We start from the raw sequence: 57671 nt of genomic DNA on the forward strand, positions 1-57671 counted from the left end.
ATAAATTGACCTGTATAACTCCTTACCAAGGTTTCCTTTTAATATTTTAAAACGGTACTTCGGAGTCCAAACAATATGATATTTGCAACGCCAATAAACATGTGATGAACTTCTATAATCGCCCATGCTTTTCGTTTCCTCTTACTTGTGGTGAATAAGAAGTCTCTTTTAGCATGGGCGTAATTCAGGCTATAGCCTCAAGGAACAATCACCACCGCCAGAGGCGGTGGTTTGGGGATGACAATAAAAGGGGCTTTAGCCCCTTTTATCTGAGATAAGACTTAACTTAAACGTAGATCCGTTTGTATATCAATACTGATATCGACTTAAACCACCACATCGTGCAAATAGGTTTGTGCCCACGCAATCGCTTGACCACGGCTAGACACTCCAATTTTACGGAATACTCGGTACAAATGGGTTTTTATCGTGCTTTCACTGACAAACAACTGATTGGCGATATCTAAATTAGTACTGCCCGTCAACAATGCTTGTAATACTTCACGCTCACGGATAGTTAACGGTTCAGTGTCTTCAAACAACCCAAAATCATCATTTACCCCATTAATGAGCTGAATTGGGATGACCCTATGACCTCGTAAAATATTCGAGAGTCCAAGGCTTATCTCAGTTAAACCTGCATCGAGATAAAACACCCCTGCAGTTGTGGCTGCTTGCATTAAGAAACGTGCATCCACTTGTTTAGGGAACTGCAAATAGACAACTCGCACACTCGGTTGCTCACGGGCAAGTAAACGTTGAAATTGATGGGCTTTTTGAAGATCAACAGTCGCTAAATCGATCACGACCATGGAGGCATTATTATCTTTGATTTTCTCACACATCTCATCAGGGCTGACTTGGGTCAACTTAACGAGAAACTCCTGCGGCCAACGTCCTGCGAGCAATTCCATCAATACTTGCGATCGTGACACTACAATCCAATGTAATATTTTGAACATCCTGCTCACTCCCTGTCTGGTTAACGATTATTCACTTTAAGGATCTAAGATCCTCCAAATACAACTTCAACATCCGTTCAATAGACTTCCAAGTCTACCGTGGTCACGATATTAGCATTAGATAAAACAGATTAAAAAGACTTACGTAAAAAATATTTACCGTACGCAAATCAAAAACTTCTAACACTTTCGTTGACTACACTATCAATCAGAAGTCTTAATTAAAACTGAAAAAAGTTACTGAAATTTTAGGATAAAAGCGTAAGATCATACCAACACAAAAAATAAGGAAATTCCATGTCCAGCAGTAACCCCACCGCTTTTGAAATAAAATCCTATCCTGTGTGGGACAAACCGACGCGATTATTTCATTGGATTAATGTCATTCTTGTGCTCGCACTCACCTTAGTCGGTGGCATCATGATGTATCGCACTGAGCTAGGCATATCTGAGTTAACAGGTAAAATTGGCTTGAAAACTTTACACGTGTGCATAGGATATGCGTTCGCAATAAACCTCATCGTCCGCCTTGTGTGGGGTTTTATCGGTAACAAATATGCGCGTTTCAGCCACATGTTTCCCAATGCTAATAGCAAAAGCGAATTAATAGCTTATAAGACTGAATTAGCCGCGGGGAAAAATCCGCAGTATTTAGGTCATAACCCTAAAGGTAAATTTGCCGTGCTGGCCATCATGTTGCTATTAGTGACCATAATGATCACTGGACTTTTCCGTGCAGGTACAGATATTTATTATCCGCCGCTAGGTAGTGCTGTACAAAGTTATCTTGCTGATACCAATGTCGAACCTACAAGCTTAAAACCCTATGATGCAACGGGTGTGAATGCAGAAAAAGCGGATGCACTTAAACCAATGAAAGGATTGGCAGGTCAAGTGCACGTCTATGCGGTTTATGTGTTGTTACTGCTGATGTTATTACATGTATTCGCGGTGATTTATACTGAAGTAAAACGTCAACCAGGGATTATTTCAGCCATGTTCTCCGGCAAGAAGATCATCCAAGGCCAACCAAAAGATGAGTAATGTTTAAAAAACTGACGCTTGTTTTCCAACAAGCGTCAGAACAAATGCTCCCAAATATTAATGGTTCTGTTGACTTAACCATTGCAATTTTGCTTTATACTTTTGTAGGTTATCAGGTAATTTTGCTAACTCTAACGCTTGATGCAAAGACTCTTGTGCTGAGCGTATATCTCCCAAGGCAAACTGGGCTTTAGCAAGATCATAGTATGCTCTATGGAAGTAAGGCGTATTATTTAAAAATTTTTTTAAATAGACTTGTGCTTTTTTATAGTCCGCAGATTTTAATGCATCGAGCCCTAAACCGTACCATTCATAAGGTGTTGAGTCATTAAGAGCAAGTAGTTGTGCCTCGACTGAACTTAGCTCTTTTTTATCATCAATCTGTCTTAAAAGTTGTCGATAATTACTAAGTAACACAACTTGGCTATCAGCGATTTCAAGCCCATATTTATAAAAATCCCGAGAAGTGTCATAATCGCCTGCACGACGGTGTAATATTGCCATCATATTTATAACAGGTGAGTACTTAGGCGCTAATAAAACCCCTCTTTCAAGCATTGCGAAACTTCGACTTAAGTCACCTTCCAGCAAAGCATCTGCTGCAAGATTACGATAAAACATCGCAAGAAACTCCTGCTCACTAACAATAGCGCCAGCTCGATCATTCACGTCTGGAAAATAATCAATAACAGTATAATTTCCACCACTTAGATAGTGACCCTTATATGCACTATCAGATAGAAAAACGCGAACATGATCCGAACTAACAACCAAATCATCTTTAATATCAGTAAGTAATGGAGAAGAGTGAATTACTTGAAAAGTGGTTTCTACATTCAATATATTAGCAACTGCATAAGTCAACAAAGCTAGACTCATACAATTTCCACTCTGGGTTCTCAATGCTTCTGATGCGATATAATTTCTACCCTCGTAGTTAAAGTGTTGCATTTTACTACTGATGAATTCAAAAACTTGTTTTCTGGGTGAAAGTTTTTCAATCTCTTTTCTTCTTATGAAATCATTTAATTCAGTGCGCTGTTCACTTGTAAGACTTGATAAGCTATCAACTGACGGAACAGGAATAGTCTGAGTATTGAATAATGCGCTATGTGATGCAGGTAGGACTAAAGGCTTACGTGTGAGCAACTCATCGACTGAGGAATATGAAACACACCCAGAGACAAGACTTAATAAAATAAAAAAAGATAATATTCTACAAGGTGTTAAATAAAATGCTACAGGAACTCTTCTTTTTTTAGAGTTAGATGAAAATAAATAAAAAACATTACTTCCATGTTTGGTCATTTCACTTCCCTATAAAATCAATTTACATACTGAATACAAAATGTATACCACGAATGCAAATACCCTGTCAAAACCATCACTGTTGTAACCGATTTTGATTTACACATTGACACAATGTGCCAGTAAAGATATGAAAAAAATATTATTTGAATTACATTTATTTTGGCACTTAGAGTTACCTAGAATAACTATTCAACTTCTACTCCCTCTATGCAAAAAAACACCAGCAATTTGCTGGCGTTATTTATTTAGACTTGAAGGCTCACGCCAACGTTTCTAACATTTTTTGATTATTTTTTCAGAATAGTCGCTGGGGTACGACCATCATCATGGCAACTTTCACAGGTAGGTTTTTGACCGACATTCATATCATGTACCGCATGACAATCTGCACAGACTAAATTACCGTCATGTGGCTTATGCACAGCGTCCATTTCAGCATAGGTACCATGACAACTTTGGCACTGTGCAAATTCAAAGGCACCATCCGCAGAAGGTGTACCATCTTTATGACAGCTTTCGCATCCACCTGACTCAGCATGGAAATCAGACAATTTTTGATCTGCAGCAAATGCGGTTGGCGACAGCGCTAACGCTGCAAGACTTGCCCCGAAAAGTGCACTTAATAGTTTTTTGCTCACAATAGTATCCTCCAATGGCGATTGTCAGTGGAAATTCTTGTCAGGGTGACTTCCATCTCTCAACCAAAATAAATAGCACGACTCGATATAACTTAGCTAAGGATGAACGAATAAGCAAACCCAAACTAAGCGACACAACTTTATCAACATACTCAAGGGTAAAATGTGCGCTGCATCATGTAACCACATGCTTATATAAGAGTTTTACATCTACCTAACCTAGAGGCTACATAATGTAAATCCCTAAACTGGCAAGCGACAGAATAAATCCCCCTTAATCTAAAACTAAAAGCTCGATTCATGGTGATACTTAAGACAAAGTGATAATAAAAAGGAATGACAATAAGTGAATGGGTACAGAGTACTAGACGAGGATGCTTTAAATAGTGAAGGCACAACATTCAACCAAAACGCCTCTGGCACTTAATTCAAATGCCAGAAGGAATTAGCGATAACGGTTAACTCGCCCACTATAACCAATGATACAAATAGCTATTAGACAGGTAGGCATCAACTCGCATCAAGTTTATTGTCAGCCTCAAGCTCTGTTTTAGGCCAAGCGTTAATCACGGCTTTGACCAACGATGCTAATGGAATGGCAAAGAATACTCCCCATACACCCCATAAACCGCCAAAGACTAAAACGGCCGCTATGATGATCACCGGATGCAAATCCACCGCATCGGAGAATAAAATAGGCACGAGTAAATTACCGTCGAGCGCCTGAATAATACCGTAACCCAACATTAAATAGCCAAATTCAGAACTAAAACCCCACTGAAAAAATGCCACTAGGGTGATAGGTAATGTAACTAAGGTTGCACCGACATAAGGGATCAATACCGATAACCCCGTTAACACACCGAGCAACACCGAATATCGCAGTCCCATCAAGGCAAACAAAATATAAGTTGCGACACCAACAACCACGATTTCGATCACTTTGCCACGAATGTAATTAAAAATCTGTTGGTGCATTTCAAACCACACTTTACGCGCTAACTGGCGATTTGCGGGAAAAAATCGCTTACTGCCGCTAATCAGTTGATCTTTATCTTTTAAAAAGAAAAACACCAGTAAGGGCACTAAAATCGCGTACACCATCAAGACGAGTAAAGAAGCTGAATAACCGATTAATTGCTTAGCAATATCCAACACATGTTGAGTATCGAGCAGTTTTTTAAGCTCACCAACCATCAGATCTAACTGCTCTGGATTGATAAATCGTGGATATTGATTGATCAGTGTTTGTATTGTCAGCAAGCCTTTATCTATCATGCTAGGCAAGTCGGCAATTAAGCTAACACCTTGACGCCACACACTCGGAATTAAGCCAAATGTCAGTAAAACCACGATTCCCAAAAACAACACAATAACCAAGGACGCACCAGCGGTGCGATTAATCCCCAATTTAAGCATTTGCGCCACAGGCCATTCCAATAGAAATGCCAACACAAGAGCGACCAACAGCGGAGCAAGTAAACCTGCCGCAAAATAAATCACTAGCGCGAGCCCGACAAGAATAGCCATTAAGGTCACAGCTTGTGGATCACTAAAGCGCTCTTGGTACCAACGAGAAAAAACAGTAAACATGGATCATTCCAATATAGTGATGGCTGGCGAGGCTTCCCAAACGCTCAGGAAAGTTTATTTATCATGATGCTATTCGAGACTTTACTCAGTTAGACTTTCGCTCCTACACGTCAGCTAAATCAAAAAATAAACTGATAGGAGTAAACAACCGAGCCTGAGCGGCACTCTGGCTCAGAATTAAGCGATTAATGTTAGTCTCAGAAGATTTAAACATAAAAATCCTCAATTTATCCCTGAGATAGATCAACTTTGGTGACCATCAAGGCTAACAGACTTGCATCATTATGCAACTCTTGCACGACATGCCCTTGTTTTTTTAAATATTGGGGAACATCTCGCCGCGAACCAGAGTCTGAGAGTAAGATATGCAACTGCTCACCCTCTCGCATTGGCTTCAATGCAAGCTTCACTTTCACTAAGGGTACTGGACAACGAAAGAGCGTTAAATCAATAAAAATCATAATGAACTTGCTATAGACGAACTTGGGCCATTATCCTAAGTTGCACCTCAAACTACAAGCTAAGTGCAGTATCTGCCTTTAGTTGAGATAATTAGAAATAAAAGGATCCGCTTGCGTAACTTGACTTTTTTGACTCGATTCAAACCTTTTGTTGCAGGCGCACTCTCCTTGATGCTGCTAACCTTCGCCGCCAAAAGCTTTGCCAACAATGACTTACCGGATTTAGGTACGGCCGCAGTTAACACCTTCAGCCTTGAAAAAGAAATGGTTTACGGTGATGCTTATATGCGCATCATTCGCTCATCGGCACCTATGCTAAATGACCCCGTGTTGAGTCAATATCTTACCGAGCTTGGCAATAAACTGGTCGCCCATGCCACAGGCGTAAAAACGCCGTTTTATTTTTTCCTATTACAAAATGATGAAATCAACGCCTTCGCCTTCTTTGGTGGCCATGTTGCCGTGCACACAGGCTTATTTCTCAATGCCGACAATGAAAGCGAACTCGCTTCAGTATTAGGCCACGAAGTGACTCACGTTACTCAACGTCACCTTGCCCGATCCCTTGAAGCACAGCAAAAAAGTAATCCTGCAACAATTGCCGGTTTACTCGGCGCCATTTTGTTAACGATTGCAGTACCACAAGCAGGTATGGCGGCGCTTGCGACAACCCAAGCCATGGCGACACAATCGAAAATCAACTACACCCGTTTGCATGAAAAGGAAGCCGATCGCATCGGAATGCAAATTCTAGTGGATGCAGGCTTTAATCCTAATGCTGCAGCGGATTTCTTTGGTAAATTAGCCAGTCGTTATCGCTTTACCACCACACCACCACAAATGTTATTAACTCACCCATTGCCTGAATCGCGGATCACTGAAGCCCGTAACCGTGCCGAGCAATACCCTAAACGTTATATCCCTGATAATCTTAATTTTCAGCTAGCAAAAGCTCGTATTCAAGTCCGTTTTTCCAGCTATAGCGACGAAGCAGTATTAAGCATGTTTGATCGGCAGCTCAACAAACAGACCTATACCTTCAAAGAGGCAGCACTTTATGGCAAAGCGCTGGCTTTATATAGATTGAAGAAGTTTAATGAATCAGAAAAAATCGTCGATGAGCTGTTAAAAATCGATGATAACAACCTGTTTTATATAGACACTAAATCTGATTTACTGATCGAACGTAAGGACTATGCAAAAGCGATTACTATGCTCGAAGCCCAGCGTAAAATGAAACCAACGTCTCAAGTGATCAATGCCAACTTAGCCAATATATATATCGAAGCCGATCAAGCCCCCAAAGCAATCCCTTTGCTGGAAGATATGATTTTCCTCGATAAACAAAATGAACTGCCTTATCAATTGTTGACTATGGTGTATAAAAAAACCGGCAATCAAGCATTGGAATATTTTTCCACCGCAGAGCTGATGGCCTTAGGTGCTAATTATAAGGGCGCAATCGATCAACTTAACTTTGCCTACCGTGCATCCGAAAATAATCCATTACAGCTTGCACGTATTGAAGCACGTATTCGCCAGTTTAAAATGGCTGATAAAGAGATGGATGCGCTTAAGTAATAAGTTGTTTTACAAATAGATTAAAGACAATTACCCATTTATGCGCCTCGAACACACTGACGGGGCGCGGTTTTTTCTGTTATTATCCGCGCCATTGTTATTTCAGCCCGTATTGAGCCTCTAGTACTATGACCCAAGCGACGATTTACCATAACCCACGTTGTTCAAAAAGCCGTGAAACCTTAGCTTTACTCGAGCAACAAGGCTGCGACATTACCTTAGTGGAATACTTAAAAAATCCCCCTACGGCTAAAGATATCGGCGACATTCTGGTTAAATTAGGCATCAGTGCTCGCGAATTAATGCGCACCAAGGAAGCAGAATATCAAGCCTTGGGACTTGCAGACTCATCACTAACAGAATTGCAGTTGATTGAGGCTATGGTCAACACACCTAAACTCATCGAACGGCCAATTGTGCTCGCCAATCAAAGCGCAGCCATCGGCCGTCCTCCTGAGAATGTACTTACTATTCTTTAACCCATAATTTTTAAACAAAAATGGCTTTTATTTTCAACCCTTAGGTAGACTTATGACGTCCAACACCTTATTTATCCTTAGCCGTTTAGGCTACTTTGCGCTAGTGCTGCTGTTAGGCGGTTGGTTTGTTGGCCAAGGGATTAGCGGTGAATACACCCTGCTATTTAGCCTCTTATGGATAGTGCCGTTATTACTACCCGCAAAGGGAGTTTTCCAAGGTAATCCATACACTTACGCTTGGGCAAGTTTTATTCTGTGCTTATATATGTTACATGGGCTCACCCTGCTTTATGTCACCAATGATGCCTTCGCTTTTGCCTTAATCGAAGTATTATTGATTGGCGTACTGCTAATCGCTTTCCCATTTTATGCCCGCATACGTGGTCGTGAACTGGGATTAGGCCTGAAGAAAAAATCTAAAGAATAGTCCGTTCAATGTATTTTCAGTGCCGTCTCACCTTGCTAGGTATGGCGGCATTTTTTATATTAGAAGGCCAAACCTTGGCTCAAATATCCCTTATGATCTCAGTCTGAATACCCATTTTAACCTTAGTTCTAACCTCCGTTCCGACGTCAATTCCCATCACGACAAAATTAACACTTATTATACTTACACTGACTTTTTGCAACTAAGTGCCCGTGTTATAGTCAGTTTCTCACAGTATAAGCGTCCCATGACGCCACAAAAGTCTAAATAGCACAGCAGAGTTAACAAGGGAGAATGGTGTAATGGGAATGTCGATACCACTGAAATTTTTCGGATTTATGGCCTGCTCGGGCCTACTTGCGGCATGCGGAGGCGATGGTGATAGTCAACCAGATGATAGTGTAGTCACGCCCCCCTCCACTTCACTAGCACGCTGCACAGATAGCATTTCGCCACTCATTACCACCACGTCATCCTCAATTCGCTTTCAAACCGAGCAAAATTATGTGGCGGGTCAATCTAGTATTATCATTGCCAATATCCTAAATCGTGACAGCCAAGACTTAACCTTCCGTTGGCAGCAAATCGATGGCCCTAACATAGCACTAGTCAGTCAAAACAGCCCAGTATTAGCCTTTGATACTCCCACCGCAGGCGGCTACCGTTTTAGCTTGCATGTGACGGGCAGTAATCTAGATGCCACCGGAGAAATTGGCATTAATGTCGATCCCGCATCGACGGGTGTGCTAAACGTTCGTCAAGATCACCAAGTGGTTGAAGGCAATAATGTGAGCTTAAGACTCGGACAACAATCGGAATTAAGCGCAGCAAATATCTCTTGGTGTGTAGCATCTGGCCCAGATTTAATGGTCGATGTGAGCGATCCGTTTAGACCCTTGTTTACCGCGCCAACGGTCACCCAGGATACAATCACTCGGCTCAAAGTGAATGCCAACGTCAATGGCAATCAGCTTAGCGATGATGTCTTTGTGCTAACAACCTCGGTGCCAGCGATAAGCTCACCATACTTCGATACCCCAGTTGCGCGCACCCATGCCTATCGTCCGACTTCACCTTACGCCAATGTGCTAGCAAACTGTGTTTACTCCAATCAGCTTAATGATAACTGCACTATCAATACCTTACCTTTGATAGGTCAAATCTCAAGCGATCTAAATCGTGAGACGATTCTAAATCGAGTACTGGTTTCCCACGATTGGATGGGTGATAACTTTGCCGCTTTCTTAGCCCAGATGGATCCCGATAGTGACTTTGCCCGCCTGTTACAATCCGTTACAGCCGTGGTGATTAGCTATGATGTACGCCCTTCTTTTTACTGGGTAGTCACAGGGGCGATTTATCTCGATCCCAATGATTTATGGCTTACGTCAAGCCAGCGCGACACTATTAATGAGGCGCCGGATTACCGCAGTAATTTTGGAAATGATCTTAACTTTGTGATGCCTTGGCGTTATGTAAAAGATAACCAATATGCCTCCCTTGGCGTGCCTATCACCGTCAGAGCAAACCGCACATTAGCGCAAATCAATCCCGATCTGGCCTCCTTGTTGTACCACGAGCTCGCCCATGCCAATGACTTTTTTCCACGCAGCGTGCATACCACACTCACAGGGCCAAGACTGTTAGATGACTACAGCCGCCGCAATGCCAGCAAGAGTCTAATTTCAGATCAAGTCAGCAAAACCTACCCATTAACGAGCACTGAAATGATGGGACTTGCCAATGTTAGTTTCCTCGGCGCAGCGGCGAGTAATGTGCAGAAGACCTATCAAGCATCGGATGTCAGTACTTTCTTTTCTACCGATATCGCCAGCGACTTCTATGCCTATTCCAGTACCCGTGAAGACACGGCCATGTTATTTGAAGAAGCCATGATGAGTTATCGCTATCAAATATTGCGTGATGTCGCCGTCACCAATAAACCTGCGATTTTAACTGCGGATTCGCTGATTATTGACTGGGGACAAAGGGGACGAATTGCAAAAGACAGTCTAGAAAATCGCGCTGCGTTGGTGATTGATGAAATGCTGCCGGAGCTTAATGGGATCAGTCTGGTCGAAAGCCTACCCGAACCAATTAATATGGTGCAAGGTCAAAGCTGGCGTCAAACATTGGCAATATCGCCTGCGAATACGCAGCTCAAAAGCGAAAGCAATGCAGCTGCAATTAATGCCGAGTCTCGTTTTGAAGCCGAACTTCGCTTAAGTGGTGACCGTCACCAACATCCACAACAATAGCGTTTTAAATTTTAGATAAACAAAAGCCCGTATGTATTCAACATGACGGGCTTTACTCTTTTTGGCTTTAATGCCAGTAGGTTTTGTATCTTCAGAACGAACACAAACCATGCTGTATCTAAAGGTGCAGCATCTCTTTGGCAAACGGAATCGTGAGCTTACGCTGATGCACTAATGAGGCTTTATCTAACTTATCTAATACATCAAACAAGGTACGCAAATCCCGCGCCATACGGTTCAGTAAAAAACGCCCGACATCTTCCGGTAATTGCAGGCCACGCATAGCGGCGCGGCGTTGCAGTGCGGCAAGTTTTTCATCATCTGCCATGGGTTGCAGTTGGTAATTCAACCCCCATTGCATACGTGAAACAAGATCTGGCAAGAGGAACCCAGCATCCGCAGGAGACGAACTGCCGCTAACCACTAAGGCACAATTCTTATGTTCTGCAACGCGATTGTAGAGATCAAAAATCGCCTCTTCCCAAACGGGGTGGCCGGCGATAGCATCGACATCATCGATACAAACCAAATCCAACTGTTCTAGGCCTTCAAGCAATGCGGTCGAAATACTCGCATGTATGCCTAAAGGAATATAAAAGCTGCGACGTTCCACTTCATTAGCGTGGGCGCAAGCAGCGTGCATTAAATGGGTTCGACCCGATTTAACTGGGCCCCACAAATAGATGGCGGCTTCACCCTGCCCTTCGGCATTCGCTCTCAATTTTTGAATAAGTTCATCATTACCCGCGGCGGGGTAATAACTATTAAAGGTTTCGTCATCTGGCAAATGCACAGGTAGCGAGAGTTGCAAAGGTGAGTTTAAGGGCACTCGGTCTTCTCAATATTAAATAAAAACAATGCCGTGCTTAACTAAGCACGGCCGATAACATCTTAATGTAAACGCCATTCATACACAGGTTTGCCAGTTTGATTAGAGACAGGGCTAAATTCACCTGCACTCACAGGTGCGACCACAGAAATACGCGGCTCTAAGCTTAATAAGCGTTGTAAATCCGTCTCTGAGCCAAATAAATCTAACGAGAAAGTCACAGTATTACCTTGAATATGCGTTAACGTGGCATTTTTAATCGCGCTGAGTTGCTTCAAATATTTTTCAACTTCAACTAATTGCGCCATTTTTTGGATATTAACGAAGGTAACACTCGCACCAAGCTGAGTACCAGTATCGGCAATCGCATACTTAGTAAAATAGTATTCACCTAACGCCGCCATCATAGCGGTAATCGCTTGGGCCGAATTTTCAGCAGTACCGTTGTAACTGAATAACGGTGGCGTCAAAGAATCAATGGTAGCCTTAGTATAAAGATTTAAACGATAACGAACCTGATTCCCGGCGGCATCAATTGCCACTAGCGCCAAAAAGTCAGCTTGATAGCGGCCAGACACACTCGCCACGATGTCGGCAAACATCCCTTTAATATCGTTAGGATTTATACCCATCAACTCATCAAGATCTAAGATAGGCAAGAGTACAGGTATACCGCGGGCATAGGAAAAATCGCTAAAAATCTTACGTTCGGCTAACGCAGATGAGTCACCCAATATCATAGTGTCGCCATCACCAGGCATAGCGACCCAAAATAAGGTCAGCGGGCGTTGAGTTCCCCAAACAGGCAATTGTGCCTGACGCAGTAACGCCACTATGCGGCGGTGCTCAAAACTCGCGGTCAACAGCAATTGGCCATTTTGCTCGATATAACCATACTGGCTCAGCAAGGTATCAGGATTACTGAGCTGAGATTGGATCAGGCTGTTATCGAGGGATCGCGCCGTCCCAGTGTTCTTGATAATGACATGCTCAAGTGCACTTTTTAAGGCTTTGTCGCGTTCAGCAACTGCGCGCGAAGACACAGGCACATTGGCCTCATCTAATTTACTCACCTCAACAGCATTGACGCTATTAATCGTGAACAGACAATATAGAAATGCAATTAAGCTCGGCTTCAATAGGAATTTCAGCATCTTTGAGTAGTTGAAGTAGCGTCAGATGAGACAAATTGTACCATAGTTAGCGCCTTAAGCGAGTCTTGCCAAAATTTAGCCCCATTTCCGTGCCAGCCATAGCACAGAAAACCCAAACAGTGATCAACGTCGGCAAAACAGGCGATTTTCTTCTGCTCAAAATCCAACAAACTGTTATCATTTGGCGGTTTACCCTAAATTAACGAGAATAATAAATGAGACGACTCGCTATCCCCCTACAGGGCGCGCAAATGCTATTTGTGGCCTTCGGTGCCCTAGTACTAATGCCGCTACTTACAGGACTCGACACCAGTGTGGCATTGTTTACCGCTGGTATCGGTACCCTACTCTTCCAATTGATTACTAAACGCCAAGTGCCTATCTTCCTCGCATCTTCCTTCGCCTTTATTGCCCCCATACTTTATGGCGTGCAGACTTGGGGAATTCCATCCACAATGGGCGGCATTATGGCCGCGGGCGTGGTCTACGTCATGCTCGGCGCCTTGGTTAAAGTGCGCGGTACTGACTTTATTCACAGACTATTGCCCCCAGTCGTAGTGGGACCTGTGATCATTATTATCGGCCTTGGCTTAGCCCCCGTGGCAGTGAATATGGCATTAGGCAAGAGTGGTGATGGTAGCTTGACTTTAGTCGCTACAAATACGGCGTTATTTATTTCGCTCGCATCGCTTGGTACCACTATCGCGGTGGCGATTTTCGCAAAGGGCCTACTCAAAGTGATGCCGATTTTAGCAGGTATTATAGTAGGTTACAGTTTAAGCCTAGCCTTTGGTATTGTTGATTTTGCAGTCGTGACCGCTGCAAGCTGGATTGCTATTCCTAAATTTGTCGCGCCAGAATTAAACTGGTATGCCATCGCATTTATGATCCCAGTGGCAATCGCCCCTGCGGTAGAACATATAGGTGATATTCTGGCGATATCCAACGTCACGGGTAAAGATTTTATGAAAAAACCCGGCCTGCATCGCACGCTAACGGGTGACGGGATTGCCACAATTGCAGCCGCAGCCTTTGGTGGTCCACCTAACACGACTTACTCAGAAGTGACAGGTGCAGTAACCTTAACCCGAAATTTTGATCCTAAGATCATGACTTGGACTGCCATTACCGCCATCACTTTAGCCTTCGTTGGCAAACTAGGTGCGCTGATGCAAACTATTCCCGTCCCAGTGATGGGCGGTATTATGTGTTTGCTATTTGGTTCCATTGCCGCAGTTGGCCTCAACACCCTTATTCGTAATCATGTGGATTTATCTGAGCCACGTAATTTAAGTATTGTCGGTGTTACCTTAGTCTTTGGTATCGGCGGCATGGCATTTGGCATAGGTTCATTCAGTCTGACTGGTATTAGCTTGTGCGGTATTGTCGCTATTACCATGAACTTATTATTACCCGCGACTAAGCCACACAATAAACACCACGAGTCTGATGTGACGCCTCATTAATTACGGCTTGAAGACACGATCAATTTCGAAGTAGGTCGTTGAAAAATGACCACTTTATAAAATTGATCGTTTCTTAAGAAACCACCATAAAAAAGGCCGCTGTGATATCAATCACGGCGGCCTTTTTTATGAAGCAATATTTTTATGAAGTAAGAATTAACTCTTACTCTTCAGTCTTGATCTTAGCGGCAGCCGCTTTGATCAAAGGTTGTAATTCGCCTTTTTGGAACATGTCCACTACGATATCACACCCACCGATCAACTCGCCTTCAATCCACAATTGTGGGAAAGTCGGCCAGTTAGCAAACTTAGGTAATTCTGCGCGAATGTCTGGATGCTGAAGAATATCCACGAATGCAAACTGCTCGCCGCAGTTAATCATGATCTGAGCTACCTGTGACGAGAAGCCACAGCTTGGTAACTTAGGAGAGCCTTTCATATAAACAATGATAGGGTTTTCCGTGATCTGCTGCTTAATTTTCTCTACTGTTTCCATTTTGATTCCTAAGTAGGATGACGTTGACTCAATGCGACTATTGTACGTCAGCTAGACGCAGAACAAAATCCCACAGTTTGTAAGGTTATGTCGACATTTGATTTTTCGATGGCGTCTATCTAGTCAATTAGCTAAACAATGATTCACATCACAAATTTTATCGGTACAATAGTCCCAAGTGAGCACGTTTAAGAAACGATAACCTAAGACCATGGAGAGATACTAATGGCTTTCGAATTACCCGCATTACCATATGCAAAGAACGCACTAGAACCACACATTTCTCAAGAAACCATAGAATACCACTACGGCAAGCACCACAACACTTATGTTGTGAAGCTAAACGGCTTAATCGAAGGAACTGATTTTGCTGGCAAATCTTTAGAAGATATCATCAAAACTTCTACTGGCGGCGTATTCAACAACGCAGCTCAAGTGTGGAACCACACTTTCTACTGGAACTGCCTAGCACCAAACGCTGGCGGCGAGCCAACAGGCCCAGTTGCTGATGCAATCAATGCTGCTTTCGGTTCATTCGACGCATTCAAAGCACAATTTACTGATTCAGCAGTAAACAACTTCGGTAGCGCTTGGACATGGTTAGTGAAAAAAGCCGATGGCACACTTGCTATCGTCAACACTAGCAATGCTGCAACGCCACTGACTGACAGCTCAGTAACGCCAATCATGACAGTTGACGTGTGGGAACACGCTTACTACATCGATTACCGTAACGTGCGTCCTGACTACCTTGCCCACTTCTGGCAATTAGTTAACTGGGACTTCGTTAACCAAAACTTCGCAGGTTAATTCATTTAACCTATCGTTGTTGACTGCTGCATGAGCAGTGAGTTAATCCCAGTAAAAAGAGCCCTAGTGGCTCTTTTTTTATGCCCCTCGTTTGCAGTCCATCCCTTATCCATCTGATTGCCCCTCCGTAAACTACAAGTGCAATAATTGCGTTTGCAACTATTTGTTATTGTTTTATTTGATATTTTTTTGACACAGATAGTGAGTTTATGTCTAAGATTAGAGTAGGAAGCTGGCTAGCCAGTTATCCGTTCCATGACATCACTGGCGTTTCAGGGGGTTTATATGGGCATTTTCGAGCATTACCAAAAGCGCTACGAACAAAAACTCGATGAAGAATATTCTTTGCAAGAGTTTCTGGATATCTGCAAAGGAGATCGCAGCGCTTACATGTCAGCATCAGAGCGACTATTGCTTGCAATCGGTGAAGCAGAAGTCATTGATACCGCAAAAAATCCAACACTTAGCCGTATTTTTTCGAATCGACTTATTTCACGCTATCCCGCATTTAAAGATTTCTTCGGCATGGAAGATGCCATAGAGCAAATCGTGGCTTATCTAAAGCACTCGGCTCAAGGATTAGAAGAATCCAAACAAATTTTATACCTACTGGGCCCTGTGGGCGGCGGTAAGTCATCGCTCGCCGAAAAACTCAAAGCCCTGATGCAAAAAGTGCCCATTTATATTCTGAGCGCAAATGGGGTACGTAGCCCTGTCAACGATCATCCCTTCTGTCTATTCGATTTAGAAGAAGATGGTCAGCTGTTAAAAGATGAATTCAACATTCCCAACCGCTATCTCAAAACCATCATGTCGCCTTGGGCGGTAAAACGTCTGCATGAGTTTGGTGGTGATATCTCCAAATTTCGCGTGGTGAAAGTTTTTCCATCGATTCTGGACCAAGTGGCGATAGCGAAAACAGAACCCGGAGATGAAAACAACCAAGACATTTCCTCCCTCGTCGGTAAAGTGGATATTCGTCAGCTCGAGCATTTCTCCCAAGATGATGCCGATGCTTACGCTTATTCGGGTGCATTGTGCCGCGCCAACCAAGGGGTGATGGAATTCGTCGAGATGTTTAAGGCACCGATTAAAGTGCTGCATCCACTACTAACTGCGACGCAAGAAGGCAACTATAACGGCACTGAAGGCCTATCGGCCCTGCCCTATAGCGGAATTATTCTGGCTCACTCAAACGAGTCCGAATGGTCAACCTTCAAAAATAACAAAAACAACGAAGCCTTCCTCGACCGTGTTTACATCGTCAAAGTGCCCTACTGTTTACGGGTTTCGGAAGAACTGCAAATCTATCAAAAACTGCTGATCAACTCTGAGTTATCAAAAGCGCCCTGCGCGCCAGGGACCTTAGAAACCCTAGCGCAATTTAGTGTGTTGTCGCGCATCAAGCCACCTGAAAACTCCTCCATCTACTCTAAGATGCGGGTGTATGACGGTGAAAGCCTGAAAGATACCGATCCTAAGGCTAAGTCTTACCAAGAATACCGTGATTACGCGGGTGTCGATGAAGGCATGAATGGGCTATCTACCCGTTTCGCCTTTAAGATTTTGTCGCGGGTATTTAACTTCGACCATTCAGAAATCGCCGCCAACCCAGTGCATTTATTCTATGTGCTCGAACGGCAAATTGAACAAGAACAGTTCCCCGGTGATACCGCCGAACGTTATCTTGAATTCCTAAAAGGTTATTTGATCCCTAAATATGTGGAGTTTATCGGCAAAGAAATTCAAACCGCTTACTTAGAGTCTTACTCTGAATACGGCCAAAATATCTTCGACCGCTATGTCACCTACGCCGATTTTTGGATCCAAGATCAAGAATACCGCGATCCAGAAACAGGTCAGCTATTCGACCGCGCCGCCCTCAATGCAGAACTTGAGAAGATTGAGAAACCCGCGGGGATCAGCAATCCTAAAGATTTCCGTAATGAAATCGTCAACTTTGTGCTGCGCGCCCGCGCGAATCATGAGGGTAACAATCCGCTATGGACCAGCTACGAGAAACTTCGCACTGTGATCGAGAAGAAAATGTTCTCCAACACAGAAGATTTACTGCCTGTTATTTCCTTTAACGCCAAAACGTCAAACGACGATCAACGCAAACACGATGATTTCGTCAATCGCATGATGGAGAAAGGCTATACCAAAAAACAAGTCCGACTCTTGTCTGAGTGGTATTTACGAGTTCGTAAATCTTCTTAAACTTGCGCTAACTAAGTACAGGGCTTTGGTGTTGCCAAAGCCTTCGCTGGGTTTTGGGAGGTGCGTATGGCGAACTTTATCGATAGACGGTTGAATGCGAAAGGAAAAAGCACAGTCAACCGCCAACGCTTTATCAATAGATATAAGCAACAAATTAAAAAAGCCGTCAGCGATGCAGTGACTCGTCGCAGCGTAACGGATGTAGATAAAGGCGAAAAAATCAGTATCCCAACACGGGATATCAGTGAACCTATGTTTCACCAAGGCAAAGGCGGTGTCAGGGATAGAGTGCATCCCGGTAATGACCAATTTACCCGTGGCGATAAAATTGACCGGCCACCTGGTGGTTCAGGCGGCGGTTCGGGCAAAGGCGAGGCCTCAAACTCGGGTGAAGGCGACGATGACTTTGTGTTCGAAATCTCTAAAGACGAGTATCTAGAGTTATTGTTTGAGGACTTAGAACTCCCCAATCTACAAAAAAATCGCCTCAATAAACTGGTGGAATACCAAATTTACCGTGCTGGGTTCACCAATGATGGCGTCCCCGCTAACATCAATATTGTCCGTTCATTACGTTCATCCCTTGCACGTCGCATTGCGATGTCGGCCAGTAAAAAGAAACTATTAAAAGAGTTAGAACAAGAACTTGCTGAACTGGAAAATATTCCAGGTACTAAGGCTGAGTTGATTTTGGATTTAAAAGCTCAAATTGAGGAGTTAAAACAAAAGATTGCTAGAGTGCCGTTTATCGATACCTTCGATCTGCGCTTTAATAATTATGCGAAACGAGAAATCCCCTCTAGCCAAGCTGTGATGTTCTGTTTAATGGATGTGTCTGGTTCTATGGATCAGGCAACTAAAGATATGGCAAAACGCTTCTATATCTTGCTGTATTTGTTCCTCACTCGTACCTATAAAAATTTAGAAGTGGTTTACATTCGTCACCATACCCAAGCCAAAGAAGTCGATGAACACGAGTTCTTTTACTCCCAAGAAACGGGCGGCACCATAGTGTCCAGTGCATTGAAATTAATGCATGAAATTCAACAAGCCCGCTACCCCGCCGATGAGTGGAATATTTACGCAGCCCAAGCATCCGACGGTGATAACTGGGCTGACGATTCACCTACCTGTAGGCAATTGTTAGAACAAAAAATATTGCCACTCGTGCGCTACTACAGCTATATCGAAATCACCAATCGCGCCCATCAAACCCTGTGGCGCGAATATGAATCCCTGCAACAGCATTACGACAACATCGCCGTGCAGCATATACGTCAAGCCGAAGATATTTACCCTGTCTTTAGGGAGCTATTCAAGAAACAAGCGGTTTAAGGGGGCACTATGGGGATAACTAAATCAACATCTTGGACACCACTGAGCGATGGTCCCGACTGGAGCTTCGAGCTACTGCAAGACTACCTCAAGGAAATTGAGCGGGTGGCAGCGCTCTATAAACTCAGCACTTACCCAAATCAAATTGAAGTCATCACTGCTGAACAGATGATGGATGCTTATGCTGGCATAGGCATGCCCATAGGTTACACCCATTGGTCTTTCGGCAAACGTTTTATCGAAACCGAGCAAGGTTACAAACGTGGCCAAATGGGGCTCGCCTATGAAATTGTAATTAACTCTAACCCCTGTATCGCTTACTTAATGGAAGAAAACACCATCACAATGCAGGCGCTGGTGATAGCTCACGCCTGTTTCGGACATAACAGCTTTTTTAAAAACAATTACTTATTTAAGACATGGACAGATGCGAGCTCGATTATTGACTACCTTGTCTTTGCTAAAAACTACATCAGTGACTGCGAGCAAAAATACGGTGTAGAACAAGTCGAAAGCGTCATAGACTCCTGTCATGCGCTAATGAACTATGGTGTCGATCGTTATAAACGTCCCTCTGAAATCTCATTCAGGGAAGAACAAGCAAGACAAAAGGATCGCGAGGCTTACCTTCAAAGCCAAGTAAATGATTTATGGCGCACCATTCCGACCCATCAACATGAGCAGTCTCAATCTAAAAAACGTCGTTTCCCCGCCGAACCGCAGGAAAATATTTTATATTTTATCGAAAAAAACGCTCCTTTGCTTGAACCATGGCAAAGGGAAATAATCCGTATTGTGCGTAAAATGGCGCAATATTTTTATCCGCAAAAACAAACTCAAGTCATGAATGAAGGCTGGGCAACCTTCTGGCATTACACTATCTTGAATCACTTGTACGACGATGGCGTGGTCACTGATCGCTTCATGATCGAGTTTTTGCAAAGCCATACAGGCGTTGTGGCCCAACCCGATTACAACAGTCGTTATTACAGTGGCATCAACCCATACGCCTTAGGTTTTGCTATGTTCACCGATATTCGGCGTATTTGTGAAAATCCAACCGATGAAGATAAAGCTTGGTTTCCCGACATTGCTGGCAGTAATTGGATTGAAACCTTACACTTTGCGATGCAAAACTTTAAAGATGAAAGTTTTATTAGCCAATATCTTTCACCTAAAGTTATCCGCCAATTTAAATTGTTCGGTATCCATGATGATGAGAAACGCAATTATCTTTCGGTATCCGCGATCCACGATGAACGGGGCTATCAAGATATTCGCCAGTTACTATCACAACAATATAACCTGTCTAATATTGAGCCAAATATCCAAGTACATAATGTGGAAATCAACGGTGATCGATCCTTAACCTTACATTATGTGCCAAATAACGATATTCCCTTAGCCAATAGCCATAAAGAAGTATTAAAGCATTTACATCGATTATGGGGTTTCACTGTCACCTTAGAGCAAAAAAATGCAGATGCGAGTATTAGCGTCTTAGCATCCTGCCCTGAAGCCAATAAACCAGAATAATAAGCACAATAAAAAGGCCGTTTCCAATTGAAACGGCCTTTTTGTTTATTTAGCGCTATCTTAACACGATATCACTCACAGAGATTAATGATCTTGAGCAATAGAAGCTGGCATATCTTCGCGTAATTGTAACCACATCTTACCGCTATTCATGCCATAGGTACGCATTAGCGCAGAGACATCGAGGTAATTTTTCGCCTGAGCCAACAGTTCTAATTCTTTGTAAAAGTTCAATGCTAATAAACGCGCATCTGAGCTGGTAAAGTAATAACGCCCAACTCGACTATACAAACCTTTAAATCCGTTTAATATCAAAACGTAAAGTGGATTTCCAGACGAAAACGCTAAGGTGTGATGCAGTAAGTAGTCAAATTCAGCATAGGATTCAGCCGTATCTTCAAGCTGGTGTATCTTTGCAAGTACCTCCACAGCGGTATCCGGGTTATAACGCAAAGCACCGCGAAAATAGATAGCACTAACGTTCGTTCTAGCTGACAAGAGTTGGTCAACCAATACCGGAAAACCCTCGGGATTCAAATCAGCAATAGTCTCAAGGATGTTTAAACCTGAGGTTTCCCAAAAGTTGTTAACCCGTGTTGGTTTGCCATGCTGAATTTTCAACCAACCGTCACGCGCCAAGCGCTGTAGCACCTCACGCAAAGTGGTGCGAGTCACACCAATCAATTCTGAAAGCTCACGTTCAGCCGGTAAAATGGACCCTGGAGGAAATTTGTTTTCCCAAATTGATCTCACAATATACTTCTCTGCAAAACTTGCAGGTCCTTTGGCATTGATAATCATCAGCCCACTTATCCAGTTGTTGTGCGTCGTAATGGTCACTGATCATACCAGAGCGGTAAAAAATGGAAACCATTCACTTAAAATCACTGTGTTATCGCCATGTAAATGTCACAGAATCGTTCAAAAAAACGACCAAGGTCAATACAGGATGGGCCAATTTTGCCGCTTAGCTCCGCTTTTTGAAATGTCGGTATCAGTAACTCATTACATTAGCTTTCTCTTTAGGCTAGACTCATTTAACTAACGCAGGTATTGATAATAATCACGTGCAATTTTTAACATAATTAGAAGAGAGGCTGCCATGCCGGCGACAATGAGTCAGGCGTTTATTGGGAACTTCTTAGGAAATTCTCCTAAGTGGTACAAAACCGCAATACTGTCATTTTTAATTATCAATCCAATACTCTTTTTCTATGTCGACCCCTTTGTGGCTGGTTGGGTATTGGTTCTAGAATTTATTTTTACCTTAGCAATGGCATTAAAATGCTATCCATTACAGCCTGGCGGATTATTGGCAATTGAAGCCGTCGCGATCGGAATGACATCGGCAAGCCAAGTCTTACATGAAATAGAAGCCAACCTCGAAGTATTATTACTCTTGGTGTTTATGGTCGCTGGTATATATTTCATGAAGCAATTGCTGCTATTTGGCTTCACGAAAATCATTACTAAAGTGCGCTCTAAAATTTTAGTGTCATTAATGTTTTGTTTGGCTTCAGCCTTTTTATCAGCCTTCTTAGATGCGTTAACGGTTATTGCCGTCATTATCGCGGTCGCTGTGGGTTTCTATTCTATTTACCACAAGGTCGCTTCTGGAAAAGATTTCGGCGCTGATCACGATCATACCTCTGAAGGTAAAAATGATGATGGTGAAGATCAGTTAAACGAAGAAGAACTCAGTGCATTCCGTGGTTTCCTACGTAATCTGTTAATGCATGCGGGTGTGGGTACTGCGCTGGGCGGCGTGTGTACTATGGTCGGTGAACCACAAAACCTTATTATCGCCGCGCAAGCAAATTGGCAATTTGGTGAATTCGCCGTGCGTATGTCACCCGTTACTGTTCCTGTATTAATCTCGGGTATCTTAACTTGTTACTTAGTTGAAAAGTTTGGCATTTTTGGTTATGGCGCTAAGTTGCCAACGGCAGTTCATCGGATCTTATGTGAATATGCCGCCCATGAAGATGCGCGCCGTACCAATAAAGACAACATGAAGTTAATTGTCCAAGCCTTAGTGGGTGTCTGGTTGATCGCAGGACTTGCATTGCACTTGGCCTCAGTGGGCCTAATTGGTCTTTCTGTAATTATTTTAACCACAGCCTTTAACGGCGTTACCGATGAGCATGCCCTCGGTAAAGCTTTCGAAGAAGCACTGCCTTTTACCGCGTTATTAGCAGTCTTCTTTGCGGTTGTTGGCGTGATTATCGACCAGCACTTATTCGCACCAGTGATCCAATGGGCACTGAGTTATCAAGGCAATACTCAGTTGGTGATTTTCTATATCGCCAACGGATTACTGTCTATGGTGAGTGATAACGTGTTCGTCGGCACTGTGTATATTAACGAAGTGAAAGCGGCATTGATTAACGGTCAAATCAGCCGTGATCAATTCGACTTGCTGGCCGTTGCGATTAATACTGGAACTAATTTACCTTCGGTTGCCACACCCAATGGTCAAGCGGCGTTCTTGTTCCTACTAACCTCAGCCCTAGCACCACTTATCCGCTTATCCTATGGCAGAATGGTATGGATGGCATTGCCTTACACTATCGTGCTGTCTATCGTAGGTGTCATGGCGATTCAAACGGGTTTCTTAGAACAAGCTACCCAATATTTCTATGATTCCCAGATAATCATCCATCACAGCGCTAGTGAAGTTTTAGAGCCGATGACTGGACATTAATCTTCTTTATTGACTGAACTTTATTTAATAAGTAGAGTCCAAAAAACGCCCCATGTCTGAGGGCGTTTTTTGTTGATATGGAGCTCACTTTGACTGTAATGACTCGCTTTGCCCATTCCCGTTCATCTTGGTTTATTCTCGCAGGCACAGCCCTTGGGTTAGAAGCAGCCGCCCTGTATTTTCAATATGTTATGAAACTGGAACCCTGTGTCATGTGTATTTACCAAAGACTCGCTATTTTTGGTTTATTGGCAGCAGGCCTCATTGGCATGACAGCCCCAAAATATCGAATAGTCAGGATCTTAGCTGCCGTGCTCTGGGCCATCAGTGCAACTTGGGGATTAAAACTAGCTTTATCGCTCGTAGATATGCAAGCCAACCCATCCCCTTTTTCAACCTGTTCATTCTTACCTGAATTTCCAGCTTGGATGCCATTACACGAATGGTTCCCTGCCGTTATGATGCCTACTGGCATGTGTACTGATGTACCTTGGGTCTTTATGGGTGTAACGATGCCCGAATGGATGGTAGTGGCTTTCAGTGGCTTCTTGGTCGCTTGGTTACTCTTTATTGTGCCTGTCCTAAGTGGTTCAAATAAACCGTCTCTTTATAAATAACGAGTTTGAGATAAGGCAGGCATAAAACCTGCCTTTTTATTGACGATTATATTCCACTTATCCTATTCAATCCTCGCAACTTAAACATATGCCAATAGCAAAACAGTGAGAAAGCGCTACACTGGCTCAATGAAAAGTGGTGATTTGGAAACTGGGGATTATGGGAAAAAGTTCGACATCTGAGCCACACACGCCATTAACCCAATGGCAAAACAGTTTGCCATTCAAATTTAGCCTTATTCAGCTCGTCATTGCCGCTATTTTGATTTGTAGTACAGCTTGGGTGATGCTGAGCATTCAACGCCAACAAGTTCTTGATCAGCAAGCCGTGTTAAACCAAAACTATGGCCAGTTGATTATCGCTAAACTGCAAGAAATGACTTCACAGGTTGAAACCGTAGTCGACTCAATTTCCAGTATCGCCAAACTTTACCGCTATGATCATGAGCAACTGGTGAAAACCATTCCCACGTTGCTGAAACTCGATAGTCAACAACGCATCATCTCTGGCGGCGGCGTCTGGCCGGAACCCGGCGCGTTTAATCAGCAAAAATTTCGAGATAGCCTGTTTTGGGCACACAATGTAAACGATGAATTAGTCGCCATTGATTCCTATAACAAAGACACGTTCCCAAGCTACCACACCGAAGAATGGTATCGCCCGACGCGCTATTTTCCTGCAGGTAAAATTTTCTGGTCAAAATCTTATTTCGATCCGACAACCCATGAGTCAATGATCACAGCCTCAGGCGCTATGTGGATGGACCATCAGTTTATTGGTGCCGCCACTGTGGATATCAGTTTAGAAAAGCTCAATGTGCTATTACGCAATACTATGATTAATGTCAGAGGCTATGTCATAGCTTTAGATCATCAAAACCAAGTACTCGCCTATCCAGATGCCAATAACGATCTTAAGCATCAAACCAATACCAATCATTCTTTCGTCACCTTCAATCATCTCGCCAGCCAACAGCCAGATTTCAGCCCCGTCGAAGTCGCATTACAGAGTGCAGATAAAGCCTTTATAGAAGCGGCGATTGCCGAGCGCGTTTTTACCCAAGAACAGATGCAGCATCTAACGAGACTAAGTCATCAAAATGAGCGTGACATGTTAGCGGCCATCGTAAATAACAATGCCTTAAATCATTTTACTGCCCCGAAATTACTGACGTCGGTAACTTTGACCCATGATCCAATCCTTAAAACGGCATCTCTCGTTTCGGTATTTCTCATGCCAAATACCTATTGGAAGGTACTTGTCGTCACCCCAATTTCACCGCTGCAGGATACCGCTAAACATTTAATCGAAAAGGTCGGCGTTTATTTAGTCTGTATTCAACTATTAGGCTTAATTCTATTATTCTTACTCCAGCACCGACTATTTATTACCCCCATTATTGAAATCGTCCAAGCCTTAAAACGTAATGATTCCGCCTCTATCGAACTCAAAGCCAATAACAGCCATGACGAAATTGGCTTATTGGCAAAAACATTCCTGTCGCGTACTCGACAGCTTGAAGTGGCAATGGCGAGCTTAGATGCGAGTAACCTGGCACTAGAACAGCAATTGCAGAGCCAAAACCTGTTTCAACTGGAGTTAAAGCGCCATAAAGAACAATTGAGGGCTTTGCTTAAATTTTCTCAAAATCTCATCTATATCAAAGATCTTCACGGTAAATATATTCTCGTCAATGACAAATATTGTGAAATCTTAGGTATAGAACGCAGACGCATTATTGGCACCTCTGATTTTGAGATATTTCCCAGCCAATTTGCCCACGAGTATCAACAAAATGATCGACGCGTTCTGCATAATCATGAAGCCATAAACTTCGAAGAAGCTATTCCATCGCCCCTAGGCAATCTTATTTATATCGTGACTAAATTTAAGATCAAAGATGATGACGATACCGTTATTGCAGTCGGTGCTATTGCCTTTGATATCACCTTACAAAAAATTAAAGAGCAAGAACAAGAAAAGTTACTTTTAGGGCAAGTCGAGGCGCTTAATCACCTACAAGAACAAGTTCGTCTCAGTAATCAACATAACCATGAACTCTATCTGCTCCAAGACAAATCAACCCAATTGCTTGAGAAGCATCATCAACTCAATCTCAGTCGTGAACAAAGCCAACAGCTAATGCAAAATTTTCTAGCTGAAATGATGACGCAAATTATGCATGAACAAGATCAGCTACTCGCCAAAGTGTGCCAACTTCAGCCAATAGATAATGCTAACGACCAAAATCAGATCACCGAAATCATGGTGACTCAGGCAGATAAATTGCGACATATTGCCCAGTTATTAACGAATCATCAAAATGACATTCGGCCACTGCATCTCGCACAATTTATGCGCCATCTCTTAGGGTTGCTAAAGGTACAACTAGCTAAAACAAATGTGGAAATAGCGTTAAATTGTGAAGAAAATATCATCCTTGATGGCCCTTCATGGCAATATTTGCAGCTGTTTTATCGTCTAATCACCAACACGTTGAATCATGCATTTAAAGCTCACAATGAACAGCGTGAAATAACCATTAATATCGACAAGTCGAGCGAAGAGTTACACATCAGTATTATCGATAATGGGATAGGTATGACAGAGCCGCAACTCGCACAGTTACGACAAGAACTAGCGCAAGAACTCTGCCTTGGAACACTGACCTGTATAAATCTGTGGCTTAAAAATGATCTCAATGGCAGCCTTAGCATCAGTAGCCACTTGAACCAAGGCACACACATTCAATGTTGTTGGCCACTGAGTACAGATTTAGAACCGTGATAAATAAAGGTGCGTTATTGATCTAACCATGCCTTAGCTTGGCTATGTTCATCGGCGGTAAATACCTTTACCGGACATGGCAGCATGCAGGCTAGCGCATTAACCATAGCATTTGTTTGAGTGGCATTGGCAATCATCACGACCCTTGAAAAATCACTTAAATGAAATAAACCTAATACCGCATCATCCCACAGGGCCCCAACGGATATACCTTCAAATTCAGGGGAAAACTCGTACCAAAGGCGAATGCTGGCGTGGTCTTGCAGCTTGGCTTCTATGGCGGGAACCAAATAGCCTTCAACATCCCCATGGTTAACACGGCCAGATGCGACCACTGCCAATATATCATCAGCATGACCCGAAGAAATCGTTAGCATTGAACACTCCTTATCAATACATGAAGGGAAAAATAGTTAAAGCTCATACACTAAAGATACACAGACAATGACATAAATGCGGGAAAGATGGGCTTTTTATTTTAAGCTAACACCATTTTATACATACACATCAGCAATGCAAATGACGCCAAAAGGAGCGAATCCACAGCGATGACTCGCATAACCCAGCAACAAAACTTAGTCGCAGAACTCGATGAAAAATGGTGACCATACGAAATAACATGAGGTGAAGCAAAGAGAAGATATTTACCTCACACTCAAGGCTGCTACTGCTCGAGGTTAACAATAAGTGTGAGGAAACACATGGTACTCAAACGATGGTGATTTACGCTGCTAAAAAATAGTATTAGTCATGACTTACCTAAAATCATGCATTAATAAATAATCTAATTGCTATTCTGACTAAGCACTCACTTGAAGTTTAGCGATTTCTTGATCGAACAAATTCTTAATCAAACTAGAAAACTCGGTAATAAATAAAGTCTGTGCGGGAGTCGCTTTATGGTTGGCAACTGAAGCTAAAATTTCTTCTAAATCATACACAATTGCATCCACTTCACGGATAATCACATTACGTTGCGTAAAAGACAACGATGGATTTTGGCCACACACCATAATGATCTGTGCCGACAATTGCTCTTCAAATAATTCCATCACAGTATCGTCTGAAACTACCTCTGAACCTGGTGTTTCAAATAAGCCAAGATGTTCAGTTAAATACTGGACCAAATGCATGTAACCATCTTTATCTGTGACCATTTTTTACCCTTTAAACTCATTAACTTAATATCTATTGTGATGCTATTAATAGCACATCAGAAAATATCAAAGAAGCCAAAAGCTCGGCTTCTTATCAAGATCTAGCATACGCCACTTATTTAACTCTAGCCTATCTTCGATAACAGACGTATTGATCTATACCAATCTTATTGAAGTTACTGAGTTAAGGTTAGTACAAATGACACAGGAACAGCTTGACTAATACTCGATAAACCCGCAATTTCACGTAATTTATCAATCCCAGCCACAAGATCAAACTCATTGGCATTAACAATTACCGGTTGAAAACTGTTCACTAAAAGTTTGTTATCAGAAACTTTAGTGATAATCACCGAAAAAGCCTTAGTTTGCGATTTGCCGTGTAACGCAATTTTTCCATCAATATCAAAAACTTTACTCTCACCGACGCCAAGATTTTTTAGTATCTTAGGGTCTACTTGTGATGACAGTTTCAGCTCTGGATACAAAGACACTTCAAATAACAAATTTTGCATCCGCTCATCGCGGACATCAATACCCGTTGCCACACCGATTAGTGGAATTGTTAATTCAAATTGACCGTTATCTTTTAGCGTACCTTTGAGTTGTTTAAAGTGATGGACTTCACCTATATCACCTTTCTTTACCGAAATAAAACTGACTCGCGAATCTTGTTCCATCACTTGCCATTGCGCGGCACAGCTAAAACTGGCCATAGCAGATAAGGCGACAATTCCCATCCATTTTTTCATCATATCCGTCCTTAAAGAGTGAGTTTAAAAGCCATGCCGTAAAGAAATTCGACATCCGCAACAGGCTAAAATCCTGCCCAGTTAAACGTGATCAACATCACCTAACTTAAGCTAAAGATACTCTGTTTATCCATTAGCGACCAGTAAACTATGATTCATACGCGCACTAACCATTTATCTAAGCTATTGGCAAAAGCCTGTTTATCTGCTTGAGAAAACGAATCAGGCCCGCCGGTGTGCACGCCAGAACCGCGCAAATCCTCCATAAAATCGCGCATCGTCAGCTTTTGTTTTATGTTATCGACGGTATAAAGCTCGCCACGGGGATTGAGCGCCAAGGCGCCCTTTTCAATGATTAAAGCCGCTAAGGGAATATCCGCGGTGATCACTAAATGCGTCGGTTCAACATGATCGACAATATATTGATCTGCCACATCAAATCCCGCACCGACGCGAATTTGGCTGATATAGGGAGATGGCGGTACGCGGATCATCTGATTAGCCACCAGCACCAGCGGCAGGGCTTTGCGCTCCGCCGCTCGAAACAGGATTTCTTTGATAGGATTAGGGCATGCATCCGCATCAACCCAAATTTTATAATCACTCAATGTCTTTTAACTCTGTTGTTAGGTTCACGAGCTCAGTTCTATGTTGAGCTATCGAACTATGCGCCGTACTATGGCGCTAAACGATCGATTTCCCACTCTGCATCATGGCGGGTATACATAAAACGATCATGCAGCCTATGTTCTCCACCCTGCCAAAATTCGATACTCGAAGGTCTCACTAAGTAACCGCCCCAAAAACTAGGTAAAGGCACATCGCCCTTGGCGAACTTAGCTTTCATTTCGAAGAATTTGCCTTCAAGTACTTGTCTAGCGCTGAGTTTACTCGACTGCTGCGATACCCAAGCCGCAATTTGGCTGTCCTTAGGACGGGTCATAAAGTATTTAAGCACTTCAGCGGTGGACAGTGCCTGCGCTTCACCGAGCACCGATACTTGACGCTCTAGAGGATGCCAAGGGAAATGCAAACTGACTTTATTATTAGCAGCAATTTGCTGTGCTTTGCGGCTGCCAAGGTTAGTAAAAAATACGAAACCTGTGTCATCAAAACGCTTAAGTAATACTATTCGTTGAAAAGGTTGGCCGTGCTCATCCACAGTCGCCACACACATGGCGGTGGGATCGCTAAGCTCTGCATCCCTCGCCTGCGTCATCCACAGTTCAAACAAATCCATCGGGTTTTGCGGTAAGTCGGCACGTCTTAAGCCGCCTTTGGCATACTCGCGGCGGATATCACTGAGATCTGTCATAGGGTTTCCTTAAGCAAACGCCAAAAATTCACATGAGTTCAGGGATCAGCACTTCAGCCTGAAGCTGCTGATAGTGGCTAAAACCAATGTCATAACCTTGCTCGGTCGTTAATGAACACCGCCCTAAGCATAAATGGGCAGGAAATCCCTGCGTTGAGTCGTCGGTATTAAAGCGGATTGTGTCCCAACTGACAGGAGCAAACAAGGCTAATAGACGCGCTAATAGATCTTGCGGATACTGCGCTAAATCCAGATTCGTTTCAAAGCTCACATAGGAGCTAGCGCACGCATTCTCGCTTTGAGGCGTAATATGCAAAGTAACATAATATTTGCCCCAAATACCGTTCATCGAAAAGCCTGACGGATCAAATAAATGGGCGTCAATCTCAAATTCAGGGAGTAAATCGTTAAGTTCGAGTGCAGTGCAAATCTCATCTTTACTCTGCGAGCCGCCATTAAGATAGTCAGCAAATTCGCCACGAATGTGGTACATCAACAGCTCACTAGTTTGATCATCCTTTGGTGCTCGATAATCACTGTCAGAGCAAAAAAAATAGTGATGATGGCTGTCGAGATGGCCCACTCGAAAGGCTTTACCGGCGATACGTTGGCGCAATTTGCCAATATCCTCGGAAAAACTCGTGGTTTGCAGATGAGCTTGGTATTCGTTTTTACGCTGATAACTCACCAATGCCATGGCAGGCACGCCAAGCGCGCCGATAAAGTAACAAGCGGCGTCCACTAGGGTACTGTTACCACAGGTGAGCATGACAAATCTGTCGTGCCATACAAACAAGCTGGATTCACTCAACAGATAAGCATCACAGTCTGCATTACTTAACTGCGACAAAATCTCGGCGTGGGCACAGTTGACTAAGGCAGACCAAAAACTCACATCGAGTTCTCGTAAATTCGGCGCAGACGCCGTCACGATAATCTCGAGTTTTTTTTCTGAACCTTCAAAAAACATCAACCCTTTGACCTCATGCTCGTCACTCATCCTTTACTTGATCCTAGAACAACGCGATTTTACACGACTAAAACGGCAATAAAAGCGAAAAATCTGTCCTTATAAAAACAAAAATCAGCCGAGGTTACCCAAGGCTGATTTATTTTAACACGCTAGAAATTAAGAAAAATCTTCTAAATAGGTATAGCCTTTCAGCCCTAGTTGCAATTCTTCTAAAATTTGTGCGCGTTCACCTTCGGCGATATGCAGATTCACTAACTCTTCATAAGTGCGCATAAAGGCCACCGCATCTAAGTTAACGTAACGCAATACGTCAGCAACCGTGTCACCCGCCAATACAGATTCGATGTTAGTCACACCATTATCTTCGATGCGAACCACTGCTGAGTTTGTATCACCAAACAGGTTATGCATATCACCCAAGATTTCTTGGTATGCACCCACAAGGAAGAAACCAATCAGGTATGGGCTATCCGCACTCCATGCTGGCACTGGCAGCGTGGTTTCAATCCCTTGACCATCAACGTATTGATCGACAATACCGTCAGAGTCACAGGTGATATCGAGCATGACAGCACGGCGCTCAGGGGCTTTATCTAGGCCCGATAATGGCAATACTGGGAACACTTGGTCAATACCCCAAGCATCGGGTAATGACTGGAATAATGAGAAGTTAACAAAGAACTTATCGGCTAACTTTTCATTGAGTTCATCAATGATAGGTCTGTGATAACGGTTTTTCGCACTCAATAGCCCTTGCACTTCATGACACACGCGCAGGTTAGCTTGCTCAGCCCACGCACGCTCCGCTAAGGTCAATTGACCTAAAGCGAATAGCGAATGCGCTTCTTGTAAGTCACTTTGGCTATCGTGGTAAATTTCAATCAAAGCACGTTGATCGGCGCGGCCGCTGATCTCAGACCATGAATGCCACATGTTATGCAATAACTGTGGTGAATCTTCCGCTGGCGGTTGAATATCTTCAGGCTGATAAGCTTCAGTACCGATAACATCGGTGATAAGCACTGCATGGTGCGCCGTTAAGTAACGACCCGATTCTGAAATAATACGTGGCATAGGTTGCTCGTATTCATTACAGATGTCAGTCAATACGTTAACTATGTTGTTGGCGTATTCGGTCAGGCCATAGTTCATCGAGTTATTACTTTGGCTACGAGTACCATCGTAATCCACCGCTAAACCACCACCGACGTCAAAGCAGTTAACGCTTGCGCCTAATTCACGTAATTCACAGTAGAAACGACCCGCTTCACTCACACCTTGGCGAATATCACGGATATTAGCGATTTGCGAACCTAAGTGGAAATGCAGCAATTGCAGCGAATCCAGCATATCGTGTTGCTTAAGTTGCTCTACAACCAGCAAAATTTGCGCAGCAGATAAACCGAACTTAGATTTTTCACCGCCGCTCGCCTGCCACTTGCCTTTGCCTTGGAACGCTAAACGCGCACGTAGACCTAAACGCGGTGTCACCCCCAGACGTTTAGATTCAGCTAACACCATTTTCAGTTCAGACAGTTTTTCTAAAACGATGTAAACCTTGTGGCCTAACTTTTCACCAATCAGTGCTAAACGGATATATTCATTATCTTTATAACCATTACATACAATGACTGAACTGGCTTTTTGCGCCATGGCTAACACAGCCATCAGCTCAGGCTTACTGCCCGCTTCTAAACCCAGTTGTGGTACTTCTTTTGATGCCTGACTCGCCAGGATCTCTTCCACCACAGTTTGCTGTTGGTTTACTTTAATCGGGTAAACCAGCAAATAGTCCGCCTGATACTCGTACTTCTGTATCGCTTGGTCGAATGCTTGGCACAAACTGTTCACTCTGTGGTGCAGGATCTGCGGAAAACGAACTAGTACAGGTAAAGCGACTCCCGCCTTAACCATGTCTTTGGCTAGCTCATTTAAGCCAATCTTGTAATCAGGATTTTTGGGGTCCGGTGACACAGTCACCTCACCTTGATCGCTAATCCCATAAAAACCTTGGCTCCAGTGAGTAACATTGTACCCAGCACGAGCATCATCAATAGACCAATCATTCATTATTATTTAGCCCGTCTATTAAAAAATGGGTTAAACGGTTATGGCTTAATAGCACAACCGCCCGTTCGACAAACCCAGGCAAAGGGACACCTTACCTGACATACACGAAGGTAGATTTTACCTTCTCCTTAATGCCGCAACGTCACGCTAGTGTAAGTGACATTGCGGCGATTTTCATTAATAGCGCTAGAGACAACTCATCTTAGCGCAATACATCGTATCATATTGACGGGAAAGCTGATTCCCTTACCTCAGTAAAGCTATCTTTACTTGCCTCGCTTGCATTTATCCTCAGGCTAAAGGGCGAAAATACCGCCAAAAAGCCAAATAAGATCCTGAGTCGCATCCTTAAAACATCAAGCTAATAAGTAGCTTAAAGACGTTCAAAAGAGGTTAAGACCTTCAGAAACCGATAACACAAGTAGAAAACGAAAACCGATAACACTGAACTAGCGAAAACGCCAAACCAGCTTATCGCTAGGCAAGATTATTTTAACAGGGGACTATTGGCTTCTTCGCGGCCAGAATTGATGCGGATCAACGTGAGATGCTTAAGGCCAGTATCATCGTATGGTACGACAATCGAGCGTTGGCATTGTGACACTTTTAGGCAAAGTGCAAAAAATGGATGCTTGTGCATTAGCTAATAAAAACCCTCTTAACCCCATGTAACTACATCTACTGTTAATTACACGGTTAATGACTGGTGAACCATAAAACCTTTATTACTCACGTAATATTTGTAATGTCTGCAACGAGCGGAATCGTTGAACGGCGCAATTAAACCGCGCAATGTCACAGAATGCAAGCAAGAATCTCATTTAATCTTTTACATTAAAATATAATAAACACCTGCTTAACAATCACCCGCCACCCATTGGTTTTAAATAGAGTAATATTAGTTAGTTAACCCATAAACGTCGTACGAGTCTGTTCAATATTTTTTATATCACCTTTGTCACTTTTATTGACATTTACCCCTGTAAATATCCCTGATTTTTGTGTGTCACTCAAGTGATACACATTTGCCAACATTAAGCGAAGCCAAACAACCAATATCACGGCGCCAAACCCGCCACAAATCAGTGGTTCCTCCGAGACACAATGCGTGGTCAAGCCTGCGCTAAGTGGCGACTCACACACGCTAAGATAAAGCTCAAAGACAATAATGCTGCAGTTTCAGCACCGAAGTGTATAATCGCAACCGAATCACATTCCATTATGCACAGAGAGATCCATGGTACAGATAGGTAAAACCTGCAAACTTGAGGTTGTAAAACAAGTCAGCTTTGGCGTGTATTTAAACGCCCACGAATTAGGGCAAGTACTGCTGCCAAACAAAGTCACCCCAAAAGACTGCCAAGTCGGTGATCTGCTTGACGTGTTTCTGTATCTAGATTCTGAAGATATCGTGATTGCTACCACTCGCCGTCCATTGGCACAGGTAGGCGAATTTGCCTATTTAAAAGCCGTTGCAACCGGCCCTTATGGCGCCTTTTTAGACTGGGGCTTAGATAAAGATTTATTACTGCCCTTCGGTGAGCAACATAAGCCTATTGAAGAAGGCCGCTCATATCTGGTCTATGTACACGCCAACCGCGCCGATGAACGCATCATGGCCTCATCAAAAATCGATAAGTTCCTCGATAAGACTGAGCCTGAGTACACAGTTGGTGAGCAGGTCGATTTATACATCGGCGGCACCACAGATTTAGGCTACAAAGCCATTATTAATCATGCCCATTGGGGCGTGATTTACGAAAACGAAGTGTTCCAAAAACTGCGTTTCGGCCAAAGACTCAAAGGTTTCATCAAACAAGTGCGCCGCGATGGCAAAATCGATCTTGTGCTGCAACAAGGCAGTAAACAAGAGTTAGATAAGCACGCCCACATCATTCTGATCAAACTCAAACAGGCTGGCGGTTTCTTAGCCCTGACCGATAAAACCGATGCTGAAATCATTTACGATCAGCTTGGTATGAGTAAAAAAGCCTTCAAAAAAGCCATAGGTGGCTTATTTAAGAATGGTCAACTGAGCATAGATAATGATGGTTTGCGTTTGACTGAAACCGCAGAATAATCAACTCTATTCAGTACTTAGCGTTAAAATTGTACAGTTTACCATCACTAAGGCTGAGTTTGACTGACAACTCCTAGGATATTAAGCATGGCTCTGTTATAAACAAAGCCATGCTTTTTTCTTTGGAGCTTATATGGAACTCACGTTACACGAAGCCAGAGTCATCGGATGCCTGCTTGAGAAAGAAATCACCACCCCCGAGCAATATCCACTCTCGCTAAACTCATTGACCTTAGCCTGCAATCAAAAAACCAGCCGCGAGCCCGTACTCGAACTCAGTGAAACCCAAGTGCAAATCGCCGTTGATTCCCTAAATCGGAAACGTTTGATCAGCGAACAGTCGGGATTCGGCAGCCGTGTCGTTAAATACAAACACAGGTTCTGCAATACCGAATTCAGCGAACTTCAACTGTCCCCCGCCGCACTCGCCATCGTCTGTTTGTTGCTATTACGTGGCCCACAAACACCGGGAGAACTTCGGACCCGCAGCAACCGCCTACACGAATTTAAAGACGTGATCGACGTGGAAGATTGCATCCGTCAATTAATGAGCCGTGAAAAGCCCTTCTTAAAACAATTACCCAGAGAAGCCGGTCGCCGTGAATCCCGTTATGTGGAATTATTCTCTGCAGCGTCATCGCACGAAAGTGCTAGTCAATCCCATAGCACAAGTCATACCTTAGCCCATGTCGCTGTGTCTGTAGACGCAGAGCCGCTTGAATTAGTGAACAGAGTGACAGAGCTTGAGCAACAAGTGGCTGAACTGACGCAAAAGCTCGATGAATTAATCGCCTCATTGAGCTAATTGGCGATAGATAATGACTGATAAATACCGATGGATAATAAGTGCTATGTGAGCAACATGGCACTTATGGACCAATCCACTGTCTACCCAAGGGTGAGAAACTTAACCGCGCCAAGCACCATAGCCCCTGAACCTAGCGCAAAAAAGAATAGAGACAGCACATGACCAATAATCCACCCAGCAGTTTCAACAACATGTTTATTATCGCCATGTTTGAACTGCGCAAATTTTTATTTAATACCCGCGGGATCATCGCCTTGGTCGCCTTTGGTTTAGTTTGGGGTGTACTTCTGCTTTACCCCATTCAAAGTGCATCGGCCATGTTATTGCAGCCCAATGTAAAAGATATCATCGACAGTTTATTTGGTGCCAATACCCTCAATGTGCTCTTTGAGTGGCCCGTAGCCGAAATGGCGGTGTTTTGGTGTTTTGCGCTGTATTTGTTTCCACTGTTCAGTATTCTTATCGCAGCCGATCAGTTCTCATCGGATAAAACCCGCGGCACGCTGCGCTTTTTAACCATACGCACTAGCCGTGACAGCTTATTGTTCGGGCGTTTTCTCGGCCAAATTCTGATCCAAGGTTTACTGATCCTATTAACGATTATCGCCACTGTCGCCCTCGCGCTCAGCCGCGACAGCCAACTGATTTTATCTGCGTTAACGTCTGGCGCCTTAGTGGGCCTTAACCTCATCATAGTGATCTTGCCCTACACGGCTGTGATGACTTTATTGTCCCTGTATGCGCGCACGGCACGCCAAGCTATGGTGTTTGCCACCATTTTATGGACAGTGATTTCCATCACTATCATGGTGTTAGCTAACCAATCTAGCCTACTAGCACAACTCCAGTGGGTATTACCCGGTGCTCAACTGTCGGACATGCTCAATACCAATGGACTCAATAGCTTAGTCTATTCCCCGATTCCACTGTTACAAACCGCTGTGGCCCTCTTGCTCGGCAGAATTTATATGCAAAGGAGCTCGCTATGAGTCTGATCCAATGCCAAGGGCTGTCGAAGCTTTACGGCAGCAAAAAGGCGCTGAATGATGTGAGTTTCAGTCTTGAAGCGGGGGCCCCCATTGCCCTTGTCGGTCCCAATGGTGCGGGTAAAACCACGCTTTTTAGCCTGTTATGCGGCTATTTATCACCCAGCTCTGGAACCATAACCCTACTCGGTGAAGCCCCCAATAGCCCTAAACTCTTAGGCAAGATTGCCGCTTTACCCCAAGATGCAGTGCTCGATCCCAACTTGACGATTGTCAGTCAGTTAATATTTTTCGCTCGCCTGCAGGGAATGAACGTGGAGCAAGCAAAGCAAGAGGCACTGCGCGTGTTGGCCTTGGTCGATCTAATTGATGTTGCCGAGCAAAAACCGCCTAGCCTTAGCCACGGTATGAGTAAACGTGTATCGATTGCGCAGGCGCTGATTGGCTCGCCAGAATTAGTATTATTAGATGAACCGACGGCGGGACTCGATCCTGCCAATGCGAAAAAAGTCCGTGAACTGGTCAAAGCCTTATCACCCACCACGACCTTTATGATCAGCTCCCATAATCTCGATGAGCTCGAAAAGTTGTGCGATCAAGTGTTGTATTTAGATAAAGGCCAACTGAGTCAAGCAGTGTCAATGCATGCGTCGACCGACAGCGATTACCTGACGTTAACCATGCAAAACTGTGACAGCGATGCATTGCAAGCGGAAGTGGCAAAACTGGCGGGAGTGGTGAACATCAGCTCAAAACAAAGCAATGTGTTTATTATCCAGCTAGACGACACAAATACAGAAAAAGCGCACAACAATGATATTGAGATGCGCCTATTCGCCCTCTTCAATCAGCATCAATGGCAATACAAGATGCTGCTGAAAGGTCGCACTCTGGAAGAAACGCTCTTTTCATAGGCAAGCGTTAAAAGGGATTTCTCATCATCCAACGGTTGATTAGTGTTCAATCCATAGCTTAAGCGCAATACAGCTTGCGCTTAAGCCTTTTAACTAAGGTTTTTAACTAAACCTTTCAATAAGCCTTTAAATTAAGTCAGTCACTTCGCCCAGTAAAATCAGCCCACCACTCAATCCGACAAACTTGTTCTTACTTTAGCAACACACAATCACCAAAAGCTTCACAAGCCTGTCAATAAAACACCAATCAACCGCACTGAGCTTGCTATGGCTTTCAATCTCGGGACGAGCTTGTTATAACTCCCCTTCGATTGAACCTAAGCTGACTTCAGAGGTTTCTATGAACAAAGCACAACTTATCCAACGTATTGCCGCCGAGCTCAATGCATCGCAAGCGAGCACTAAACCTGTGGTTGAGCAGATACTGCAACAGATCCACGCCGCCTTGAGCGAAGGCGAGAAAATTTTCCTGCCACAATTTGGCACCTTTGAACTCAGATACCATGTCGCTAAAACAGGGCGTAATCCACAAACGGGCGAAGCCATAGAAATCGACGGTTACAATCAGCCCAGCTTTAAAGCCTCAACCGCATTGAAGCAGCAAATCAATAGCGGCGCTTAGCTTCAATGTGCAAGCACTATTTTGCGAGATTTTGCGAACATTAGTCAGCAGCCTTGATAGAAATAAGCCTCAACATAATTTGAGGCTCATTTTTTATCAAAAGAAAAATAACCGTTCCGCTTAGGGGAAAGCCTTAAACAATTATGCAGTCGCTAAGTATTGCTCTCCTCACCTTGATAAAGTGGCGCAATATCGACATAGTCAGCAGCGTTTTCAGCACTTGGATCCTCGAAAAATGGCACACAACCGAGGAAAGGTGCTGTCATCATCTCTTTAAGGCTCGTCAGATTCTCCTCAAACATACTCATGTTCGGATCGACACGATTAGCAACCCAGCCTGCAATCTTAAGCCCATCGGCCAATATCGCCTCTTGAGTCAGCAATGCATGATTTAAGCAGCCGAGTTTCATGCCAACCACGAGTATCACTGGCAGTTCTAATCTCTGTACGACTTCCGAAAGATACCTGCCATCACCTAAGGGTAAACGCCAGCCTCCCGCGCCTTCAATCAAGCAAAAATCTGCTTGAGCAAATGCCACTAAATCTAAACTTTCAATGATAGCTTCAGGCGCTAAACTCACGCCCACTTGGGCAGCGGCAATGTGCGGTGCAATCGCAGGTTCGAAGGAAAAAGGATTGATGAGTGGATAAGCCAGTTTTAATGATGATGACGTCATCAGCTGTAACGCATCGGCATTGCGCAATCCTTCAGAGGTTTGCGCGCAGCCCGAGGCGATGGGTTTAACACCTAAAGTCAACATAGTGTTGGCTGCAAGAATACTCACAGCGGAGTCAGCATTGGCTATGAGCCCTAAACGATTCACAGCGGTTAATAATGCCGCCGAAACCAAAGTCTTACCGCTATCGGTATCTGTACCTGTTACAAAATACATATTAGATCCTTATCTGTTACTATGAGTTCTGCTTTGTTAAGCCCACTCTCCATAAGCTAAATGTCCATATAGCTAACGATCTCTATACGTAATGTTAAAAAACCAACGTTTTCTAGATATTAGTGCTAATTGATAATGCCATGACTAAAGGCATAATATGTGAACTTTAAAACCTGCGCCGTGCACGTATTTGAACTATCTGATAGGTTAAAGGCAAACCTTGGGGTAAACGTAGCGATTCGGCTTTAACCTGCATGGCCTGCCAATCTTGACGACCACGCAGCCGTGGAGTGAATTCTGAAGCACTCACTGTTGAACCTGAAACCCGAGTTGTTGAACTGGCGACATGTACAGAAGCCCCCACACCTTTAATTGAATAGAGTAGTGCCTTAAGAGTGTCAAAATACACTGTCATAGGGACGAGTTGCACTTCAAGTAATTCCCATGTATCGAGTTTAAATGCAGCCTTGAGTGCTTGCATCGTCGAAAAGTCATTCACTCTTAACCCTAATTCAGCTAATTGATTCAAACTCCCCTGCGCTACTAGGCTCAAATGACACTCGCCGTTCGGCTTAAGTACCCGCGCCATTTCGGCTACCGCAGCAGGAAAATCAGCACACCATTGCAGGGCTAGATTAGAGTAAATAACATCCATGCTGCCATTGGTAAAAGGTAAACACTGCGCATCGGCACATACGCCATGATAATCGGGATAAGACTGTTTTAGCTTTTGTAGCATGCCAAGGGCAATATCCACGGCAAATACTGTTGTGGATGAATTTTGCGTAGAGAGATCCGCTGGTTGAGAGACACTGTGATACCCAGAAAAATCCGTGCCTGGGCCTGCCCCTATGTCTAACAGATAACCTGCTGCCGAAAACTCACTGAGTAAACTGGCAGCGCTCAGGCGTTGTAATTGATTATGATCTTGGTAACTATGGGCCGCTGCGGAAAAACGTTCAGCAATTTGAGTCCCGTGCACATTGGACACAGTCCCCGCGAGAATGCCCCCATAAGAAACGCCCGCATTAAGCTCACTCAGCTTAAGATCGCAAGCTATAAACTTGTTTGACTCATGAGCAGGCTCGCTACAGCTTGGATCACTAGACTTTATCAGGCTTGGCATTTTAACTAACACTCAACCATAAAAACTTAACATTCAATAAAATAACGCGATCTATAGGGTACATTTATCTGTACTCATCGGCAGATTCTCGTTCACTGACAAGCGGAATACCAACACGACTGAGCACTTGGGCTAATTGCTCAACACAAGCAACGATATCTTCAGCGGTATGGGTCGCCGTTAAGGTAATGCGTAACCGCGCCGACCCTACAGGCACCGTCGGCGGGCGAATAGCCCCAACCCAAATGCCCGCGGCTCTTAACGTTTCGGCGACCTGCAGGGTTTGCTGCGCATCGCCAATGATCAACGGCTGAATTGCGGTATCCGAACCTAAAAGGGGCACGGCAGCATCGAGGCATAACTGTTTGAATAGCGAAATATTCTCAAGCAGCTTTTGCTGTAACTCAGGATGTGCAGTGCAGTACCGAGTCGCGGCTAACGCTAATGCGGCATTGGCGGGCGATAAGGCGGTCGAATAAATATATTCGCGGGCATTACTGACCAAAAAGTCGATCAGCGCCTGACTCCCCAAAACCGCTGCGCCTTGGCAACCTAATGCCTTACCAAAGGTCACCACTTGCACATCGATAAGCTTGGCGGCTTTATCTCTTACATCACTATTTTGATAGCCATCGAGCACCGCAAAACCATGGGCATCATCAACAATCAACCAAGTATTCTGTTGACGACAAAGCGCCGATAACTGCGTGATCGGCGCACAATCCCCGTCCATGCTAAACACGCTTTCTGTGATTAACGCCGATGCGTGATTTCGAGTCAGAAGCCGCTCAGCGCTCTCAAGCGAATTATGTAAAAAACGTTTTAACTGCGCACCGCTGTCCTGCAAACCATCGATAATTGAGGCATGCACAAGTTTATCGGCAATCACAGTATCTTGCTGATCAAACAAGGTTTTCATTAACGCCGTATTGGCACTAAAGCCCGAGCAGAATAGTAATCCCGCTTCATGTCCCGTTAAGGCGCAGAGTTCACGTTCAAGTGTGACATGCGCATCACTGTACCCTGTCACTAAGGGCGATGCGCCGCTACCCACACCGTAGGTCTGCGCACCAAGGTGCAGCGCTTCAACCAACTCAGGAACGCGGGATAAGCCTAAATAATCATTACTGCTAAAATTAACATAGGATCGACCTTCGAACACAAAGCGCGGGCTCGAAGTGGGTGCGTTAACATCAAAGCTGTGATCAACACTCAGCATTTTACGTTGCCGTAATAAACCTTGCTCACGTAAGGCTTGCTGACGGGCGGCAATTTTCATCTCGAGCAGAGAACTCATCGATTTAGCCTCAAGAATGATTGTCTTAAAAATGCTTGCTTGAAAAATGGAGTGCGGCCAATAAAGCTATCGGCCGCAATCAAAATAGGCTGCAGCCAACAAGGTTTACAGGCTATTCGACCTGTTTGTCGGACAACATGCACTCAGTGATATTACAAAGCAGCCGCGTCATAGAATTGTGCCGATGACTTATCTTGATAGGCCGCCGCTTTTGCTAAAACAGCACTTTCTTCTTCCAGTTTTGCCGCGGCGCCCTGCTCGGGACGTAAGCCTAAACGTCGAAATAGCCCCATATCATCGCTTTCTTCTGGGTTTGGTGTGGTCAGCAATTTACAACCATAGAAAATCGAGTTAGCGCCGGCAAAGAAACACATGGCCTGCAGCTCATCACTCATATTTTCGCGGCCTGCCGATAACCGCACGCGGGAAAGCGGCATTAAGATACGCGCCACGGCGATAGTACGCACAAATTCGAGTGGGTCGAGGTCGTCAAGCTTCTCAAACGGCGTGCCCGCCACTTTAACTAACATATTGATCGGTACTGAATCAGGATGCTGCGGTAAATTAGCCAGCTGTTGTAGTAAGCCTGCGCGATCCGTCGCCTTTTCACCCATGCCGACAATCCCGCCCGAGCACACTTTCATGCCTGAAGCGCGCACATGTGTCAGTGTATCTAAACGATTTTGATAGGTACGTGTCGTGATCACATCGCCGTAATATTCAGGCGAAGTATCTAAATTATGGTTGTAATAATCTAAGCCAGCACTGGCTAAATCGTTCGCTTGATCTTCAGAAAGCATGCCGAGCGTCATACAGGTTTCCATACCTAAGGCTTTAACTTCTTGCACCATTTGCTTAAGGTACGGCATGTCTTTTTCTTTTGGGTTACGCCAAGCTGCGCCCATACAGAAACGAGAAGCCCCCGCGGCCTTAGCGCTGCGCGCTTCGGTCAGCACAGTTTCCATTGCCAGCAAACGCTCTTTTTCTAGACCTGTGTCATAACGGGCGCTCTGTGGGCAATATTTACAATCCTCAGGGCAAGCACCGGTTTTAATCGATAACAAGCGGCTAATTTGCACTTCATTAGGATCGTACACTTCACGGTGAATGCTGTGGGCTTTAAATAACAAATCATTCATCGGCAGCGCAAATAAGGCTTCGATTTCTTCCCGTTTCCAATCATGACGAACTTGCAACTGCGACATTGAACACCCTTTTTATTCTGTTTTTTATCTTGGCTAGGATAACCTCAGCCCTTAAACTGTCAACGCCAACCAGTGAACCCAGTTTACTAATGGCTACTTTATCACCAAAAAAGTGAGCTTTTATGCGCAATTTACTCGATTTTGACTTTGATAGCGCCCATATTTGGCATCCTTACACCTCAATGACCCGATCTCTTCCTGTTTTTGGTGTACACAGCGCCAAAGGCTGTGAATTGGAATTAGTTGATGGCCGCAAGTTGGTCGATGGCACTAGCTCGTGGTGGGCCTGTGTGCACGGCTATGCACATCCCGAGATATTAACCGCGATGGAAAAACAGTTGCATCAACTGAGCCATGTGATGTTTGGCGGTATCACCCATGAACCCGCCATTGAACTGTGCAAAAAACTTATCGCTATGACCTGCGAACCGCTGACAAAGGTCTTTTTGTGCGACTCTGGATCTATCTCAGTCGAAGTGGCAATTAAAATGGCGCTGCAATATTGGCAAGGTCAGAGTTGGCAAGGGCGAAGTGTACATGGAGAAGAACGACCGCTAAAACAACGCATTCTTACCGTTAAGAAGGGTTACCACGGCGATACCTTTGCCGCGATGAGCGTATGCGATCCCGAAGGCGGCATGCACACTATGTTTGGCGATGCAGTAACCAAGCAATCATTTGTGCCCGCGCCACAAACCGCATTTGGCGAAGCTTTACAAGCCGATGATTTAACCGCAATGCGCGACATATTAAGCATTAATCACCATGATATTGCCGCAGTGATTATAGAGCCGATAATGCAAGGCGCTGGCGGTATGCGTTTCTACAGCGCAGATTATTTAACGGGTCTTCGTGCCCTATGTGATGAATTTGATGTCCTGCTGATCTTAGATGAAATAGCCACTGGCTTTGGTCGAACAGGCAAGCTTTTTGCCCATGAGCACGCCAATATTACCCCTGATATCTTATGTTTAGGCAAAGCGCTGACTGGCGGTTATATCAGCCTAGCGGCAACGCTATGTACCGATAAAGTTGCCCAAGGAATCAGCCAATCTCCCGCGGGCGTGTTTATGCATGGTCCGACATTTATGGGCAACCCGCTGGCCTGCGCGGCGGCGTGTGCAAGCTTAGACATAATTAACCGTAATGAATGGCAAGCGCAAGTGGCCGCTATCGAGCAGCAAATGCGCGTTGAACTTAAGGATGCGATTGATTTGCCAAGCGTAAAAGATGTGCGCGTGCTCGGCGCAGTGGGCGTGTTAGAGATGCACGAACCCGTCAATACCGCTGAGTTACAGCAGCAATTTGTCGATTTAGGCGTCTGGGTGCGTCCCTTCGCCAACCTTATCTATATCATGCCGCCCTATATCATTAGCTCAGCACAATTAAGCCAACTCACCAGTGCGATGAAGCAAGTCGCAGCAGGTATTAGCGCGGTATCAAAAAGTCTTGAGCCGCAGCTTATCAGCCACGGTTAATGCTTTAGCGCTTGACCATCTTTTAGCTTAACGCTCTTTCAACTCAATAAGCCTTCAACTTACATAGGCTCTCAAATAAACGAACCCCTGCGCACTGTGCGCTAGGGGTTCGAACTGCCTGGCTTATATCAGTACTCAGCAGCCCCTTCCCTTGTTCGAATCTCGCATCCTCTCGATAGATAAACGCGCTAAGGTTGCAATTGCAATATTGCTCACAATTTCCATTAAAACCCTGTAATTTAGTGCATTTATTTAATCCGCCAACTGGAAATTTTATCAAAGCCAACGATGCTTATATCACTCACTTTACACAACATATCTTTCGCCAAAAGCTGACAACAACTTGAGCAGAGGGAATGGCTTAAATCGCTACACAAAGAAAAGGAGATCATATGTTCAAACTCGCTGACATCCCCGTTAATCGAAAACTCGCACTACAGCTCATTATCGCCCTCGCAGGTGCCTTAATTTTACTCACTATTTCCGTCACAGCCCTCAAGCACAACCTGATGGCAGAGCGTGAAGCACGACTTAATGCCGTATTATCCCTCGCCAGTAGCCGTATCCAAGCGTTGTCGCAATCGCTGCCCCTAGAGCAGGCACAGCAAGCCGCTAAAGACATGTTGAACGACATGCGTTTTGATGGTGATAACTACTTGTTTGTGATTGATGAATCGAGGCACGTTATCGTTCATCCCATCAAAAAAGAACTGGTTGGCCAACAAATGGGTAATCGAGGCGAAGAGAATTATTGGTTCGAAATGGTCGAACTCGGCCGTGATGGCAAACAAGGATTAGTCGAATACCGCTGGACGACGGCGAATGGCAAATCAGCGCAAAAAATCTCACTTGTCATGGGATTTAAACCTTGGGGCTGGATCTTAGGCTCAGGTATGTTACTCCAAGATATCGAAGCTACCATTTGGAATGAATACCTCACCATGGGAGGCATTACATTTGTCATTATTGTGCTTATGGCTTGGCTAGGTTATGCCATTAGCCGCTCTATTACTCAGCCATTGGATGATGTGAATCTGGCTATGCTCGCCATCACAAAAGGTGATTTAACGACTCAGCTAAAAATCTATGGTAAAGATGAACTTGGCATCTTAGCCCACAATATAAACCAAAGCATAGACTCCATTCGTAGCACTTTACTTCAAGCGAGTCATAGCGCTGACAATGTTGCACAGGCCTCGGCTCGGATCGCCTCAACTGCAGAGGAAACCAATCAAGCGGTAAATAATCAGCGGGATCAACTCGCCCAACTTGCCACCGCCATGAATGAAATGAGCGCCACTATCGCCGATGTCGCGAATAATGCGGAGAGCACAGCTAAAGATACCAAAGAAGCCACTTGGGAAGCTGGCCTTGGCGACCAAGATGTTCACGCCAGCGTAGATGGTATTCATGCTCTTGCCAAAGAAGTGGAGCAAGCGACGGATCAAGTAAATATGCTTAAAGAGGAAGTCATGCAGATCAGCGAGGTCACCTCTGTTATCAGCGCGATTTCAGACCAAACCAACTTGCTGGCACTGAATGCGGCAATTGAAGCCGCCCGCGCTGGCGAACAAGGGCGAGGGTTCGCTGTAGTCGCCGATGAAGTGAGGCAACTTGCCAGTCGCACTAGGCAATCGACCGAAGAAATTCAAAACACGATTTCATTATTGCAACAACGGGCCGTGAGCGCCGCTAAGGCAATGGATGCAAGCCGAGCTTTGGCAGAAAACAGTGTGAGTCAATCGGCAAAAGCGGGGAAGGATTTATCGCTTATTGTTGCTCATATAAAACATGTGAGTGACATGGCAACCCATATCGCCACCGCCGCAGAAGAACAAAGTGTGGTCGCAGAAGACATGAACAGAAACGTGTGCGGGATTAATAACTCAGCGCTCGAAGTCTCTGAATCGGCGACTTATTTGGCTCAAGAAAGTGAAAATTTGGCCGAATTATCACTGAATTTAAACAATAAACTGGCCGTATTCAAACTCTAGTCATGTATTTAGTTACACCCACAAACCTGTGTCAAACCGTTTAGCCAAGATAAGCCGCATAAAAAACTGCGCGATTATCTTGGCATTTCGTTAAACGTGCCGACGTCACTAAACTCATGTTACCGAACACGTATACCAAGCTTATTTTACCAAGCTAGAAATCAAGGCACGTAGCGCGGCAGGTTTTATCATTTTCGCCATATAGTGATAGCCGCGGCGTTGCACATCTTCCACCAACTCTTTGCGGGTATTGGCGGTGATCAAAATACCGGGCAAATCTTGTCCATAAAGCGCGCGAATACCGTCCATCGCATCGACGCCATTTTGGCCATCATCTAAATGGTAATCCGCGAGCACAATATCAGGCGCGACGCCTTTCAGTCCTAGTTTAATGCGTGCATCGGATAAATCTTTTGCACAGATAACCTCACACTGCCAGCGGCTTAATAAGCTTTCTAATCCAGCTAAAATGGCCTCTTCGTTGTCGATACACAACACTTTGATACCCGATAACGGCTGCAGCAGCGACGGTAACGCCTTCACTTGTGGCTGACGCACAGTTTCTCCAAGCGGTACACAAATGGAGAAGACCGAGCCGCGCCCTAAATGGGATGAAACCTGAATACCGTGTTCTAACACTTTACTGATGCGATCAGCAATCGCCAGACCTAAGCCCAAGCCGCTAACATTGTTGCTCTTAGGATTATTCAACCGCTTAAATTCTTTGAAAATTTCTTGGGTTTCTTTTTCATCAATACCACAACCCGTGTCTAACACTTGGATCTCAAGGTAATGACCGCGATGGCGACAACCAAACAAGACTCTGCCACCACGGGCGTAACGGTAGGCATTAGTTAAAAAGTTTTGTAATACTCTGCGCAGTAACGAAGGATCAGAATTAACGGTTGCGCTGCATGGAACCATCTTAAAACGAATTTGGTTATCCGCCGCCATCGCTTCAAATTCAACGGATAAGCCATTGATCAGTTCTGAAATCGCAAAGTCACGGCGATTTACATCCACCATACCTGAGTCGAGTTTAGAAATATCCAATAGGTCAGTGAGCAATTCGCCGGCAATTTTTAGCGAGCTATTCACATGGGATAAGGTGGTTCTGGCCTCGCGATCTAGATTGGGATACTGAGATAACGACGCAGTGAACAGTCGCGCAGCATTAAGTGGCTGCATTAAATCATGGCCGACGGCGGCCAAGAAGCGACTCTTAGAGGCGTTGGCGATTTCTTCCTGCGCTTTAGCCTCCAGTAACTCACTGTTTAACATGGCTAATTCATAGGTACGTTCGTTAACGCGACTTTCTAAGGTTTCATTGGCTTCGAGCAGCGCGCGCTCCTGCTCGCGATACTGAGTAATATCGGTAAAGGTCATCACAAAACCACCGTCTGGCATGGGATTACCTTGAATTTTAATCACTTTACCGTCTCTGCGATGGCGCTCAGAAGTGTGCGGCGTGCCATTACGCATATGCTGCACCCGCTGCTCAACCTGCTGTTCTATTTCCCCTTCACCACAATAACCCCGCGCCGCATTAAAGCGGATCACTTCACTGATGGGCATGCCCTGCTGCAAAAATCCATCGGGATATTGATACAGCTCCACATATTTGTAATTCCATGCCACAAGATTGAGATCGTTATCGATAACACTCATGCCTTCATAGGCGTGTTCAATCGCGCCGCGCAACATGTCTTGGCTGAGCATGATTTTCGATGAGGCTTCATCGACCAGACTAAAGACTTCATCCAGCGCTAAATCGCGCCCTTGCAGCACGGAATCCATCACTAGCGCTGCGCTTGAAGCGCCGAGTACGCCCGCCAATAAACGTTCAGTGTGGAAAATCAGCTCTGGCGGCGCCGCTTTATGCCAACTATCACTTTTTACCGCATCAATAGAGAAACGGCTAAAGCTCTCGTAGGCGCGCGTTGGGCTAACGAAACGACTCGCCAGTATCAGTAAGTCCTGCTGTGAAATCGGACCATTTTTCTTATTGGCGCTGTTTTTTAATTTACCCGGACTCACAAAAGCACTGGCCTGAATACGCTCAGCCACACCCGCTCTAAACCAAATAGAACCCAAAATATAACAGGCAATATTGGCAAAAAGAGCCGTCAGCGCATCACGCACATTAGGCGTTATCGCATCTAGCAGGCCTTTCTCGCTCGCGACACTAGACAAGAACGCCGATGAGCTTTGCACATCGGTCATGCCCTGCAACATGATGTAGAACCACAACGCAAAGCCCACGCCGAGTCCTAAAAATACCCCAGCACGATTGCCGTGTTTCCAATAGAGTCCACCGACTAAAGCTGGCGCAAGTTGGGCAAAAGCCCCAAAAGACAACATGCCTAAATGGGACAAGGAATCACTGTCTGATAATGCCAAATAGCTGCCATAGCCTAAGCCAAGAATAATCACGATCGCTAAGCGGCGGGCATTAAGTAACAGGTGCGAGAACTGACTGAAGTTTTTCTCGCGGATATGGCCTGTGCGCAGCATCACTGGCACCAGCCATTCGTTACTTACCATCACACTGATAGTCACCACCGCCACTATCACCATGCCAGTTGCCGCCGAAAGTGTGCCAAGTAATGCAATCACCGCCAGCAAAGGTTGATCTAACGCCAGCGGTAAATTAATCACATAGGTATCGGCCGACACTGAATCGCCGAGGATGATCTTCCCCGCCAAGGCGAGCGGTCCAACGAACAAGCCAAAGAGTGCTAAATAAATGGGAAACAGCCAACGCCCTTTTGACAAAACTGACTCATCGGCGCATTCCACCACCATTACATGGAACTGCCTTGGCATACATAAAAAGGCCGCCATTCCGACGAGTAACTCAGGCATTAAGGCTTCAATACGTGGATTAGGATAATTAATTAGTGACTGCGCATTGGCCTGCTGCCAAATATCCCCAAAACCATCGAACACTCCGAAACTGATGATGATGCCGACCAACAAAAATGCGGCAAGTTTCACCAGAGACTCAAATGCAATCGCGAGCATCATGCCGGGATTATGCTCGGTCGCATCGAGTTTGCGAGTACCAAATAAAATGGCAAATATGGCTAACAGCGAAGTGATCAGTAAAGGAATCGTCACGCCATCGAGGGGATCGTCAGCGGGTTGAAACAAATTAAGACTGAACACCATCGCCTTAAGCTGCAGGGCGATATAGGGCATGATGCCAAACAAGGCAATTAAGGTGACTAAGGCGGCTAAGGTTTGAGATTTGCCGTATCGGGCGGCAATAAAGTCGGCCACGGAAGTGATATTTTGCGCCTTAGACACTAATACCATCTTGCGTAACATGCCAAAACCTAAAGTAAAAATCAGAATAGGGCCGATAAAAATCGGTAAGAAAGACCAAAAATCCTTAGCCGATTGCCCAACTGTGCCTAAAAAACTCCACGAGGAGCAATAAACCGCTAAGCTCAGACCATAGATAACGACCTGAAGCTTTTTAGTGATCTGAGTAAACCAACGCTCCGCCCCCCAAGCCAATAGGAATAAAAGCGAGACATAACAGACGGCAATAACAGCAACGACTAAGGTTAAATTCATACTTTGCTCTTTTTTCTGATTATTGTGCGATAAAACCTGTCTAAAATCTAGCCGGATTTTTAATGCAACAGACTAAATATAAAGGAAAATTTAACACTAGACCAAGGTCTAATGGAGTTGCCGCCCCCTTGCATACCATACTCAGTCCACGCAATTTTTCAAAAGGGAAGCCCTATGAGCTCGCAGTCTCTCTACAAAGTCTCCGGCAATATCGCTGCCAATGCACTTGTAAACAACGATAAATATAAAACAATGTACCAAGAGTCGATTGTCAATCCTGAAGGTTTCTGGAGAGAACACGGCAAGCGTATTGATTGGATAAAACCCTATACCAAAATTAAAAAAACCTCTTTTGATGACCATAACTTATCGATCAATTGGTTTTACGATGGCACCCTGAATGCTTCTGCCAACTGTTTAGATCGTCATTTAGCCGAACACAGTGATCGCGTGGCGATTATTTGGGAAGGCGATAACGCCAGCGAACAACGCAAAATCACCTACGGTGAATTACATGCAGATGTGTGTAAGTTTGCCAACGCACTGCGCAGCCAAGGCGTGCGCCGCGGGGATATAGTCACAATTTACATGCCTATGGTGCCAGAAGCAGCAGTGGCTATGCTTGCCTGTGCCCGTATCGGCGCTGTGCACTCTGTGGTCTTCGGTGGTTTCTCGCCGGATTCAATCGCCTCTCGCGTGATTGACGGTAAATCCAAAGTCATTATTACCTCCGATGAAGGTATGCGCGGTGGCCGTGCAATTCCATTAAAGCGCAATATCGATGATGCCTTAAAGCACCCTGATGTCACTACGGTTGAAAAAGTCATCGTACTTAAACGCACAGGTGGCAAAGTAGATTGGGTAGAAAGCCGTGATGTGTGGTGGCATTCACTGATGGAAACCGCATCAGAGCACTGCCAACCAGAAGAAATGGACGCCGAAGCACCATTATTCTTGCTTTATACCTCAGGTTCAACTGGGAATCCCAAGGGCGTATTGCACACCACTGGCGGCTACATGGTTTATGCGTCTATGACCCATGAATATGTGTTCGACTACAAAGCGGGTGAAGTGTACTGGTGTACCGCGGATGTGGGTTGGATCACTGGCCACTCTTACATGGTTTACGGCCCGCTCGCCAATGGTGCGACTGTGCTTATCCATGAAGGTGTGCCGAATCATCCAAGTCCTGCCCGTTTAGGCGAAATGATTGACCGCCATAAAGTGAACATTCTATATACAGCGCCAACCTTAATTCGCGCGCTGATGGCCGAAGGTAAGCAACACTTCGATAAGTTCGATGGTAGCAGCTTGAGGATCATGGGCTCGGTAGGTGAACCTATCAACCCAGAAGCATGGCGTTGGTACCATGAGGTGATAGGTCATGAGCATTGCCCTATCGTCGATACTTGGTGGCAAACTGAAACCGGCGGTATTTTGATCACGCCACTGCCAGGCGCGACCGACACTAAACCTGGCTCAGCGACCCGTCCGTTCTTTGGCGTTCAACCCGCCTTAGTGGATAACATGGGGAATATTTTAGAAGGTGAGAACGAAGGTAACTTAGTGTTACTCGATTCTTGGCCGGGCCAAATGCGTACTGTGTATGGCGACCACGAACGATTTGTACTGACCTACTTTAAAACCTTCCGCGGCATGTATTTTACCGGTGACGGTGCACGCCGCGATGAAGATGGCTACTACTGGATCACTGGCCGCGTTGATGACGTAATCAACGTATCCGGCCACAGATTAGGTACGGCAGAGGTCGAAAGTGCGCTGGTATCACATGAACTGGTTGCAGAAGCTGCAGTAGTTGGCTACCCACATGATATTAAAGGCCAAGGTATTTATGCGTACGTCACGCTAACCCGTGGTACTGAAGAAACCGAAGAGCTACGTCAAGAGCTGCGTCAATGGGTTCGTAAAGAAATTGGTGCGCTAGCCACCCCAGATCTCATCCAATGGGCGACGGGCTTACCTAAAACACGTTCAGGCAAGATTATGCGCCGCTTCCTGCGTAAGATTGCCGCTAACGAAGTGACCAACTTAGGGGATGCATCAACCTTGGCCGATCCAGCTGTGATCGAGACCTTGATTGAATCACGCTTAAATCGTACTGAGTAATATCCGAGTTAAGAATAACGTCCACAACGCTTAGTCTATGCCCAATAGGCTAAGCGTAACCTGAACCTCCCTTTTTAAACCTCAGGTTAAAAGTGAACCCTGTTGAGAGAGTGTGTGTGATTGCTCCTTTCTCTAGCTTGCCCCTCCAACCAGGGGCATTTTTTTTGCCTGTTATGTTAAGCTTGCAGCCTCACTTTTATTCAGCATAGATTTTTTATCAGCGTGTCAGTCAAACTCAGAGACTATCAACAGCAAGCGGTTAATGCCGCCATCGCCCATTTTAGGCAAAGCCAAGCTTCCGCCGTACTCGTATTACCCACAGGCGCCGGCAAAAGCATAGTGATCGCCGAACTGGCACGCATCGCCAAAGGCAGAGTCTTAGTGCTCACCCATGTGAAAGAATTAGTTGCACAAAATGCCGAGAAAGTCGGCCTCCTCACCGCACAAGCCAGTATCTATGCGGCGGGACTCAATCAAAAAGCCACAGAGGGGAAAACCGTCGTCGCCAGTATTCAATCGGCGGCGCGGGGGTTAACCCAGTTCGATCAGCCGTTCTCGTTAGTCATTATTGATGAATGCCACAGAGTCAGCCTAGAAAAAACCAGCCAATATCAGCAAGTACTCAACCATTTACGCACGAAAAATCCTCAATTAAGATTGCTCGGTCTCACCGCCACCCCCTATCGCCTTGGCACTGGCTGGATTTATCAGCAACACTATCACGGCAAAGTGGGATCTCCCGAACATGCCGTATTCGAACATTGTGTGTTCGAGCTGCCCATCAGGCCGCTCATTAAGCAAGGTTACCTCACAGCGCCAACCCTATTTGATGGCCTAAGTGCCCAGTATGACTTCAGCCAACTCAAAGCAAACGAGAATGGCGAATATGCCGAAGCCGAGGTTAACGATTTACTGGGACATTACGGCCGCGCGACCACTGCGATTGTGAAACAGCTCATTGAACTGAGCCAACATAGAAAAGGCATTATCATTTTTGCGGCAACGGTGCGCCACGCTAATGAGATTTTTGGCCTACTCAACCAAGCTCACGCAGCGCAGAGCGCCATTATCACGGCACAAACGCACGACAATGAACGTGACGCGACGATTGAACGCTTTAAAGCCCAAGAGCTTAAGTTTTTAGTCAACGTGGCTGTGTTGACGACAGGCTTCGACGCGCCCCATGTGGATTTGATTGCAATTTTGCGCCCGACAGCCTCAGTCAGTCTGTTTCAACAAATGATCGGCCGTGGATTGCGAATCGCTGAAGGCAAAAAAGATTGTCTTATCATCGACTATGCAGCCAATGGTTATGACTTGTATTTCCCCGAGGTCGGCCAAGCGAAACCCAACAGTAAATCGGTACCCGTGCAGGTGCATTGCCCTGTATGCGATTTTGCCAATATATTCTGGGGACTCACGGACGACGATGGCGACATTATCGAACACTTTGGTCGCCGCTGTCAGGGCATAGTCGAACAGCAAGGTAAAAAGCTGCAGTGCGACTTTCGATTTAGATCTAAATCTTGCCCTGATTGCGGTGAAGAGAATGACATTGCCGCACGCATTTGCCAGCACTGCCAATCGACCCTCATCGATCCCGATAAACGCCTACGCCAAGTGCTCAGCCAGCAGCACCATCATTTATTCCGCTGCCAGCATATGAGCCTCATCGACGATGACGGCAATCTGAAAGTGCAGTACCTCGATATCGACGGTAATGAATTCAATCGCCGCTTTAAATTGCAAACGCCGGCCCAGTGGCGAGCCTTATATGCCTTATTCATCTTTCCCCATAGCCGTACACCGGGATTAAAACCGAAAAAGTACACTAAGGTGACAGAGTTAATCAGCGACGCGGATAAATTCCGCATGCCCGATCTCTTGCTGCTGAAGAAACATAAAAAAGGCTGGGATCTGCTCGAAAGCTATTTTGATTATCAAGGTCGCTATCAAACTGAAAATAAACGTGGCTGACATTATCAATTCACTTAGGCCTATGGTATAAAACGACTAAAGTAATCCTAAGGAGCTATTATGTTCGTTGTTATTTTTGGCCGTCCAGGCTGTCCTTATTGCGTTCGTGCTGTGCAATTATCTGAGCAACTCGTTGAAAAACGTGATGACTTTAAGTTCAGATATGTCGATATCCATGCAGAAGGCATCTCTAAAGCAGATTTAGAAAAAACTGTCGGTAAGCCAGTTGAAACAGTACCGCAGATTTTTGTCGATGAGAAGCACATCGGTGGGTGCACAGATTTCGAGCAATATGTTCGTGAAAACAATCTGTTAGATTAAGCGCTATAGATATGTGATCCGCTTAATGCAAAAGGAGACCTAAGGTCTCCTTTTTAGTCTTTATCACAACCCAGTGGGATTAGAGCTTTCCATAAGATAGTGCTCGGTACATAACTGCCTAGAAAGCCCCCCTGAATCCAGAGCACCGTTGTCATCATCACTGCACATAATGTCAGCTTTAATATAATCACCAAACTCAAGATACGTTTCTTTTTAAAGATGCCGCATTAGTCGAACTTGCTAATGCCAATAATTATGTTAGAAAATATTTTGCAGTGGAATAAGTAAAACGAAGGTATTAAATTCGGTACTCAGTATTGGAGTTTAACGAGGGACATTCAGGGGGAAATTCAAGAGAGATACAGCTGAAAAAATAAGTGGTGGGTCGTGAAGGATTCGAACCTTCGACCAATTGGTTAAAAGCCAACTGCTCTACCGACTGAGCTAACGACCCATCGAGGTATAACGCTGATTTATGCACTTTCAGTAAAGTGTAGTGCCGTGGAGGATTAGAACCATTCGACTGATTGGTTAAAAGCCAACTGCCCTAGCTTTATAAAAAAAGCGACTGAGCTAACGACTCATCTAAGTATTGCGATAAAACGATTCACTTAGTGTGGCATTCATAATGCAGATAATAAGTGGTGGGTCGTGAAGGATTTGAACCTTCGACCAATTGGTTAAAAGCCAACTGCTCTACCGACTGAGCTAACGACCCATCTAGTGTTGCACTGATTTATGCACTTTCAGTAAAGTGGTGTGTCATTAAGGATTATAACCATTCGACTGATTGGTTAAAAGCCAACTGCCCTCGCTTTATAAAAAAAAGCGACTGAGCTAACGACCCATCTGGTGTTGCACTGATTTATRCACTTTCAGTAAAGTGGTGGGTCGTGAAGGATTCGAACCTTCGACCAATTGGTTAAAAGCCAACTGCTCTACCGACTGAGCTAACGACCCATCTAGGTATTACGATAAAAATGTTCACTTATTTTGGCATCARCAATGCGAATAATAAGTGGTGGGTCGTGAAGGATTCGAACCTTCGACCAATTGGTTAAAAGCCAACTGCTCTACCGACTGAGCTAACGACCCATCTGGTGTTGCGCTGATTTACACACTTTCAGTAAAGTGGTGTGTCATTAAGGATTAGAACCATTCGACTGATTGGTTAAAAGCCAACTGCCCTAGCTTCATAAAAAGCGACTGAGCTAACGACCCATTGTACTACTGACTATCTCATTAAATACCACTAACTTATTCTATTCATTAGAGTAAGTGGTGGGTCGTGAAGGATTCGAACCTTCGACCAATTGGTTAAAAGCCAACTGCTCTACCGACTGAGCTAACGACCCATTTACTGGTATTTCACGCCCCGAACGACCTCGCCGCTCTGAGGGCGCCTATAATACCTTTTTCATCTTCTCATGCAAGCGCAAATTCCCAATTTTTTGTCGTTTGCATGAAAAACAGACTAAGAGTATGTTTTTTAGTTAATTACGCTTTAATTGCAGCCAGTTGCTGCTGTGCAATACGTGCTGCGGCGCTGTTTGCGTAATCTTTGACAACTTGTTGGTAGTATTGCATCGCACCAGCTTTATCACCGGTTTTCTCGGCGATCATGCCAAGCTTCACTAAACTATCGCCACGTTTATTAGAATCACTAAAACGATCAACCACAGTTTTGAAGGCTTGTTTGGCTTCTGCAAATTCGCTCTTATTAAATAATAGCTGTCCTAACCAATAGTTCGCATTCGCGGCATACACAGAGTCTGGGTATTGTTTGATAAAAGCACGGAAGGCAGGAATGGCATCGTCATACTTTCGCTCTTTTAAGACTAAGTTAACGGCATTTTCATAACTTGCAGTTTCACTTAAACTACTTGCGGCAGCATTGGCCGATACCACAGAGGGGATTGATGTGGCTGCAGCTGCAGGTGCGGCAGATGCCTTTGAGGATAAATTAGCAAGCTCATCATATAACTGACGCTGACGCTCTTGCATCTGCTCAATCTGATAATTCTGTTGTTCGGTTAAACCGCGTAAATCGAGAACTTCCTGCTGCAGTGTATCAAGACGACGTTGCATCTCGAGCTCACTTTGTTGTCTCGATTTTACAATACGTTCGATACGAGCAAGTCTGTCATCACCCGAACCACCAGCAATATCTTCCACAGGAGCAGGCGCTGCAACTGCAGCGCCCGCACCAAGGAACATTGCCGTAATTAAGACGGCACGTTTCATTGTGTTACTCTCCGAGATTCAATCTTAGTAAACTAAAACTGCACGACGGTTTTTGCCAAAACCTTCATCAGTGCGAGAAAAATCAAGTGGTTTTTCTTCGCCATAGCTGACTACGCTCATTTGGCTTGGCTGTACGCCCATACCTTGTAGGTATTTAGCAACGGCTTTAGCACGACGTTCACCCAGAGCAATGTTGTACTCAGGAGTGCCACGCTCGTCCGCATGACCTTCAATCAGTACGCGCACACTTGGGTGCTCAACTAAGTAAGTACCATGAGCTTCTAATACAGCGGCGAATTCAGTTTGAACTTCACTGCGGTCGAAATCGAAGTAAATGATGTGTTCTTTTCTCAACTCTTCTAACTGCTGACGTTGCTGCTCTTCAGATGACAACATAGCACCCACACCACCAGTTTGAATGCCACCATTCAGTTCGCTACCTGAACCGTTTGTTGAGCCCATTGCATCAGTTTCTGATTCTGAAGTTGAGCTACATGCACTAATAGCCATAATTGGAAGTGCTACCAACATAGCTTTTAACAACTTATTCAGATCCATTACGTGTTCCTTATAAAATTAAATGTGATTAAATCAAGGTATAACATTAGAGAAACGGAGACCAAGAAGGTGATTTCACCTCGCCTTGACCCACGGGTAATCTCGCTTTAAAGCGTCCATCCGTAGAAACAGCTGCTAATACTTGCTTACCTTGGTGTGTAGTGCCATATATGACCATAGTACCATTAGGCGCCACACTTGGGGATTCATCCAAGCGTGTAGAGGTTAGCACCTGCATAAAACGCGTATTTAAATCCATACGCGCAATATTAAACTTACCATTAGTACGGTTAACAAAAATCATACTACGTCCATCTGGCGTAATTGAACCACCAAGGTTCCATTCACCTTCAAATGTTTCACGACTCACTTTACCTGAACTTAACTCTACGCGATAAATTTGCGGTCTACCACCACGTTCAGAGGTGAAAATCAACGACTTCCCATCAGGATACCATGATGGTTCAGTATCGATAGCATAGT

49 protein-coding genes and 8 tRNA genes (1 of these 57 running past the window's edge) are annotated in these 57671 nt (G+C 44.6%); 23 read left to right on the top strand and 34 right to left on the bottom strand.

What is annotated here, in order from left to right:
- Both L5M28_RS11575 and L5M28_RS11580 read right to left on the bottom strand, forming a co-directional pair.
- On the bottom strand, positions 1-126 hold a 126-nt coding region (locus L5M28_RS11575), incomplete at its 3' end, for a transposase (protein ID WP_263196057.1).
- A gap of 200 nt (positions 127-326) precedes the next feature.
- The gene (locus L5M28_RS11580; RefSeq protein WP_028760305.1) at positions 327-962 is read right to left on the bottom strand and encodes a LuxR C-terminal-related transcriptional regulator; all 636 of its coding nucleotides are present in this window, start codon (positions 960-962) and stop codon (positions 327-329) included.
- Between the two features lie 297 nt (positions 963-1259).
- Between L5M28_RS11580 and L5M28_RS11585 the strand changes: the two genes are divergently transcribed.
- A complete protein-coding gene (locus L5M28_RS11585) occupies positions 1260-2006 on the top strand; it encodes a cytochrome b/b6 domain-containing protein (protein ID WP_263196052.1) in 747 nt (248 codons plus the stop codon).
- Between the two features lie 57 nt (positions 2007-2063).
- Here the strand turns inward: L5M28_RS11585 and L5M28_RS11590 are convergent, their stop codons facing one another.
- From L5M28_RS11590 to L5M28_RS11605, 4 genes are all read right to left on the bottom strand, one after another.
- Positions 2064-3314, bottom strand: a complete 1251-nt coding sequence (locus L5M28_RS11590; protein WP_263196051.1) for a tetratricopeptide repeat protein — start codon at positions 3312-3314, stop codon at positions 2064-2066.
- A 290-nt stretch (positions 3315-3604) separates the two neighbouring features.
- On the bottom strand, positions 3605-3955 hold the full coding sequence (gene cctA / locus L5M28_RS11595) for a tetraheme c-type cytochrome CctA (RefSeq protein WP_263196050.1): 351 nt from the start codon (positions 3953-3955) through the stop codon (positions 3605-3607).
- Positions 3956-4465: 510 nt separating this feature from the next.
- On the bottom strand, positions 4466-5548 hold the full coding sequence (locus tag L5M28_RS11600) for an AI-2E family transporter (RefSeq protein ID WP_198572698.1): 1083 nt from the start codon (positions 5546-5548) through the stop codon (positions 4466-4468).
- Between the two features lie 227 nt (positions 5549-5775).
- Positions 5776-6009 carry a sulfurtransferase TusA family protein gene (locus L5M28_RS11605; RefSeq protein WP_263196049.1) on the bottom strand — a complete coding sequence of 78 codons (234 nt, stop codon included), beginning with the start codon at positions 6007-6009 and terminating at the stop codon, positions 5776-5778.
- 111 nt (positions 6010-6120) lie between these two features.
- On the opposite strand from L5M28_RS11605, the gene L5M28_RS11610 reads away from it, so the two are divergent.
- The 4 genes from L5M28_RS11610 (at position 6121) to L5M28_RS11625 (ending at position 10754) form a co-directional block, all read left to right on the top strand.
- Positions 6121-7590 carry a M48 family metalloprotease gene (locus L5M28_RS11610; protein WP_198572697.1) on the top strand — a complete coding sequence of 490 codons (1470 nt, stop codon included), beginning with the start codon at positions 6121-6123 and terminating at the stop codon, positions 7588-7590.
- 128 nt (positions 7591-7718) lie between these two features.
- On the top strand, positions 7719-8069 hold the full coding sequence (arsC, locus tag L5M28_RS11615; protein ID WP_168823940.1) for an arsenate reductase (glutaredoxin): 351 nt from the start codon (positions 7719-7721) through the stop codon (positions 8067-8069).
- 52 nt (positions 8070-8121) lie between these two features.
- Entirely contained in the window at positions 8122-8496 is a 375-nt protein-coding gene (locus L5M28_RS11620) for a DUF2069 domain-containing protein (protein WP_028760312.1), read from the top strand.
- 302 nt (positions 8497-8798) lie between these two features.
- Positions 8799-10754 carry a hypothetical protein gene (locus tag L5M28_RS11625; protein WP_263203393.1) on the top strand — a complete coding sequence of 652 codons (1956 nt, stop codon included), beginning with the start codon at positions 8799-8801 and terminating at the stop codon, positions 10752-10754.
- 118 nt (positions 10755-10872) lie between these two features.
- Here the strand turns inward: L5M28_RS11625 and hda are convergent, their stop codons facing one another.
- Entirely contained in the window at positions 10873-11583 is a 711-nt protein-coding gene (hda, locus tag L5M28_RS11630) for a DnaA inactivator Hda (protein WP_006081292.1), read from the bottom strand.
- Between the two features lie 62 nt (positions 11584-11645).
- A complete protein-coding gene (locus tag L5M28_RS11635; RefSeq protein ID WP_198572695.1) occupies positions 11646-12737 on the bottom strand; it encodes a DUF2066 domain-containing protein in 1092 nt (363 codons plus the stop codon).
- Positions 12738-12952: 215 nt separating this feature from the next.
- On the opposite strand from L5M28_RS11635, the gene L5M28_RS11640 reads away from it, so the two are divergent.
- Positions 12953-14203 carry a uracil-xanthine permease family protein gene (locus tag L5M28_RS11640; RefSeq protein ID WP_028760316.1) on the top strand — a complete coding sequence of 417 codons (1251 nt, stop codon included), beginning with the start codon at positions 12953-12955 and terminating at the stop codon, positions 14201-14203.
- 163 nt (positions 14204-14366) lie between these two features.
- Here the strand turns inward: L5M28_RS11640 and grxD are convergent, their stop codons facing one another.
- Complete coding sequence (gene grxD, locus L5M28_RS11645) at positions 14367-14699, bottom strand: Grx4 family monothiol glutaredoxin (protein ID WP_011846572.1); 333 nt, start codon at positions 14697-14699, stop codon at positions 14367-14369.
- A 225-nt stretch (positions 14700-14924) separates the two neighbouring features.
- Here grxD and sodB point away from each other — a divergent pair, with 225 nt between their 5' ends.
- From sodB to L5M28_RS11665, 4 genes are all read left to right on the top strand, one after another.
- Entirely contained in the window at positions 14925-15509 is a 585-nt protein-coding gene (sodB, locus tag L5M28_RS11650; RefSeq protein WP_006081288.1) for a superoxide dismutase [Fe], read from the top strand.
- Positions 15510-15794: 285 nt separating this feature from the next.
- Positions 15795-17729 carry a PrkA family serine protein kinase gene (locus tag L5M28_RS11655; protein WP_006086332.1) on the top strand — a complete coding sequence of 645 codons (1935 nt, stop codon included), beginning with the start codon at positions 15795-15797 and terminating at the stop codon, positions 17727-17729.
- A 66-nt stretch (positions 17730-17795) separates the two neighbouring features.
- Positions 17796-19064 carry a YeaH/YhbH family protein gene (locus L5M28_RS11660; protein WP_063883574.1) on the top strand — a complete coding sequence of 423 codons (1269 nt, stop codon included), beginning with the start codon at positions 17796-17798 and terminating at the stop codon, positions 19062-19064.
- 9 nt (positions 19065-19073) lie between these two features.
- A complete protein-coding gene (locus L5M28_RS11665; protein WP_173496550.1) occupies positions 19074-20600 on the top strand; it encodes a SpoVR family protein in 1527 nt (508 codons plus the stop codon).
- Between the two features lie 84 nt (positions 20601-20684).
- On the opposite strand, the gene fadR is transcribed toward L5M28_RS11665, so the two are convergent.
- Positions 20685-21401 (bottom strand): fatty acid metabolism transcriptional regulator FadR, encoded by a 717-nt coding sequence (gene fadR, locus L5M28_RS11670; RefSeq protein ID WP_028760321.1) that lies wholly within the window; start codon positions 21399-21401, stop codon positions 20685-20687.
- A 301-nt stretch (positions 21402-21702) separates the two neighbouring features.
- On the opposite strand from fadR, the gene nhaB reads away from it, so the two are divergent.
- The 3 genes from nhaB (at position 21703) to L5M28_RS11685 (ending at position 26709) form a co-directional block, all read left to right on the top strand.
- The gene (gene nhaB, locus L5M28_RS11675) at positions 21703-23304 is read left to right on the top strand and encodes a sodium/proton antiporter NhaB (RefSeq protein ID WP_028760322.1); all 1602 of its coding nucleotides are present in this window, start codon (positions 21703-21705) and stop codon (positions 23302-23304) included.
- Positions 23305-23393: 89 nt separating this feature from the next.
- Positions 23394-23921 (top strand): disulfide bond formation protein DsbB, encoded by a 528-nt coding sequence (gene dsbB / locus L5M28_RS11680; protein WP_028760323.1) that lies wholly within the window; start codon positions 23394-23396, stop codon positions 23919-23921.
- A 160-nt stretch (positions 23922-24081) separates the two neighbouring features.
- The gene (locus L5M28_RS11685; RefSeq protein WP_263196046.1) at positions 24082-26709 is read left to right on the top strand and encodes a PAS domain-containing protein; all 2628 of its coding nucleotides are present in this window, start codon (positions 24082-24084) and stop codon (positions 26707-26709) included.
- 14 nt (positions 26710-26723) lie between these two features.
- On the opposite strand, the gene L5M28_RS11690 is transcribed toward L5M28_RS11685, so the two are convergent.
- The 8 genes from L5M28_RS11690 to L5M28_RS11725 all read right to left on the bottom strand — a co-directional run bounded on the left by L5M28_RS11690 (position 26724) and on the right by L5M28_RS11725 (position 33616).
- Positions 26724-27086, bottom strand: a complete 363-nt coding sequence (locus L5M28_RS11690) for an STAS/SEC14 domain-containing protein (RefSeq protein ID WP_028760325.1) — start codon at positions 27084-27086, stop codon at positions 26724-26726.
- Positions 27087-27509: 423 nt separating this feature from the next.
- A complete protein-coding gene (locus L5M28_RS11695) occupies positions 27510-27866 on the bottom strand; it encodes a DUF3802 family protein (protein WP_028760326.1) in 357 nt (118 codons plus the stop codon).
- Between the two features lie 176 nt (positions 27867-28042).
- Positions 28043-28618, bottom strand: a complete 576-nt coding sequence (locus L5M28_RS11700) for a YceI family protein (RefSeq protein WP_028760327.1) — start codon at positions 28616-28618, stop codon at positions 28043-28045.
- A gap of 155 nt (positions 28619-28773) precedes the next feature.
- Positions 28774-29226, bottom strand: a complete 453-nt coding sequence (locus L5M28_RS11705; protein WP_006081277.1) for a YaiI/YqxD family protein — start codon at positions 29224-29226, stop codon at positions 28774-28776.
- Between the two features lie 68 nt (positions 29227-29294).
- Positions 29295-29933, bottom strand: a complete 639-nt coding sequence (gene pdxH / locus L5M28_RS11710) for a pyridoxamine 5'-phosphate oxidase (RefSeq protein WP_263144601.1) — start codon at positions 29931-29933, stop codon at positions 29295-29297.
- A 28-nt stretch (positions 29934-29961) separates the two neighbouring features.
- Entirely contained in the window at positions 29962-30903 is a 942-nt protein-coding gene (locus L5M28_RS11715) for an S-adenosylmethionine decarboxylase proenzyme (protein ID WP_263203424.1), read from the bottom strand.
- 159 nt (positions 30904-31062) lie between these two features.
- Positions 31063-32976 carry a biosynthetic arginine decarboxylase gene (gene speA / locus L5M28_RS11720; RefSeq protein WP_028760330.1) on the bottom strand — a complete coding sequence of 638 codons (1914 nt, stop codon included), beginning with the start codon at positions 32974-32976 and terminating at the stop codon, positions 31063-31065.
- A gap of 487 nt (positions 32977-33463) precedes the next feature.
- On the bottom strand, positions 33464-33616 hold the full coding sequence (locus L5M28_RS11725) for a hypothetical protein (protein ID WP_011846564.1): 153 nt from the start codon (positions 33614-33616) through the stop codon (positions 33464-33466).
- Positions 33617-34213: 597 nt separating this feature from the next.
- On the opposite strand from L5M28_RS11725, the gene L5M28_RS11730 reads away from it, so the two are divergent.
- The 5 genes from L5M28_RS11730 to L5M28_RS11750 all read left to right on the top strand — a co-directional run bounded on the left by L5M28_RS11730 (position 34214) and on the right by L5M28_RS11750 (position 38386).
- Positions 34214-35056 (top strand): S1 RNA-binding domain-containing protein, encoded by an 843-nt coding sequence (locus L5M28_RS11730; RefSeq protein WP_006086322.1) that lies wholly within the window; start codon positions 34214-34216, stop codon positions 35054-35056.
- Between the two features lie 133 nt (positions 35057-35189).
- Positions 35190-35861 carry a YceH family protein gene (locus tag L5M28_RS11735; RefSeq protein WP_113938766.1) on the top strand — a complete coding sequence of 224 codons (672 nt, stop codon included), beginning with the start codon at positions 35190-35192 and terminating at the stop codon, positions 35859-35861.
- Between the two features lie 161 nt (positions 35862-36022).
- Positions 36023-36853: an ABC transporter permease subunit gene (locus tag L5M28_RS11740; protein ID WP_263203406.1), complete on the top strand. Its 831-nt coding sequence runs from the start codon at positions 36023-36025 to the stop codon at positions 36851-36853.
- A complete protein-coding gene (locus L5M28_RS11745) occupies positions 36850-37764 on the top strand; it encodes an ABC transporter ATP-binding protein (RefSeq protein WP_173245407.1) in 915 nt (304 codons plus the stop codon). Before L5M28_RS11740 ends, L5M28_RS11745 begins: the two co-directional genes overlap by 4 nt.
- A gap of 322 nt (positions 37765-38086) precedes the next feature.
- The gene (locus L5M28_RS11750; RefSeq protein ID WP_258547583.1) at positions 38087-38386 is read left to right on the top strand and encodes an HU family DNA-binding protein; all 300 of its coding nucleotides are present in this window, start codon (positions 38087-38089) and stop codon (positions 38384-38386) included.
- 152 nt (positions 38387-38538) lie between these two features.
- On the opposite strand, the gene bioD is transcribed toward L5M28_RS11750, so the two are convergent.
- From bioD to bioB, 4 genes are all read right to left on the bottom strand, one after another.
- Positions 38539-39279, bottom strand: a complete 741-nt coding sequence (gene bioD, locus L5M28_RS11755) for a dethiobiotin synthase (RefSeq protein WP_263196045.1) — start codon at positions 39277-39279, stop codon at positions 38539-38541.
- A 166-nt stretch (positions 39280-39445) separates the two neighbouring features.
- Positions 39446-40405, bottom strand: coding sequence for a methyltransferase domain-containing protein (locus L5M28_RS11760; protein ID WP_263196044.1), 960 nt, complete (start codon positions 40403-40405; stop codon positions 39446-39448).
- Positions 40406-40469: 64 nt separating this feature from the next.
- Entirely contained in the window at positions 40470-41702 is a 1233-nt protein-coding gene (locus tag L5M28_RS11765; RefSeq protein WP_263196043.1) for an aminotransferase class I/II-fold pyridoxal phosphate-dependent enzyme, read from the bottom strand.
- Between the two features lie 152 nt (positions 41703-41854).
- The gene (bioB, locus tag L5M28_RS11770) at positions 41855-42907 is read right to left on the bottom strand and encodes a biotin synthase BioB (protein ID WP_212599785.1); all 1053 of its coding nucleotides are present in this window, start codon (positions 42905-42907) and stop codon (positions 41855-41857) included.
- Positions 42908-43029: 122 nt separating this feature from the next.
- Here bioB and bioA point away from each other — a divergent pair, with 122 nt between their 5' ends.
- Both bioA and L5M28_RS11780 read left to right on the top strand, forming a co-directional pair.
- Positions 43030-44385 carry an adenosylmethionine--8-amino-7-oxononanoate transaminase gene (gene bioA / locus L5M28_RS11775; protein ID WP_263196042.1) on the top strand — a complete coding sequence of 452 codons (1356 nt, stop codon included), beginning with the start codon at positions 43030-43032 and terminating at the stop codon, positions 44383-44385.
- Positions 44386-44777: 392 nt separating this feature from the next.
- Positions 44778-46379 carry a methyl-accepting chemotaxis protein gene (locus tag L5M28_RS11780; protein ID WP_263196041.1) on the top strand — a complete coding sequence of 534 codons (1602 nt, stop codon included), beginning with the start codon at positions 44778-44780 and terminating at the stop codon, positions 46377-46379.
- A 141-nt stretch (positions 46380-46520) separates the two neighbouring features.
- Here the strand turns inward: L5M28_RS11780 and L5M28_RS11785 are convergent, their stop codons facing one another.
- Positions 46521-49961 carry a PAS domain-containing hybrid sensor histidine kinase/response regulator gene (locus L5M28_RS11785; protein WP_263196040.1) on the bottom strand — a complete coding sequence of 1147 codons (3441 nt, stop codon included), beginning with the start codon at positions 49959-49961 and terminating at the stop codon, positions 46521-46523.
- 174 nt (positions 49962-50135) lie between these two features.
- Here L5M28_RS11785 and acs point away from each other — a divergent pair, with 174 nt between their 5' ends.
- The 3 genes from acs (at position 50136) to L5M28_RS11800 (ending at position 54386) form a co-directional block, all read left to right on the top strand.
- Positions 50136-52088 (top strand): acetate--CoA ligase, encoded by a 1953-nt coding sequence (gene acs, locus L5M28_RS11790; protein WP_198572683.1) that lies wholly within the window; start codon positions 50136-50138, stop codon positions 52086-52088.
- Between the two features lie 222 nt (positions 52089-52310).
- Complete coding sequence (locus tag L5M28_RS11795; RefSeq protein ID WP_263196039.1) at positions 52311-54065, top strand: DEAD/DEAH box helicase; 1755 nt, start codon at positions 52311-52313, stop codon at positions 54063-54065.
- A gap of 60 nt (positions 54066-54125) precedes the next feature.
- On the top strand, positions 54126-54386 hold the full coding sequence (locus tag L5M28_RS11800) for a GrxA family glutaredoxin (RefSeq protein WP_028760344.1): 261 nt from the start codon (positions 54126-54128) through the stop codon (positions 54384-54386).
- Between the two features lie 378 nt (positions 54387-54764).
- On the opposite strand, the gene L5M28_RS11810 is transcribed toward L5M28_RS11800, so the two are convergent.
- From L5M28_RS11810 to tolB, 11 genes are all read right to left on the bottom strand, one after another.
- Positions 54765-54840: transfer RNA gene (locus L5M28_RS11810), tRNA-Lys, on the bottom strand.
- Positions 54841-54881: 41 nt separating this feature from the next.
- Positions 54882-54969 (bottom strand) — tRNA-Lys (locus L5M28_RS11815).
- 59 nt (positions 54970-55028) lie between these two features.
- A tRNA-Lys gene (locus L5M28_RS11820) sits at positions 55029-55104 on the bottom strand.
- Positions 55105-55141: 37 nt separating this feature from the next.
- Positions 55142-55233: transfer RNA gene (locus tag L5M28_RS11825), tRNA-Lys, on the bottom strand.
- 37 nt (positions 55234-55270) lie between these two features.
- Positions 55271-55346 (bottom strand) — tRNA-Lys (locus L5M28_RS11830).
- Between the two features lie 59 nt (positions 55347-55405).
- Positions 55406-55481: transfer RNA gene (locus L5M28_RS11835), tRNA-Lys, on the bottom strand.
- Positions 55482-55518: 37 nt separating this feature from the next.
- Positions 55519-55607: transfer RNA gene (locus L5M28_RS11840), tRNA-Lys, on the bottom strand.
- A 58-nt stretch (positions 55608-55665) separates the two neighbouring features.
- Positions 55666-55741: transfer RNA gene (locus tag L5M28_RS11845), tRNA-Lys, on the bottom strand.
- 142 nt (positions 55742-55883) lie between these two features.
- Complete coding sequence (gene ybgF, locus L5M28_RS11850) at positions 55884-56630, bottom strand: tol-pal system protein YbgF (RefSeq protein WP_263196037.1); 747 nt, start codon at positions 56628-56630, stop codon at positions 55884-55886.
- A gap of 24 nt (positions 56631-56654) precedes the next feature.
- On the bottom strand, positions 56655-57188 hold the full coding sequence (gene pal, locus L5M28_RS11855; protein ID WP_028760346.1) for a peptidoglycan-associated lipoprotein Pal: 534 nt from the start codon (positions 57186-57188) through the stop codon (positions 56655-56657).
- A gap of 46 nt (positions 57189-57234) precedes the next feature.
- Positions 57235-57671: the 3' portion of a Tol-Pal system beta propeller repeat protein TolB gene (tolB, locus tag L5M28_RS11860; RefSeq protein ID WP_028760347.1), read on the bottom strand. 892 nt of this gene lie beyond the right edge of the window; the window shows 437 of its 1329 coding nt (coding positions 893-1329); its start codon lies beyond the right edge, outside the window; the stop codon is at positions 57235-57237.

The organism is Shewanella sp. SW32, from assembly GCF_025653365.1.
In the GTDB taxonomy this organism is placed as follows: domain Bacteria; phylum Pseudomonadota; class Gammaproteobacteria; order Enterobacterales; family Shewanellaceae; genus Shewanella; species Shewanella oncorhynchi.

Excerpts from the sequence above, each read along its gene's own strand:
- L5M28_RS11580 (WP_028760305.1), bottom strand. The coding sequence starts at position 962 with ATGTTCAAAATATTACATTGGATTGTAGTGTCACGATCGCAAGTATTG.
- L5M28_RS11585 (WP_263196052.1), top strand. The coding sequence starts at position 1,260 with ATGTCCAGCAGTAACCCCACCGCTTTTGAAATAAAATCCTATCCTGTG.
- L5M28_RS11590 (WP_263196051.1), bottom strand. The coding sequence starts at position 3,314 with ATGACCAAACATGGAAGTAATGTTTTTTATTTATTTTCATCTAACTCT.
- L5M28_RS11600 (WP_198572698.1), bottom strand. The coding sequence starts at position 5,548 with ATGTTTACTGTTTTTTCTCGTTGGTACCAAGAGCGCTTTAGTGATCCA.
- L5M28_RS11605 (WP_263196049.1), bottom strand. The coding sequence starts at position 6,009 with ATGATTTTTATTGATTTAACGCTCTTTCGTTGTCCAGTACCCTTAGTG.
- arsC (WP_168823940.1), top strand. The coding sequence starts at position 7,719 with ATGACCCAAGCGACGATTTACCATAACCCACGTTGTTCAAAAAGCCGT.
- L5M28_RS11620 (WP_028760312.1), top strand. The coding sequence starts at position 8,122 with ATGACGTCCAACACCTTATTTATCCTTAGCCGTTTAGGCTACTTTGCG.
- L5M28_RS11625 (WP_263203393.1), top strand. The coding sequence starts at position 8,799 with ATGGGAATGTCGATACCACTGAAATTTTTCGGATTTATGGCCTGCTCG.
- L5M28_RS11635 (WP_198572695.1), bottom strand. The coding sequence starts at position 12,737 with ATGCTGAAATTCCTATTGAAGCCGAGCTTAATTGCATTTCTATATTGT.
- L5M28_RS11640 (WP_028760316.1), top strand. The coding sequence starts at position 12,953 with ATGAGACGACTCGCTATCCCCCTACAGGGCGCGCAAATGCTATTTGTG.
- grxD (WP_011846572.1), bottom strand. The coding sequence starts at position 14,699 with ATGGAAACAGTAGAGAAAATTAAGCAGCAGATCACGGAAAACCCTATC.
- sodB (WP_006081288.1), top strand. The coding sequence starts at position 14,925 with ATGGCTTTCGAATTACCCGCATTACCATATGCAAAGAACGCACTAGAA.
- L5M28_RS11655 (WP_006086332.1), top strand. The coding sequence starts at position 15,795 with ATGGGCATTTTCGAGCATTACCAAAAGCGCTACGAACAAAAACTCGAT.
- L5M28_RS11660 (WP_063883574.1), top strand. The coding sequence starts at position 17,796 with ATGGCGAACTTTATCGATAGACGGTTGAATGCGAAAGGAAAAAGCACA.
- L5M28_RS11665 (WP_173496550.1), top strand. The coding sequence starts at position 19,074 with ATGGGGATAACTAAATCAACATCTTGGACACCACTGAGCGATGGTCCC.
- fadR (WP_028760321.1), bottom strand. The coding sequence starts at position 21,401 with ATGATTATCAATGCCAAAGGACCTGCAAGTTTTGCAGAGAAGTATATT.
- nhaB (WP_028760322.1), top strand. The coding sequence starts at position 21,703 with ATGCCGGCGACAATGAGTCAGGCGTTTATTGGGAACTTCTTAGGAAAT.
- L5M28_RS11685 (WP_263196046.1), top strand. The coding sequence starts at position 24,082 with ATGGGAAAAAGTTCGACATCTGAGCCACACACGCCATTAACCCAATGG.
- L5M28_RS11690 (WP_028760325.1), bottom strand. The coding sequence starts at position 27,086 with ATGCTAACGATTTCTTCGGGTCATGCTGATGATATATTGGCAGTGGTC.
- L5M28_RS11695 (WP_028760326.1), bottom strand. The coding sequence starts at position 27,866 with ATGGTCACAGATAAAGATGGTTACATGCATTTGGTCCAGTATTTAACT.
- L5M28_RS11700 (WP_028760327.1), bottom strand. The coding sequence starts at position 28,618 with ATGAAAAAATGGATGGGAATTGTCGCCTTATCTGCTATGGCCAGTTTT.
- pdxH (WP_263144601.1), bottom strand. The coding sequence starts at position 29,933 with ATGACAGATCTCAGTGATATCCGCCGCGAGTATGCCAAAGGCGGCTTA.
- L5M28_RS11715 (WP_263203424.1), bottom strand. The coding sequence starts at position 30,903 with ATGTTTTTTGAAGGTTCAGAAAAAAAACTCGAGATTATCGTGACGGCG.
- speA (WP_028760330.1), bottom strand. The coding sequence starts at position 32,976 with ATGAATGATTGGTCTATTGATGATGCTCGTGCTGGGTACAATGTTACT.
- L5M28_RS11725 (WP_011846564.1), bottom strand. The coding sequence starts at position 33,616 with ATGCACAAGCATCCATTTTTTGCACTTTGCCTAAAAGTGTCACAATGC.
- L5M28_RS11730 (WP_006086322.1), top strand. The coding sequence starts at position 34,214 with ATGGTACAGATAGGTAAAACCTGCAAACTTGAGGTTGTAAAACAAGTC.
- L5M28_RS11735 (WP_113938766.1), top strand. The coding sequence starts at position 35,190 with ATGGAACTCACGTTACACGAAGCCAGAGTCATCGGATGCCTGCTTGAG.
- L5M28_RS11740 (WP_263203406.1), top strand. The coding sequence starts at position 36,023 with ATGACCAATAATCCACCCAGCAGTTTCAACAACATGTTTATTATCGCC.
- L5M28_RS11745 (WP_173245407.1), top strand. The coding sequence starts at position 36,850 with ATGAGTCTGATCCAATGCCAAGGGCTGTCGAAGCTTTACGGCAGCAAA.
- bioD (WP_263196045.1), bottom strand. The coding sequence starts at position 39,279 with ATGTATTTTGTAACAGGTACAGATACCGATAGCGGTAAGACTTTGGTT.
- L5M28_RS11760 (WP_263196044.1), bottom strand. The coding sequence starts at position 40,405 with ATGCCAAGCCTGATAAAGTCTAGTGATCCAAGCTGTAGCGAGCCTGCT.
- L5M28_RS11765 (WP_263196043.1), bottom strand. The coding sequence starts at position 41,702 with ATGAGTTCTCTGCTCGAGATGAAAATTGCCGCCCGTCAGCAAGCCTTA.
- bioB (WP_212599785.1), bottom strand. The coding sequence starts at position 42,907 with ATGTCGCAGTTGCAAGTTCGTCATGATTGGAAACGGGAAGAAATCGAA.
- bioA (WP_263196042.1), top strand. The coding sequence starts at position 43,030 with ATGCGCAATTTACTCGATTTTGACTTTGATAGCGCCCATATTTGGCAT.
- L5M28_RS11780 (WP_263196041.1), top strand. The coding sequence starts at position 44,778 with ATGTTCAAACTCGCTGACATCCCCGTTAATCGAAAACTCGCACTACAG.
- L5M28_RS11785 (WP_263196040.1), bottom strand. The coding sequence starts at position 49,961 with ATGAATTTAACCTTAGTCGTTGCTGTTATTGCCGTCTGTTATGTCTCG.
- acs (WP_198572683.1), top strand. The coding sequence starts at position 50,136 with ATGAGCTCGCAGTCTCTCTACAAAGTCTCCGGCAATATCGCTGCCAAT.
- L5M28_RS11800 (WP_028760344.1), top strand. The coding sequence starts at position 54,126 with ATGTTCGTTGTTATTTTTGGCCGTCCAGGCTGTCCTTATTGCGTTCGT.
- ybgF (WP_263196037.1), bottom strand. The coding sequence starts at position 56,630 with ATGAAACGTGCCGTCTTAATTACGGCAATGTTCCTTGGTGCGGGCGCT.
- pal (WP_028760346.1), bottom strand. The coding sequence starts at position 57,188 with ATGGATCTGAATAAGTTGTTAAAAGCTATGTTGGTAGCACTTCCAATT.